At 64.9% G+C, this 57,671-nt stretch carries 45 protein-coding genes (2 of these 45 cut by a window edge); 27 read left to right on the top strand and 18 right to left on the bottom strand.

Translation table 11 applies throughout. The annotated features are described in order from the left end of the window. The 7 genes in view from IG178_RS18840 to IG178_RS18870 are tightly spaced (at most 12 nt apart) and all read left to right on the top strand, a layout consistent with a single transcriptional unit that may run on beyond the window. Positions 1-1,388: the 3' portion of a hypothetical protein gene (locus IG178_RS18840; RefSeq protein ID WP_193214131.1), read on the top strand. It extends 385 nt beyond the left edge of the window; only the last 1,388 of its 1,773 coding nucleotides appear in the window; the start codon falls outside the window, past its left edge; it ends in the stop codon at positions 1,386-1,388. Next, on the top strand, positions 1,385-2,404 hold the full coding sequence (locus tag IG178_RS18845; protein WP_193214132.1) for an ABC transporter ATP-binding protein: 1,020 nt from the start codon (positions 1,385-1,387) through the stop codon (positions 2,402-2,404). The genes IG178_RS18840 and IG178_RS18845 overlap by 4 nt, the downstream gene beginning before the upstream one ends. A gap of 3 nt (positions 2,405-2,407) precedes the next feature. Continuing rightward, positions 2,408-3,949: an ABC transporter permease gene (locus tag IG178_RS18850; RefSeq protein ID WP_193214133.1), complete on the top strand. Its 1,542-nt coding sequence runs from the start codon at positions 2,408-2,410 to the stop codon at positions 3,947-3,949. After that, entirely contained in the window at positions 3,946-4,827 is an 882-nt protein-coding gene (locus IG178_RS18855) for a DUF58 domain-containing protein (protein ID WP_193214134.1), read from the top strand. The genes IG178_RS18850 and IG178_RS18855 overlap by 4 nt, the downstream gene beginning before the upstream one ends. A 12-nt stretch (positions 4,828-4,839) precedes the next feature. After that, the gene (locus IG178_RS18860; RefSeq protein WP_193214135.1) at positions 4,840-6,675 is read left to right on the top strand and encodes a vWA domain-containing protein; all 1,836 of its coding nucleotides are present in this window, start codon (positions 4,840-4,842) and stop codon (positions 6,673-6,675) included. A 2-nt stretch (positions 6,676-6,677) separates the two neighbouring features. Further along, positions 6,678-7,073 (top strand): hypothetical protein, encoded by a 396-nt coding sequence (locus IG178_RS18865; protein ID WP_193214136.1) that lies wholly within the window; start codon positions 6,678-6,680, stop codon positions 7,071-7,073. Continuing rightward, complete coding sequence (locus IG178_RS18870) at positions 7,070-9,769, top strand: VWA domain-containing protein (protein ID WP_193214137.1); 2,700 nt, start codon at positions 7,070-7,072, stop codon at positions 9,767-9,769. The genes IG178_RS18865 and IG178_RS18870 overlap by 4 nt, the downstream gene beginning before the upstream one ends. Before the next feature lie 30 nt (positions 9,770-9,799). Here IG178_RS18870 and IG178_RS18875 read toward each other — a convergent pair whose 3' ends face one another. The 3 genes from IG178_RS18875 to IG178_RS18885 all read right to left on the bottom strand — a co-directional run bounded on the left by IG178_RS18875 (position 9,800) and on the right by IG178_RS18885 (position 13,845). After that, positions 9,800-11,491 carry a putative manganese-dependent inorganic diphosphatase gene (locus IG178_RS18875; RefSeq protein WP_193214138.1) on the bottom strand — a complete coding sequence of 564 codons (1,692 nt, stop codon included), beginning with the start codon at positions 11,489-11,491 and terminating at the stop codon, positions 9,800-9,802. A gap of 41 nt (positions 11,492-11,532) precedes the next feature. Then, the gene (gene argS, locus IG178_RS18880; RefSeq protein ID WP_193214139.1) at positions 11,533-13,284 is read right to left on the bottom strand and encodes an arginine--tRNA ligase; all 1,752 of its coding nucleotides are present in this window, start codon (positions 13,282-13,284) and stop codon (positions 11,533-11,535) included. A 75-nt stretch (positions 13,285-13,359) separates the two neighbouring features. Then, complete coding sequence (locus IG178_RS18885) at positions 13,360-13,845, bottom strand: PTS sugar transporter subunit IIA (RefSeq protein WP_193214140.1); 486 nt, start codon at positions 13,843-13,845, stop codon at positions 13,360-13,362. Between the two features lie 154 nt (positions 13,846-13,999). Between IG178_RS18885 and IG178_RS18890 the strand changes: the two genes are divergently transcribed. The 3 genes from IG178_RS18890 to ligA all read left to right on the top strand — a co-directional run bounded on the left by IG178_RS18890 (position 14,000) and on the right by ligA (position 17,791). Beyond that, positions 14,000-14,491: a hypothetical protein gene (locus IG178_RS18890; protein WP_226895589.1), complete on the top strand. Its 492-nt coding sequence runs from the start codon at positions 14,000-14,002 to the stop codon at positions 14,489-14,491. Positions 14,492-14,506: 15 nt separating this feature from the next. Continuing rightward, the gene (locus tag IG178_RS18895) at positions 14,507-15,478 is read left to right on the top strand and encodes a hypothetical protein (protein WP_193214141.1); all 972 of its coding nucleotides are present in this window, start codon (positions 14,507-14,509) and stop codon (positions 15,476-15,478) included. A gap of 63 nt (positions 15,479-15,541) precedes the next feature. After that, on the top strand, positions 15,542-17,791 hold the full coding sequence (gene ligA / locus IG178_RS18900) for an NAD-dependent DNA ligase LigA (protein WP_193214142.1): 2,250 nt from the start codon (positions 15,542-15,544) through the stop codon (positions 17,789-17,791). A 530-nt stretch (positions 17,792-18,321) separates the two neighbouring features. Here ligA and IG178_RS18905 read toward each other — a convergent pair. The 5 genes from IG178_RS18905 to IG178_RS18925 form a co-directional block, all read right to left on the bottom strand. Beyond that, positions 18,322-18,642: a hypothetical protein gene (locus IG178_RS18905; protein ID WP_193214143.1), complete on the bottom strand. Its 321-nt coding sequence runs from the start codon at positions 18,640-18,642 to the stop codon at positions 18,322-18,324. A 182-nt stretch (positions 18,643-18,824) separates the two neighbouring features. Then, a complete protein-coding gene (locus IG178_RS18910) occupies positions 18,825-20,378 on the bottom strand; it encodes a c-type cytochrome domain-containing protein (protein WP_193214144.1) in 1,554 nt (517 codons plus the stop codon). A gap of 57 nt (positions 20,379-20,435) precedes the next feature. After that, the gene (locus IG178_RS18915) at positions 20,436-20,657 is read right to left on the bottom strand and encodes a hypothetical protein (protein ID WP_193214145.1); all 222 of its coding nucleotides are present in this window, start codon (positions 20,655-20,657) and stop codon (positions 20,436-20,438) included. A 59-nt stretch (positions 20,658-20,716) separates the two neighbouring features. Beyond that, positions 20,717-21,700 (bottom strand): alpha/beta hydrolase family protein, encoded by a 984-nt coding sequence (locus IG178_RS18920; protein ID WP_193214146.1) that lies wholly within the window; start codon positions 21,698-21,700, stop codon positions 20,717-20,719. An 82-nt stretch (positions 21,701-21,782) separates the two neighbouring features. Then, positions 21,783-25,274, bottom strand: a complete 3,492-nt coding sequence (locus tag IG178_RS18925; RefSeq protein WP_193214147.1) for a DEAD/DEAH box helicase — start codon at positions 25,272-25,274, stop codon at positions 21,783-21,785. Positions 25,275-25,511: 237 nt separating this feature from the next. Here IG178_RS18925 and IG178_RS18930 point away from each other — a divergent pair, with 237 nt between their 5' ends. From IG178_RS18930 to IG178_RS18960, 7 genes are all read left to right on the top strand, one after another. Next, a complete protein-coding gene (locus IG178_RS18930) occupies positions 25,512-26,123 on the top strand; it encodes an MBL fold metallo-hydrolase (RefSeq protein ID WP_193214148.1) in 612 nt (203 codons plus the stop codon). Positions 26,124-26,244: 121 nt separating this feature from the next. Continuing rightward, entirely contained in the window at positions 26,245-28,854 is a 2,610-nt protein-coding gene (locus tag IG178_RS18935; RefSeq protein WP_193214149.1) for a hypothetical protein, read from the top strand. Next, positions 28,851-29,477, top strand: a complete 627-nt coding sequence (locus IG178_RS18940) for a hypothetical protein (RefSeq protein ID WP_193214150.1) — start codon at positions 28,851-28,853, stop codon at positions 29,475-29,477. Before IG178_RS18935 ends, IG178_RS18940 begins: the two co-directional genes overlap by 4 nt. After that, the gene (locus tag IG178_RS18945) at positions 29,474-30,460 is read left to right on the top strand and encodes a prenyltransferase/squalene oxidase repeat-containing protein (protein WP_193214151.1); all 987 of its coding nucleotides are present in this window, start codon (positions 29,474-29,476) and stop codon (positions 30,458-30,460) included. Before IG178_RS18940 ends, IG178_RS18945 begins: the two co-directional genes overlap by 4 nt. Then, complete coding sequence (locus IG178_RS18950; RefSeq protein WP_193214152.1) at positions 30,457-32,004, top strand: hypothetical protein; 1,548 nt, start codon at positions 30,457-30,459, stop codon at positions 32,002-32,004. Before IG178_RS18945 ends, IG178_RS18950 begins: the two co-directional genes overlap by 4 nt. A gap of 12 nt (positions 32,005-32,016) precedes the next feature. After that, a complete protein-coding gene (locus IG178_RS18955) occupies positions 32,017-33,333 on the top strand; it encodes a hypothetical protein (RefSeq protein ID WP_193214153.1) in 1,317 nt (438 codons plus the stop codon). Next, positions 33,330-34,736, top strand: a complete 1,407-nt coding sequence (locus IG178_RS18960; protein ID WP_193214154.1) for a hypothetical protein — start codon at positions 33,330-33,332, stop codon at positions 34,734-34,736. Before IG178_RS18955 ends, IG178_RS18960 begins: the two co-directional genes overlap by 4 nt. A 4-nt stretch (positions 34,737-34,740) precedes the next feature. Here the strand turns inward: IG178_RS18960 and aat are convergent, their stop codons facing one another. After that, a complete protein-coding gene (aat, locus tag IG178_RS18965; RefSeq protein WP_343226019.1) occupies positions 34,741-35,361 on the bottom strand; it encodes a leucyl/phenylalanyl-tRNA--protein transferase in 621 nt (206 codons plus the stop codon). 103 nt (positions 35,362-35,464) lie between these two features. On the opposite strand from aat, the gene IG178_RS18970 reads away from it, so the two are divergent. The 3 genes from IG178_RS18970 (at position 35,465) to plsX (ending at position 37,276) form a co-directional block, all read left to right on the top strand. After that, positions 35,465-35,968 (top strand): YceD family protein, encoded by a 504-nt coding sequence (locus IG178_RS18970; RefSeq protein WP_193214156.1) that lies wholly within the window; start codon positions 35,465-35,467, stop codon positions 35,966-35,968. Positions 35,969-35,980: 12 nt separating this feature from the next. Beyond that, positions 35,981-36,163, top strand: a complete 183-nt coding sequence (gene rpmF / locus IG178_RS18975) for a 50S ribosomal protein L32 (RefSeq protein ID WP_193214157.1) — start codon at positions 35,981-35,983, stop codon at positions 36,161-36,163. An 87-nt stretch (positions 36,164-36,250) separates the two neighbouring features. Next, positions 36,251-37,276: a phosphate acyltransferase PlsX gene (gene plsX, locus IG178_RS18980; RefSeq protein WP_193214158.1), complete on the top strand. Its 1,026-nt coding sequence runs from the start codon at positions 36,251-36,253 to the stop codon at positions 37,274-37,276. Positions 37,277-37,339: 63 nt separating this feature from the next. On the opposite strand, the gene IG178_RS18985 is transcribed toward plsX, so the two are convergent. The 5 genes from IG178_RS18985 to trpS all read right to left on the bottom strand — a co-directional run bounded on the left by IG178_RS18985 (position 37,340) and on the right by trpS (position 45,972). After that, the gene (locus tag IG178_RS18985; RefSeq protein ID WP_226895590.1) at positions 37,340-41,257 is read right to left on the bottom strand and encodes a DUF7133 domain-containing protein; all 3,918 of its coding nucleotides are present in this window, start codon (positions 41,255-41,257) and stop codon (positions 37,340-37,342) included. A 529-nt stretch (positions 41,258-41,786) separates the two neighbouring features. Continuing rightward, on the bottom strand, positions 41,787-42,095 hold the full coding sequence (locus IG178_RS18990; RefSeq protein ID WP_193214160.1) for a hypothetical protein: 309 nt from the start codon (positions 42,093-42,095) through the stop codon (positions 41,787-41,789). 68 nt (positions 42,096-42,163) lie between these two features. Further along, on the bottom strand, positions 42,164-43,936 hold the full coding sequence (gene rho, locus IG178_RS18995; protein ID WP_193214161.1) for a transcription termination factor Rho: 1,773 nt from the start codon (positions 43,934-43,936) through the stop codon (positions 42,164-42,166). Positions 43,937-43,971: 35 nt separating this feature from the next. After that, on the bottom strand, positions 43,972-44,724 hold the full coding sequence (locus IG178_RS19000; RefSeq protein WP_193214162.1) for a YebC/PmpR family DNA-binding transcriptional regulator: 753 nt from the start codon (positions 44,722-44,724) through the stop codon (positions 43,972-43,974). Positions 44,725-45,003: 279 nt separating this feature from the next. Beyond that, the gene (gene trpS / locus IG178_RS19005) at positions 45,004-45,972 is read right to left on the bottom strand and encodes a tryptophan--tRNA ligase (protein ID WP_193214163.1); all 969 of its coding nucleotides are present in this window, start codon (positions 45,970-45,972) and stop codon (positions 45,004-45,006) included. 89 nt (positions 45,973-46,061) lie between these two features. Here trpS and IG178_RS19010 point away from each other — a divergent pair, with 89 nt between their 5' ends. The 3 genes from IG178_RS19010 (at position 46,062) to IG178_RS19020 (ending at position 48,724) form a co-directional block, all read left to right on the top strand. Further along, positions 46,062-47,042: a thioredoxin domain-containing protein gene (locus IG178_RS19010; RefSeq protein WP_193214164.1), complete on the top strand. Its 981-nt coding sequence runs from the start codon at positions 46,062-46,064 to the stop codon at positions 47,040-47,042. Next, a complete protein-coding gene (locus IG178_RS19015) occupies positions 47,039-47,743 on the top strand; it encodes an SDR family oxidoreductase (RefSeq protein ID WP_193214165.1) in 705 nt (234 codons plus the stop codon). Before IG178_RS19010 ends, IG178_RS19015 begins: the two co-directional genes overlap by 4 nt. A 219-nt stretch (positions 47,744-47,962) precedes the next feature. Then, positions 47,963-48,724, top strand: coding sequence for a hypothetical protein (locus IG178_RS19020; protein WP_193214166.1), 762 nt, complete (start codon positions 47,963-47,965; stop codon positions 48,722-48,724). Between the two features lie 81 nt (positions 48,725-48,805). Here the strand turns inward: IG178_RS19020 and IG178_RS19025 are convergent, their stop codons facing one another. Both IG178_RS19025 and IG178_RS19030 read right to left on the bottom strand, forming a co-directional pair. Then, positions 48,806-49,234, bottom strand: coding sequence for a DoxX family protein (locus tag IG178_RS19025; RefSeq protein ID WP_193214167.1), 429 nt, complete (start codon positions 49,232-49,234; stop codon positions 48,806-48,808). After that, positions 49,231-49,854, bottom strand: coding sequence for a flavodoxin family protein (locus tag IG178_RS19030; protein ID WP_193214168.1), 624 nt, complete (start codon positions 49,852-49,854; stop codon positions 49,231-49,233). The genes IG178_RS19025 and IG178_RS19030 overlap by 4 nt, the downstream gene beginning before the upstream one ends. 125 nt (positions 49,855-49,979) lie before the next feature. Here IG178_RS19030 and pdxR point away from each other — a divergent pair, with 125 nt between their 5' ends. Both pdxR and IG178_RS19040 read left to right on the top strand, forming a co-directional pair. Next, entirely contained in the window at positions 49,980-51,458 is a 1,479-nt protein-coding gene (gene pdxR, locus IG178_RS19035; RefSeq protein ID WP_193214169.1) for a MocR-like pyridoxine biosynthesis transcription factor PdxR, read from the top strand. A 121-nt stretch (positions 51,459-51,579) separates the two neighbouring features. After that, entirely contained in the window at positions 51,580-52,692 is a 1,113-nt protein-coding gene (locus IG178_RS19040) for a glycoside hydrolase family 76 protein (protein WP_193214170.1), read from the top strand. On the opposite strand, the gene IG178_RS19045 is transcribed toward IG178_RS19040, so the two are convergent. Both IG178_RS19045 and IG178_RS19050 read right to left on the bottom strand, forming a co-directional pair. Continuing rightward, positions 52,656-53,543 (bottom strand): YhjD/YihY/BrkB family envelope integrity protein, encoded by an 888-nt coding sequence (locus IG178_RS19045; RefSeq protein ID WP_193214171.1) that lies wholly within the window; start codon positions 53,541-53,543, stop codon positions 52,656-52,658. The genes IG178_RS19040 and IG178_RS19045 overlap by 37 nt on opposite strands. Positions 53,544-53,595: 52 nt before the next feature. Next, positions 53,596-54,495 carry a TIGR01777 family oxidoreductase gene (locus IG178_RS19050; protein WP_193214172.1) on the bottom strand — a complete coding sequence of 300 codons (900 nt, stop codon included), beginning with the start codon at positions 54,493-54,495 and terminating at the stop codon, positions 53,596-53,598. 93 nt (positions 54,496-54,588) lie between these two features. Here IG178_RS19050 and lptD point away from each other — a divergent pair, with 93 nt between their 5' ends. Continuing rightward, a complete protein-coding gene (gene lptD, locus IG178_RS19055; RefSeq protein WP_193214173.1) occupies positions 54,589-57,156 on the top strand; it encodes an LPS assembly protein LptD in 2,568 nt (855 codons plus the stop codon). A gap of 38 nt (positions 57,157-57,194) precedes the next feature. Beyond that, on the top strand, positions 57,195-57,671 hold the 5' portion of the coding sequence (locus IG178_RS19060; protein ID WP_193214174.1) for an NAD(P)H-dependent oxidoreductase. It continues 162 nt past the right edge of the window; only the first 477 of its 639 coding nucleotides appear in the window; it begins with the start codon at positions 57,195-57,197; its stop codon lies off the right edge, out of view.

The raw sequence follows: 57,671 nt of genomic DNA on the forward strand, positions 1-57,671 counted from the left end.
GGTCGAACTCGACCAGCCTCACCACCAGCAACAGCGAGGAACAGCCCGCGGTTCTCCTCAGCGAGGCGCTCTACACCCCGAACGCATCGTCCCTCGACTCCGCCGCGAACAGCAAGCTGCACTCCCGCTACGGAGGTATCACCTTCGCGGGGAAGTTCGATCCCCGCCAGATGCCGGAAGACTGGCGAGCCTACGCCGGCTATGACGGCCTGGGCATGACCGACGCCGACTGGACCAGTGCCAGCCCGGGTGCCCGCAATGCCATGCTCCGCTGGAACCGCCTCGGCGGCCAGCTTGTCATCTACGCGATGTCCGGCTCGTCCGACCTCGCCAGCCTCGGCATCTCGGACGAAGGCAAGGGAGTCCGCTCCGCGACGCGCAGCTTCGGCGAAGTCACCATCATCCCCGTCGCCGCGGACCTGAAGCTGGACCATGCCGCCACCGTCAACCGCTTCTCCAAGCGCGGCCTCCCGCCCTTGAGCAAATCGATCCAGGACGATTTCGGTGCCGGATGGCCGTTGAAAACAGCCTTCGGGGAGCAAGGCTACAACTACGGATTGTTCATCATCATCCTCATCGCCTTCGGCATCCTGGTCGGACCGGTCAACCTGTTCGTCTTCGCGAAATCCGGCCGTCGCCACCGCTTGTTCATCACCACGCCGCTGATCGCACTCGGCACCAGCGTGATCCTGATCGCCCTGATCATCGGCATCGACGGCTTCGGCGGCCGCGGTACCCGGGTCGCCCTCATGGAGGTCCGGCCTGACGGCGGCGAGAATTCCGCTTATGTCCGCCAGGAACAGATCAGCCGCACCGGCGTGTTGCTCGGCGGCGACTTCAAGATCACCGAGCCCGCCCTGATCACCCCCGTGCCACTCGAAAGCACGCCCTGGTCGCGCCTGACCCAGAACAACCAGGGCGGCGGAATGCGCTACGAATTCCTGCTTCGCGACGGGACCGCCGAGATCGACGGCGACTGGTTCCAGAGCCGCTCCGAGCAGGGGCAGCTCGTCCGCGCCGTGATTCCCACCCGGGGCCGCATCGAGGCGCGGAACCAGTCCGGCCCGCCCGCCTTCCTCTCGTCCTTTGATTTCGGGATCACCACCCTGTTCTACCAGGACAAGGACGGCGGGGTCTGGCGCGCGGACAACATCTCCCCGGGCAAGGCATTCATCTGCACCGCGTCGACCGTGGGCGATTTCAAGGATTTCGCCAAGGAAGCGCAGGACCAGTTCGGCACGCTCAACCGCATGGCGCTGAAGAACCTCCAGAATCGCACCGGCCACTTCCTCGCCGTCACCGACGCCGCCCCGGGAATCGAAACCCTGCCCGGCATCAAATGGCAGCAAACCCTCACCTACCTCACCGGACCGATCGCCCAGCCATGAGCACTGCGCCCGCCATCCGAGTCAACAATCTCTACCGCTACTTCGGGCAACTGAAGGCGGTCAACGGCATCAGCTTCGAGATCCCCCACGGATCGGTTTGCGGCTTTGTCGGGGCCAACGGCGCCGGCAAGACGACCACCATGCGGATCCTCGCCTCCCTCGACTACCCGACCATGGGCGTCGCGGAGATTTGCGGCATCAACGTGGTCCATCACCCGGAGGAGGTGCGCCGCTTGATCGGCTGGATGCCCGACCACTTCGGCAACTACGAGCACATGACGGTGGTCGAGTATCTCGACTTCTACGCCCGCGCCTTCGGCTACTCCGGCAAGGAGCGCAAGACGCGCGTCCAGGAGGTGATGGAGTTCACCGACCTGGTCCCGCTCGCCGACCGCTTCTCGAACAAGCTTTCCAAGGGCATGACCCAGCGACTCTGCCTCGGCCGCTCGCTGCTGCACGATCCCCAGGTGCTGATCATGGACGAACCCGCCGCGGGCCTCGATCCCAAGGCCCGGGTCGAACTCAAGCACCTGATCCGCGTCCTCGCCCAGGAGGGCAAGACCATCTTCATTTCGTCCCACATCCTCTCCGAACTCGGGGAGATGTGCGACTCGCTGCTCTTCGTCAACGGCGGCAGGATCGTTCACCACGGCGACTCGGAGTCGCTCAAGCTCGGCACCGACTCCAATGGCGGGATGCTTTACGACGTGCAGATCATCGGTGACCCGCAGGCGGTCTCCGACTGGTGCGTCGTCAATCCCCACGTCGAGTTCGTCGAGTCGCGCAAGCAGGGCGGCCGCATCCGGATCGAAACCAGCGAGCCCGAACGCGCCGCCGAAATCCTCGCCCGCATGGTCAAGGACGGCCTGAAGGTGGTCGAGTTCCACAAGGAGCAGCGCAACCTCGAGGACGCCTTCATCGACATGCTCGGCCGCATCGACCGCGGCGAGGGTGCCATCCCGACCGACACCAAGCCGGAGCAGCCCGCCTTCACCCCGCCGGACCTTCCCAACTGACCGATGAGCACCGCCAGCATCCCCGCGACGCCGCCGCCGGCCGGATCATCGCTCGACGAGTTCAGCGACAAGCTGTCGCCGATGCTCGTGAAGGAACTGCGCCAGGGACTTCGCGCCAAGACCTTCGTCATCCTCTTCCTCGCCCTGCAGGCTCTGCTCGGCGTGGTGCTGCTCTCCGCGGTGGGCATCACCTCGGGCTCGGGCGATTCCGGCCCCTCGGTGAGCCGGGTGATCTTCTTCTTCTTCGCCTTCGCCGCCCTGGTCGCCCAGCCGCTGCGCGGGATCGGCGCGCTTCACAACGAGATCAAGGGCCAGACCATCGACCTGATGGTGCTCACCCGCCTCGGCGCCTGGCGCATCGTGCTCGGCAAATGGGTTGCCATCGTCAGCCAGACCTCGCTGTTGCTGGTCACCATCGCCCCCTACCTGATCCTGCGCTACTTCTTCGGCCGGATGAACCTGTTCGCCGAGCTCAACCTGCTCGCGCTGATCTTCCTCGGCTCCGCCGTCTTCACCGCGATCACCGTCGGCATCTCCGCGATCCCCTCCATCCTGATCCGCGGCCTGCTGCCGTTGGGCGGGGCCATCTTGATCGGCTCCGGGATCATCGAGATGACCTCTGGAAGGGATTTCGAGTATCTGATCAAAGCCTGCGCGCTGAAAGAAACCGGCTCGGGCTGGGGCCTGCTCGCCTTCGTTGGTGCCGGCGTCTACTTCGGCTGGTTCGCCCTCGCCCTGGGAGCATCGATGATCGCCCCGATGGCGGAGAACCACAGCACGGTGCGACGGCTGTTCGCGTTGCTGGCGATGGGTTTCGTCGGGCTCGTCGCCCATTTCGCCGGGTTTCAAATCGAGGAAACCTGCTTGTTGCTCATCCTTTTCGGCACGCCGGCGGTCATCATCGCCCTCACCGAACCCTTCCAATTGCTGCCGCCGATCTGCCGGCCCTTCCTCAAATTCGGCACCGTGGGAAAGGTCGCCGGACGTTTCCTCTATCCCGGCTGGCCGTCGGGGGTGCTCTTCACCGGCCTGTTGATCGCGGTCGCGGGCCTTGTCCTGTACTTGCTCCCCGATCGCCGGCCAGCCTACGGGTTTCACTCCAACCACCATGAGATGCAGGTCCTGGTCTTCTCCGGCCTCGGAATGCTGATCTTGTCCGCCCTCATCGTTAGGCTCTTTGTGAAGAAGGAGCGGAACACCTTCGGCGTGTATCTGTTGTCCGTCGTCTCGTTGGTCGCCGTGGCGGTGGCCGTCACCTTGATCGCGAACGAGACCACCGACGACAGTTTCCTGTGGTGGCTGGCATGGATCCCCACGGTCCAGGCGCCGCTGATGGACTGGCTGCCGAAGGCCCACTGGAACGAGCTCAAGGCCACCGGCCTCGACCCCTCTTCGCAGCCGGTCAACTACACCCCGCTGATCACCACCGGGATCGTCACGGTGTCGATCTACTACGCCGCCCTTCTTGTATTCGCATTGCGGAAATTCCCCGCGATCCGCGCGGTCGAGAACGAGGTCCCCACTCCACCTGCTGATCAACCGTGACACACGACGAACTCTCCCGCTGTCATGCCCGCGCCCTCACCGCGGCCGGCCGCCTCCGACTGCCGCTGCGCTCCCGCATCTGGCGGGGCCAGGCCGGGGAGTTCCAGGGTGCCGGCGTCGGGTCCTCGCTCGATTTCCAGGACCACCGCACCTACGTCCCCGGCGACGATCCCCGACACATCAACTGGCAGGCGTTCGCGCGGACCGGGCAGTACACGATGAAGCTTTACCGCGAGGAAGTCCGGCCGGTCGTCGACGTGGTGCTCGACGCCTCGGAATCGATGTTCTTCGACCCGGACAAGGCGACCCGCAGCGCCGAGCTGTTCTGTTTCGCCGTCGAATCCGCCCGCCGCTCCGGCGCCGCCACCATCGTCCACCTGGTCCGCGGCGACGCGACCCGGATCATGCCGCCGGACCTGATTGCCACCCACCGCTGGCTGGATGAATCGCGTGCCCTGCCCGCCACCGACCCGGCCGCCGAGCCGGATTTTTCCCGCATCCCCTTCCGCGCCAATGCGATCCGCGTGCTCATCTCCGACCTCCTGTTCGCCGGAGACCCGGAACCGGTCATGCGCTACCTGTCCGCCCGCCAAGGCAGCCCGATCCTGCTGGTGCCCTTCCTGAAAGCCGAAGCCGCGCCGGAATGGACCGGCAACTACGAGTTCGTCGATGCCGAGCGCAAGTCGCGCCACCCCCACCGCATCGAACCCTCGGTGCTGCGCCGCTACAAGGAAAGCTACGTCAACCACTTCGCCCTCTGGAAAAACACCTGCCAGCGCCACCAATGCCGGATGGCGCGCGTCGCCTGCGAACCCGACCTGCAAACCGCCCTCTTCGCCGAGGCCCTGCCGAGCGGCGCGCTGGAGACGGCGATTTGATCTACCCCTGCCTTGATCACCCTCACCAACCCTGCCGGCCTCTGGGCGCTCCTCGGGATTCCCGCGGTGCTGGCGATCCATTTCCTCCAGCGCCAGGCGGTGATCGTGCCGATCTCGACGCTGTTCCTGTTGGAAAAGACCCAGCGCGAGTCGGCCAGCGGCCGGCGCATCGACCGCTTGATGAACTCGGTCCCGCTGTGGATGCAGCTCCTCGGCGTCCTGCTGCTCACCTGGCTGCTCGCCGAGCCCCGCTACCAGAAAGCCCGTAGCACCCAGCGCGTCGCCATCGTCCTTGACTCGTCCGCCTCAATGGCTGTCGTCAAGGAAGGCCTCGCCGACAAGCTCGTGTCGACCCTCCCCGACCTGCAGGGTGCCGCCTCGGCAATGGAACTGACCTTGCTGGAGAGCGTCCCCGGCAAGCCAAGGCTTTACGCCGGTGCATCGCCTGAAGAATTCGCGGCGGCGGTCGAGGCCTGGCAGCCGCGGTCCGGACTGAGCGACCCGTCGCAAGCGCTGCGTCTCGCGCGCTCGCTGGTCGCCCGCGAGGGCGTCGTGGTCTACGTCACCGACACGCCGCTCGAACAGCCGCCCTTCGACGCCCGCATCCTCTCGCTCGGCGAACCCGTGGACAACGTCGGTTTCACCGGCGTGACGATCTCCGAAAAGGAGGGCCAACCGGTCTTCCAGGCGCTGGTCCGCAACTACTCCGCCAAGCGGAGTTCGCGCACCTGGCAGCTGGAAATGCCCGGCGGGGCGAAAACCGAACCCCGGTCCTTCGAGATCGACGGCGGCGCCTTCGTCACCTTGCAAGCGGCATTCCCCGACAAGGCCGAACGTGTCCGCCTGATGCTCTCCCCCGACAAGTTCACTCTCGACGACAGCCTGCCGATGATCGTGCCGCGGCCGAAAACGCTGTCGCTGTTCGCCGCCACCGGAGGGGCCTACGACGCGCTGGCCAAGAAGCTCCTGCGTTCCCTGGATGCGACGGTCGAAACCAACGACGCCGCCACCGCCGATCTCACGCTGCTTTCCTACGACCCCCTCGACCCGGTGCAGGCGGCGGGCAACGCGCTGGTCTTCGTCCGCGACGACACCCGCGGCGGAGCGTATCTCAAGGGCGGCATCGTCGCCACCGCCCATCCCTTGATCGACGGCCTCAACTGGCAATCGCTGTTGGTCCGGGAAACCATCCAGTTGCAGCGCCGGAGTTCCGACGAAGTGCTGTTGTGGCAAGGAACCCGGCCCCTGATCTTCCTCCGCGAAACCGAAGCCGGCCCGGAGACCCCGGCAGCCCGCCAGCTTTGCTTCAACTTCGACCTGCGCCTGTCCAACGCGGCGACCCAGCCGGCCTTCATCGTGATGCTCCACCGTTTCGCCGAACAGCTGCGCACCGCCAAGGTCGCCCCGGCGGCACGGATGCTTGAGACCAACCAGCCGGTCTCCTTCGCGGCCGACGCCTCCGCCGGCACCACGGCTATCCGGGTCGAGTCGCTGGACCTCGACGGCAAAATTGTCGAATCCCGTTCCCTGCCCGCCACGGCAAGGATCAACCTGGAGGCTCCGGCCGACGCGGGATTCCTCAAGGTCAGCCAGGACGGGACCCCGCTGCTCGATGCCAGCGTCCATTTCGCCGACACCCGCGAGGCCGATTTCGCCGCCTGCGCTCCGGCCGACACCACCGGCGAAGGCAGCGCCGCGGCGGTGGAGCGGCACACCGATGAAGACCATTGGTGGCGGGCGTGGTTCCTCTTGTTGCTGGTCGCCCTGCTGGTTTCATGGCATTTCACCCGTGAACGCGAGGCACAGCCGGCGCCCGCCCCACGCCCCTTGGACGCCAACGCCCGATGACCATGAATGCCACCGTCAGGAAGCTCCTGCTTGCCGTGTCAGCACTGCTCGTCACGTCCTGCACCACGACCACCGGCTACCGCCACAAGGACGGGTCGATCACCGTCTCCCAGCGCGGCTTCCGGGCGGAACCAACCAACTACTGGATCGTCGGAGCGAAGCCGGATCGCGTGAATCCGGCCGAGGAACTGTCGATCTTCCGCCGCGGCAACGGCAAGGGCAAGCAGGCGATCCCGCTGAAGTGCGAGGGCTTCGTCGACACCACCCTGGGCAAGAAAATCGGCATCCGCCTGATCGAGCGAGAAGGCGGAACCTGGCACCAGTCGTGGGTCAACGGCCGCCACAAGTTCATCGATGAAACCGCGCCCCGCCCCTTCTACCATTGGCTGATTCCATGAGCTTCGGATCGCCAGAATGGTTCATCCTCCTGCCGGCCCTGCTGTTTGCCGGCTGGTTCTGGAAAAGCCTCCGCCTGTGGTCGCCGCTGCGCCTGCTGCTGCTGCTGGTCGCCGTGTTCGCCCTCGCGGACCCGAAGGTGAACGTGCAGGAAGACGCGCTGGACCTGTGGGTGCTGCTGGACCGATCCGATTCCACCGAGGATCTGGTGGACCAGGGACTGCCGGAGTGGCAGCGGCTGTTGGAGAAGGCCAAGCCCGGGCGCCGGGACAAGATCCATTACTTCGACTACGGCGCCGAGATCATCGAGAAGGGCGGTGACGGCAACAGCTTCACCGGCTCGCGGAAGTTGACCCGCACCGGGCTCGCCTTGTCCCATGTGACCGCGTTGGCGCAGGAAGACCGGCCCTCGCGGGTGTTGCTGTTCACCGACGGGTTTGCCACAGAACCCTTGCACGAGGCCGCCGAGCAACTCCAGGCCCGGGGCATCCCCTTCGACTTCCGGCTGGTCCGGGAGGAGACGCTCGACGACTTCCGGCTCTCGCGCCTCGAGCTGCCGGAACGGGTGCAGGCCGGCGAACCGTTCCTGCTGGCCGCCACCGTGCGCGGGTCGGCCGATACCGACGTGAACCTGATCCTCCGCCGCGGCGGGCAGCAGCTCACCGAAACGACGGTCAAGCTGGTGAACGGTGTGGCCCGCGCCGAATTCACCGACCGCATCCCTCACGCCGGATCGTTCGAGTATGAAGCCGAGGTGGTGATCGGTGCCGATTCCCCCCTCAAGGACGCCCACCCGGGCAACAACAAGATCTCGCGATGGATCGAGATCGCCGGCGGTCCGCGGGTGCTGCTGGCCACCAAATACACCGACGACCCGGTGGCGAAGGTGCTGTCGTCGCTCGATTTCACCGTCGATGTCGTCAGCAACCCCGGCGAGCTCAAGCCCGGCATGCTGACCGGCGCCCGTGCGGTCATCTTCAACAACATCCCCGCATTCGAGGTGCCGCAGGATTTCCTCAACGCGCTCGACTTCTTCGTCCGCGAGCAGGCGGGCGGCTTCATGATGGCCGGCGGCAAGCAGTCGTTCGGCTCCGGCGGCTACTTCCAGTCGTCGATCGATCCCCTGCTGCCGATCTCGATGGAGCTGAAGAGCGAGCACCGCAAGCTGGCGGTGGCGCTGGCCATCGTCCTCGACCGCTCAGGCTCGATGGGTGTCTCCGTCGCCGGGGGGCTGACAAAGATGGACCTGGCGAACAACGGTGCCGCCGAGGCGATCGGCCTGCTGGGCCCGATGGACCGGGTCTCCGTCCTCGCCGTCGACAGCGTCCCGGACGCGGTGATCCCGATGACCGAGGTGAAGGGCAACCAGGCCGCGCTCCAGGCGCGCGCCCGCAAGGTCCAGTCGGGGGGCGGCGGCATCTATGTCTACGAAGGCCTCAAGGCGGCATGGGACGAAGTCAAGAAGGCCAACGTCGGAACCCGTCACGTGATCCTCTTTTCCGACGCCTGCGATTCGGAGGAACCCGGCGATTACAAGCGCCTGCTGGAGACCATGAAGAAGGGAGGCTGCACCGTGTCGGTGATCGGCATGGGCACCAAGGCCGATCCCGATGCCAAGCTGCTGGAGGACATCGCCAAGCGCGGTGACGGCCGGATCTTTTTCACCGACCGGCCGGTCGACATCCCGAAGATCTTCGCCCAGGAAACCGTGACCATCGCCCGCTCCGCCTTCATCGAGGAACCGGTGGGTGCCCTGCCTAGCGGCCGCTGGGCGGAGATCTCCCCCAAGCCGATCGAATGGCTGCCGGAGGTCGACGGCTACAACCTGTCCTACGCCCGCGAGGACGCGACCACCTCGCTGCTCAGCAAGGACGAGTACGTCGCCCCGCTGGTCGCGCACGCCCGCCGCGGACTGGGCCGCAGCGTCGCGGTGTCGTTTCCGCTCGGCGGCGAGTTCTCGGACCAGATCCGCGCTTGGCCGGGCTACGGCGACTTCGTCCAGACGATCACCCGCTGGCTGATGGGCATGGACCTGCCGCCGGGCATCGGCCTCAAGCACCGCCTCGACGGCACCCGCCTGACGCTCGACCTGCTCTACGATCCCGAACAGTGGTCGAAGAAGCTCTCCGCGGTGCCCCCGCGACTTCGCCTGCTGGAAGGTGGGGCCGGACAGTCCCCTTACGACGTGCCTTGGAAGCGGATCGCCCCGGGTCACTTCTCGGTGTCGCGGGACCTCGATGAGGGCGCGGTCGTCCGCGGCGCGATCCAGGTCGGCGAGCACGCCTTGCCCTTCGGGCCGATCACCGTCGGCACTTCCATCGAATGGGCCTTTGAACCGGATCGCTTGGCCGAGCTGCGCACGGTGTCGGCGCAAACCGGTGGCCGCGAGTTGCTCGATCTTTCGAAGGCCTGGCTGCGCCCGCCGAACCGTCAGGACGTTTCGATCCGCCTCTGGCTGGCGCTTTCCATGCTGGTGCTGCTGGTCGCGGAGGCCCTTCTCACGCGCACCGGCTGGAAACTGCCGATCCCCGCGCTGCCGAACTTCACGCCGCGGGAAAAGGTGGTGAAGCCGAAGAAGGTCAAGTCGGCGAAGCCGGTGGTCGTGGAGGCAGAGACCAAGCCCGAGCTTCCGGCCGCCCCCCCGGCCGAGGCATCCGAACGCCGCAGCCGCTACCAACGGGCCAAGGACCGGAAGTAACGGAAACCGCCGCGTGAAGCAGCGCCGGGTCTAGCGGGTTTTCTTCAGCGCCTGGCAGACCGCCGGGAAGATCTGCTTCTTGCGGCTGACCACGCCGGGTGCGTCGTAGAGGCTGCCATCGATCCGCGCATACGGGATGTTCGAGACAAATGCCGGATCGCCGGCGGCAAGGACGACGCTATGATGCTCGGCAATGTCGGTCACCACCAGCACCGCGAGCTCATAGCCGTTTTCCGCCGCCAGCTTGATCAGGGCTTCCTCCAGCTCCTCGCGGCGCGGGCTGAACGCGTGCAGGCCGAGTTCCTCGACCTGGGCGATTGTCACTTTCACCCCGTCGTCGTCGAACTCCTTGCGGTCGGCATTCAGGATCTCGTCCGGCGTGCCGGTGGCAAGCAGCGAACCGACCGCGAAGAACTCTTCCTTGAACTTCGCCGGATCGATACCCGCGAGTTCGCTGAGCCAGCCGAGCATCTCGTGGTCGAGTTCCGCGGTGGTCGGCGAGGTCAGGCAGAGGGTATCGGCGATGATGCCGGCGCACAGGCACATCGCGGTGCCACGGTCGGGCTCGAGGTAGCGGTGGCGGAACTTGCGGGCCACCAGGGTCGACGTCGATCCGACCGGCTCGTTGAGGAAGCGGATCGGCTCGCGGGAAACCAGGTCGCCGGCGAGCCGGTGGTGGTCGATCACCTCGACGATCTCGCATTCCTCGACGCCGGTGACCGCCTGGGCAAACTCGTTGTGGTCGACCAGCGCGAGACGCGTGCGCGGCGGGTCGATGAGGTCGGATTTGGACAGGACCCCGATCATTTCCTTGCTGACCGGGTCGTGGACCGGGAACAGGTCCTGGTCGAGCGACGCGAGCGCCTTGCGCAGGCGCGACACCGGTTCCTGGGCGGAGATCGTGGTGAAGCCGGTCTCCATGACGTGGTTCACCGTCCGGGAAAAGCGGATCAGGGTCGCGCAGCTGGCCGTGTCCTGGGTGCAGAGCAGGATGATCACCCCGCGCTTGCGGGCGAGCTCGCGCAGGGTCGGCTCGACGCCATTGCCACCGGTGACGATCAAGGTGCGCGCGCCGTTCTCGATGGCGTAGTGCTGGACCACCGGACGATCGCCGCAGATGACCAGAAAGCGGCCGACGTTGCCGTCCTTGGCCGCGCCCTTGAGGCGGCGTTCAACGGTCGACTGGGATGAGGCGCCGACGAGCAAGATCAACTCCTCGTCCTCGTCGCCCTCCGGCATGTCGGCGCCGACGCTTTCCGCCTGGAGCGTGCTCGCGATCTTCGACAAGGCGGCGTTGACGGTCCGGACTTGCAGGCCGCTGGCGTCTCCCGGGACGAGCAGTTCCAACAGGTCGAGGTAGCGGAGGATGCCCTGGACATTGCCATTCTCATCGACCGCGGGCACGCAGCGGACGCCGCTGGCGATCATTCGACGGTACGCCGCGAGGAAGGTGTCGGAAGGACTGACCTGCACCACGTCGCGCCGGCAGATCATGCCGGCGGTGGCCCGGGCATCGGTGATCAGCGGCGGGGACTCGATGCCGGCCTTCTGCAGCACCCACGCCGTCCGGGCAGGGACTTCCCCGCATCGCGCCGCCGAGGCCTCGGGAGAACCGGTGACCCGGAGCAGCGCGGCATTGCCGATGGCGGAACAAATTGCATCGGTGTCCGGGTTTTTGTGACCGATGACGTAGTAGGGAAGGCGGCGACGGGGCGATTCCATGTGGGAGGGACGCGGGATGATGATTCGGAAAGCGGGCGCGGCTACATGCGCTCCGGGCAGCGGATGCCGAGAAGCGAGAGCCCGTGGACCAGGACCTTCGCGGTGAGATCGCAGAGCACAAGGCGGCTGTTGCGGACCGCGGTGTCGGCCTTCAGGACCGGACAGGCCTCGTAGAAGGAGTGATAGGCGCGGGCGAGTTCGAGAAGGTAGTTCGCCAGCAGGTTCGGGCGGTGGTCCTCGAGGATCGACGGCACGATCTCCCCGTAGCGGGCCAGATAGCGGGCCAGATGGATCTCGGCTTCCTGCTCCAGCACCGGCGTCACGGCCGCAAGATCGATCTCCTCGTCCAGCTTGCGGAAGATCGAGCGGCAACGCACGACGCTGTTCTGGAGATAGGGCGCGGTGTCGCCTTGCAAGGCGAGCATCTTATCGAGGTCGAAGACGTAGTCGGACAGCCGGTGGTGGGCGAGCTCGGTGAACTTCACCGCGCTGATGCCGATCAGTTCGGCCAGCTCGGCACGCTCTTCATCGGTGTCGAGGCGGCTGCGCTCCGCCACCGCGGTGGCTGCGGCGGCGACAGCCTCGTCCAGCACGTCGGCAAGCTGCGGGAGATCGCCGGAACGCGTCTTCAGCGGCTTGCCGTCGGTCCCGAGAATGGTGCCGAAGGCGATGTGGCGCAGGTCCATATCCCCCAGGCCGATCCGCTCCGCGACCGCGAACAGCTGCTGGAAGTGCAGCGACTGGCGGTGGTCGACGACATACCAGGCGGCATCCGCTTTCCACTCGTTCCGGCGGAACTCGAGGGTCGCGATGTCGGTGGTGGCATAGTTGAAGCCCCCGTCGCTCTTGCGGACCATCATCGGGAAGTCGGTCCATTCGCCGTCCTTGCGGATCAGGAAAGGATCCTTCGCCGGATCTTCCGGCACCCCGTTGGAGAAAATGCAAATCGCACCTTCGCTCTCGCGGGCGAGGCCGTCGGCCAACAGGCGCTCCACCAGCGGTGCCAGGGCTTCATTGTAGGCGCTCTCGCCGAGCCAGTGGTCGAAGGCCACGTCGAGGCGGTCGTAGATGCGGTCGAGACCGATCCGCGACAACTCGATGCAGCGGTGCCAGATCCCGAGGTTCTCGTCGTCGCCGGCCTGGAGCTTCACCAGCTCGAGGCGGCATGCCTCACGGATCGTCTCGTCGGCCTTCGCCGAGTCGCTGGCGTGACGGTAGAGGCGCAGCAGCTCCTGCAGGGGATCGGCCTCGAGCGCCTGCGCATCCAGGCAGTTTTTCCACGCCCAGGTGATCATCCCGAACTGGGTGCCCCAGTCGCCGATGTGGTTGTCGGTGATCACCCCGTAGCCGAGGCAGCGCGCGATGCGGGCCAACGAATCGCCGAGGATGGTCGAGCGGATGTGGCCGACGTGCATCGGCTTGGCGACGTTCGGCGCCGAGAAGTCGACGACCACCGTGCGTCCCTCGCCGGTCACCGGCACACCGAGGCGCGGATCGGCGAGCTGGGCCTTCGCACGGGCGGCGAAGGTCTGCGGGGCGATCTTGAAATTGATGAAACCCGGGCCGGCGATGTCTGCGGTCCCGAGGTCGCCGAGATCGAGGGCGGCGATCACTTGCTCTGCCAGGGCCCGCGGGTTGGTCTTGCGCTGCTTGGCAAGCGCCATGGCGGAATTGCTCTGGTAATCGCCGAACCGCAGGTCGGCGGCGGCAACCACGGTGACGGCGACGCTCTCGCCGAGCACGGTTTCAAACGCGGAGGAGAGGCGGGATGCGAGGTCCTGGATAAGGGTCATGGGAAAGGAAAGGATGAGCCGGAAGAAGATCCGGCAATCCGGCCCGCGGCAGGCTGAGGGACCACGGCGGGCGAATCAAGTCGCGCCGTTCGCGGGCTGCCGGGTCGCCTTGCCGGTGAAGATGTCGAGGATCTCCTGATGGGAATCGACGTCGCGCAGGCGCTGGCGGATCCCTGCATTGGTGAACATCTTCGCGATCGCGGCAAGCGTCTGGAGGTGAAGGTGGTAGTCCTTCTTCGGAACCAGGAACAGGATCACCGAATGAACCGGCTTGCCGTCGAGGGATTCGAAGTCAATCCCCGCCCTCGAGCGGCCGAACACCGCCACGACATGATCGAGCTTTTCCGAGAACGCGTGCGGGATGGCGATGCCGTGGCCGACGCCGGTGCTCACCTGGTCCTCGCGGGTCTTCAGCGCGTCGAGAATCTCTTCCCTCAACTCCTCCGCCAGGAACGAGCCGGCGACGAGGTGATCGATCAGTTCGACAATGGCGGGCCAGCGCTCGCCGGCGGCCATCTCCAGAACGATTCGGTCGGGGGTGAGTAGGTTCGCCAGCTTCATGTTCCGATTGAACAATCCATTCCACGCGCGCGGCGGGGGCCGGAGGTAGCCAGCAGGCCTTGAATTTGCAAGAGGTTTTCCGCTCCGGAAAGCAACGCTTCTTCCCGGATTGACGCTTGCGGACCTCGCGGGGGTCTCCTTAGCCTCAGCTCCTATGCGGCACCTCACGCGCGGTTTGATCGCCACCGGAACCTTGCTCCTCTGCCATTGCGGCACGATGGGGAGCGGCAACATGGGAGGCCCGACCCTGGAAGAACGGAAGGCCGCTATCGCCTCGGAGCCTACCGGCGACTTCTTCTACGGCCGCCGCTACTACATCGAAAAAACCCGTTTCTGGGGCTACGTCCGCCGCCCGCGCCAGCCGTGGAGCAAGGCGAAGCTGGTGATTTTCCGCGAGGACAAGAAACGCTCGCCCGACCGCCTGTCGGAAGTCGGCCCGCCCGGGCAACGCTACGGCTTTGACCAGAACTACGACTACAAGCTCAACGGCTACTTCACCGGCCGCGATGCCTACGATCCGAACAGCAACCAGTTCCTCCCCGAGTTCATGATCACCGGCTACCAGGTGATCGACCGCGATCCCGGCTGGTTGTTCCGGCCCGACGACCGCTACGATCCGTACCGGATCACGGTCTACCCCCGCTAGCCCCCTCCCCTCGCGATGAAACGCCCCGGCAACGGCCTCGGATTCTATCGATGGATCAAGTCCGCTCGCAAAAGGGGTGACGCGCCGACGATGGGGCGGATCCCGCGGCTGGTGAAGAACGCGACGCCGGGCGCACGGATCAACTACGCCGGCCAGATTCCGAAGATCCTGTTTGGCGCCTCGCTGGTCTTCCTCGCCGGCGGCATCACCGCCGTGGTGCTCTGGGAGTACCGCGACCGGGGATCGGGTCGCGTGTTCTCGATGCCGATCCGCAATGCCAATAACATCGTCATCAAGGTTGCGACTCCGAAGCCTGAACAACTGATCGACAAGGTGGAGCAATTCCTCGCCGCCCGCACGCCCGCTGAACTCGCCCCGCTGGTCCGCGGCGGCAGCCAGCGGCCGGAGCAGATGGTCGCCAAGCTGGCGGACCTGGAAAAGAATGATGGCAAGGTGGAAACCATTCGATATGTCAAACCGGTCGACAGCCGCGTGTTGCAGATCGAGACCGTCCTCGTGACCTTCGAGACCGACAACAACCGGGTTGCCCTGCTGTCGCCGGACGGCGAAGAGAACTGGCGGATCGATTTCGACGCATTCGACCGGCAAGTCGTGCCCGGATGGGACAAGCTGCTTTCCGGCGAACCGGTGGAGGGAACCATCCGCGTCTTCACATCGGCCGACATCTACTACAACGGCCGTTACACCGAGGACCGCTGGGTGTGCTATTCGATGGCGTCGCCGGATCACAAGACCCTGATGTTCGGCTACACCTTGCGGGGAAGCCGGCAACACGCGGCCGTGGCCAGCACCTTGCGCCGCAACGGCCAGGGCACGAGCCTGCCGATGCAGCGGATGACCTTCGACGTCCGCCACACCGGGACCGGTGAGCAGCGGCAGTTCGAAATCACCCAGGTGCTCGCCGACGACTGGGCGCTGGGCAGCCAACCGCTGGAAGCGTTGATGCCCGGCACCTACACCAACTGAGCGGGCTTCTCCGGACTTTCCAAGCGGTCGCACCGGCCGTTTCTTGGGCCACTTCTCCCGACCATGGACGATCTCTTCAACACCTGCCTCGCCGGCGCCGAATCGCGCATCGCCGAACTTCGCGCCACCCTGGAGCATCACAACCGGCTCTACTACAACGAAGCGGCCCCCGAGATCTCCGACGCCGATTACGACAAGTTGTTCCGCGAGCTGGAGGAACTGGAGGCCAAGCACCCGGAATTCGCCGACGACAACTCCCCCACCCGCCGCGTCGGCGGCACGCCGCTCGAAAGCTTCCAACAGGTCCGCCACCTGGTTCCAATGCTGAGCATCGACGATGTCTTTGAACTCAAGGACGCCGGGGTCCCCGAGGCGGAACTGATCGACTTTTACCGGCGGCTGCAGAAGAACCTGGGCCGGGAGAACATCGACGTCACGGTCGAGCCGAAGATCGACGGCGTCGCCGTGTCGCTGGTCTACCGCGAGGGCAAGCTCGGCTATGCCGCCACCCGCGGCGACGGCACGACCGGCGACGATGTCACCAACAACGTCCGGACCATCCGCACCATCCCGCTCGACCTCGGCGCGGACGCCCCGGCCCTGCTCGAGGTCCGCGGCGAGATCTTCATGCCGAACGAGTCCTTCGCCGCGATGAATGCCGAGCGCGACGAAGCCGGGCTGCCCACCTTCGCCAACCCGCGCAACGCCACCGCCGGCGCGCTCAAGCAGCTCGACCCGCGCAATGTCGCCAAGCGTCCGCTCGCCTTCCTCGCCCACGGCCTCGGTGCTTACGAAGGACCCGAACTGCCCACCGAACGGGACTTCCACGAATTGCTCGACCGTCTGCGGATCCCCCGCAACCAGCCGGTGATGACCACCGCGACGCTCGACGGCTTGCTGGACTGCGTCCGCCGGATCGATACGGACCGCCACGACCTCGGCTACGGCACCGACGGCGCCGTCGTGAAGGTGCTCGACCGCGCCGAACGCGAGCAGCTCGGCTACACCTCCCGCGCCCCGCGCTGGGCCGCCGCTTACAAGTTCCTGCCCGAGCAAAAGGAAACGGTGTTGCGGGACATCACCATCCAGGTCGGACGAACCGGCGTGCTCACCCCGGTGGCCGAGCTTGAACCGGTGCTCGTTTCCGGCACCACCGTCGCCCGTGCGACGCTACACAACGAGGAGGAGATCCAGCGCAAGGACGTGCGGATCGGCGACACCGTGCTCATCGAGAAGGCGGGGGAAATCATCCCCGCCGTGGTCAAGGTCGTGGTCGAAAAGCGATCCGCCGATGCCCGGCCGTTTTCCCTGCTCGAACACATCGGCGGCAAGTGCCCGTCGTGCGGCGGCCCGGTCGCCAAAGAGGAGGGTTTCGTCGCCTGGCGCTGCACGAACTTCGAGTGCCCGGCGCAGGCGGTTTCGAAGATCAAGCAGTTCGCCTCGCGCAAGGCCCTCGACATCGAAGGCGTCGGTGAGACCGTGGCCGAGGCCCTGGTCCGCCACAATCACTGCCGGACCCCCCTCGACCTTTTTACCCTCACTGCCGAAACCCTCGGCAGCCTGAACCTCGGCAGCGAGGAAGAGCCGCGCCGCTTCGGCGACAAGAACGCCGCCAAGGTCGTTGAATCGCTCGGTCGTGCCCGCGAGAAGCCGCTCGACCGCTGGCTCTTCGCCATGGGCATCCGTCAGGTCGGCGAGTCCGCGGCAAAGGAGCTGGCACGGCTTCACCCCGACCTGGGCAGCGTCGCGCAGAGCACCATCCTGCAGGACGTCGTCGCCGCGGCGAAACTGGAGGCCGAGCGCAAGTTGGTCTCGCCACGCAACAAGGACAACCCGCCGGCCGATGCCGACGAGAAGGAACGCCGGCAGCAACTTCACGACGATCTCAAGGCACGGATCGACGACCTGGCCGCCGGCTTGCAACCCTACCGGCTCTCCCCCGACGCCGGCCCGGTTGTCGCGGAGAGCGTGGTCGAATTCTTCAATTCCGAAGCCGGCCGTCATGTGATCGAGCGGATGGCCCAACTGGGACTCGATCCCCGGTCCGCCAACTATATCCCCAAACCCGCCGAAGCCGACAGCTCCGGGTTGCCTTTGGCCGGCAAGACTTTCGTGATCACCGGCACCCTCTCGATGGGCCGTGATGAAATGAAGGCCTTCCTTGAATCGAAAGGCGCCAAGGTCTCCGGCTCGGTCTCCAGCAAGACCGACTACCTCCTGTCCGGCGAAGGCGGCGGATCCAAACGCGACAAGGCGGAGAAAGCGGGGGTGAAGGTGATCGATGAAGCCGGCCTTGCCGAGCTTCTCGGCTGACCTGCCAGAACACCCAGAAACCTCACTGCTTTTCAGAGCGGTGAGGATCGATATCGGACGCCGGCGCTGCCCATTCCTCCCTTGGCGTCGTAACCCGCCCAAACTTCACCCCAAGGATATGTTCCGAGGGGACATCCCTGTTCGGTCAGCCAAGCAATCGTGCGAGACACCCGGCTGTGCTCTTTTACTTCGGACCATGCGCTCCAGCCTCTCTCGAAATCCGGTCCGTCCAGGAAGACAGAAATCGACTCAAGCAACCCAAACCGGAAAACCAGGCTCATGCGTACACGGTCCACGCCTGCAACCACCGTATTCGGGAGGATGAACCGAGCAAATCCCGGCCCCATTTGATGCCTTTCCGCTCCCTTCACCGATATGACATCCGCTTCACCAAGGCCCCGGAAAACACGGAGCCCACAGGGATGTTTAAAATCGAACTCGGGCACCTGCATGCTATCAACCATCAGTGTTTTGCGAGTTCCAAACAGCTCGTGCACTCCCTGCGTCCCGCTCTCTCCGATGGCGCGATTCTAGCAGTCGGTGCGATCAAGTTCGATGAGCCGGATCAACGCGTCGATCCGCGAGTTGATTCCGGCAACATGGAACTGGAATAGGCCGAGCGCCATGAGTCCGGCAACCGGCAGGAAGATGGAGAGGTCGGGTTTCCAGAACCATAGGCAGGTGGCAGCAATCCAGAGGATTGCAGGAAGAGCCCATCGTCCCCGGTATCCGCAAGCCTTGTCCCGGAGTTCCCTCCGGAAGCGAGCTTCATCCAAAGCCACCCGGGCGAAAACCTCCTGTTCCTCTGGTGCGAGGCTCGCGACTTGCTCTTTGGTCAGATAACTCGCCATGGGTCGGAATCGTGGGGTGGATCTTGTGGATCAATCGTCCAATCCATGCGGCTTATTCCATGCCGACAGATCGTCATAATGACGCGGCGATACTGCCCTCTCCCTGGATCGATTTCGATCAAAGAATCAGGCCGAGCTGGTCGCAGGCCTGATTCGCGGCTGAAGGAGACCTGCGGAATGCCTCACAAGCCCATCACGATCTCGCAGCCGGGGAGCTTGGCCTTGAGAGCCTGCACGCCGGCATCGTCGACCTTCGTCTGCCAGAGGTACAGCTTCTTCAGGTTCGACAGGGACGCCAGCTTGAGAATGCCCTCGTTGGTCACCTGGGTGCCATAGAGGTTCAGCGATTCCAGCTTCGGCAAGCCGGACAAGGTCTCCAGGCTGGCATCGGTGACGGCGGTCTCCGAAAGCCTCAGCGACCTCAGCTCCGCCGCATGCTCCAGCACCTTGGCACCTTGGTCGGTCACGGTCGACGCGGACAAGTCGAGCGACACCATCGCCGGCATCACCGGGCCCAATTTCGCCAGCTCCGTATCGCCGAAGGTCTTGCGCATGCTGACGGCGGTGAAGGTGAGCCCGCTGGAGCTCTGCGACTCGAAATTCAGGGCGGCCGGGAATTGCTCGCGCAGCTTGTCCACTTCGGCCTTCACGGCTTCACGCTTGTCGGCATCCACCTTGGCGGCCTGCTCGGCGGCGGCCTTCTGTTGCGCCAGCACTTCCGGCGGGACCAGCTTGCTCATCGCCTGCTTCACCGGCTCCGGCATTTCCATGTCCGCCAGCTTGGCATCCTTCGAAGCTCCGCCATCGATCCACCATTTGATCAGCACCACTTCGTGCTCCTCGAGGTCCTTCTTGCCTTCGGGCGGCATGTGTTCGTCGTCATCCTCGGGCAGGTCGATCCGGAAGATCATGTTGCTGTCCGCCGAATGCCCGATCTCGATGGCCTCGCCCTCCTTGCCGCCTTTCACCAAGAGGTCGTAATCGTCCATGCGGTACTTGCCCTTCATCTTGTCGACGTTGTGGCAGGAGTAGCACTTCTCCTCGAGGATCGGGACGATCACATCCTGATAGACGACCTGCTCCGACGGCGGCTTCGCGACCACCGGAACGGACTCCGCCGCGCCGCCGGAAGGCGTCTCTTCCTTCAACGGCTGGCCGATCAACTTGCGCACCTCGTTCGGTGCATATTTGGTCAGGTAGTCCTCCCCATGGGTGAGCGAAGCGCCATCGTGGCTGGCGATGCCCATCATCACCGTGCTGCCGACCAGCATGATCCAGTAGAACCAAGCCCCGCGGCCGGCGGCGTAATCGACCCAAACCTTGACGACGAAAGCCGCCACCATGCCACAGGCGAAGATGATCCCGCCATTGAGATGCCGCTCGGCCAGCTCCTTGCCGTAGTCGGGCATGCTGTAATAGAGGACGAACCCGAGCAACATCGCGACCACCGCCGATGCCGCCGCGAAGAACATGGCAACCTGGGTGGAGGAAGAGGGCTTCTTGCGGGAAAACAGCTTCCCGGTCTCAAGCACCAGGACCAGCAACAGCATGCCGATCGGCAGATGCAGGATCACCGGATGGAAACGACCGATGAATTTCGCGATGTCGGGAAGGCCGTCTTCCGGCGGAGGACCGACCCAGAACAAGGCCGCCATCGCCGCGATCAGCAGCAGTCCAAAAATCGTCAGGAAGAGCGGCCCAACCAAAGATCGGCGCGGGGTGTCAGTTTCGGTCATGAGAAGTGGTCAATACGCGGGTCAGCGCCGGGTTTTTCGCCGGAATTCCTGCGGAAATCAAACATCCACTACCGGTCCGTCCGACTTCGGCGCCTTGCCTTGCCGCTTTCCAAGGAAGGGAACGAAGCGTGACAGATCAACGCCAAGAACTGCCATGGATTTGACAAAGATCACCAGCGCGGTGGCCTCGTCGAGGAAGGGGATGAAGTCGGGGATGGGCCCGAGCACCACATAGGTTCCCGAAACCAGGGCGAAAATCACGGCGATCAGCTTTTTCACGCCCTGACACTACGCGGAATCCGCCGGGTTTCTACAATCGTTAGAGCGCCCGCCCCGGCCTACTTCCCGGCCGCGGGGTTCGATTGCCAAAGGTCTTCGGAAGCCAGAACGGACCTGGCGCTGCCGTCGCGGAGCCACTTCCCGGCCGCGGCATCCCCTTTCAGATGCGCGTCCCAGAAGGCGGTCGTCAACGCCAGGATCGCCCGGTGGTAGCGGGCGTTCCTGGCGGTTTTCCCGAGCGGGTCGCGATCGCTGAAAATCATGTGGTTCCCCTGGTCGAACACCACCTGCCACGCGGAGGCCTTCTTCAAATGCGGAAAGACTTTCAAGCGATCGCCCGGGGAAGTGCCGCCGATCGGGCTGTCATCCTTGGTCCCGGTCATCAGCAGGCACGGGATGTCGATCGGTGCGAACGCCAGCGCGGGGCTGCCGGCGCGCGGCGGGCTGGGACTCATCATCACTGCGGCATCGATCCGTGGTTCACGGAGCGAGAACCTTCCCCCGGCCTTCGCCTCGCCGGCCATCGCCTGCGTGGTCAATGCGCCGAACGAATGGCCCGACATCCCCAGATGAGCGAGATCGAGGCGATGGTCGAGGGCATGGCCCTTCTCGCCATTCCAGCGCTCGAGGGCATCGATGACGGTGGGAATGTCCTTGCTGCGATTGCGGAAGCTCTCCACCGAAGCGGCCTTCTTCATTTCTCCCATCCGCCGCGCCATCGGTGCGTCCTTCCAAACACCCTCGTCGCTGCCGGGATGCTGGACGAAGACCACCGCGTAGCCGCGCTTCGCCCAGTGGTTGCCGAGATAGGGATTGTTGTCCCGCGAGCCTCCCAGTCCGTGCGAAAAGAGAATGACCGGAGCCGGCGCGGACGACTGCGGAAGATAGACCCGGATCGGGACCTTTCTACCCGGTCCGGCGACCTCGAAGGTCGACGAGACGACTTTCCCGTCCGCCACTTTCAGCGGGTCGTAGGACTTGGCCGCGAGCGAGCCGCCGCAAACTGCCGCCCCGAGGAGCACGGTCAGGGAGAGATTCCTCATGACCGGTCAACCCGGCAACGCGATCGCAGTTGCGCATCGCGGACGCAAAGCCGGGGCCCCGGAAGGCCCCGCCTTTCGATTCTTACTCCTTCTCGTCGTCCTCGCCGCCGTGGTTGAGGATGAACTGCAGGTCGTCGAGCCCCAGGTTCGAGGCGAAACCCTCGTCACCAAGCACGTTGGTCACGAGCTGGGTTTTCTGGTGCTGGAGGATGCGGATCTTCTCCTCCACGGTGTCGCGGGTGAGCAGGCGGTAGGCGATGACCTTGTTCTTCTGGCCGATGCGGTGCGTCCGGTCGATGGCCTGGTTTTCCACCGCGGGGTTCCACCACGGATCGTACAGGATGACGTACGACGCGGAGGTCAGGTTGAGGCCGGCACCACCCGCCTTGAGCGAGAGCATGAACACCGAGGGGTCCTTGGTCGTCTGGAAGCGCTCGATCTCGCCTTTCCGGTCCTTGGTCTGGCCGGTGAGGTAGTGGAAGGGCCGGGCCTCGAGCTCGAGGCGCGCCTTGATCAGGTCGAGCATCGAGACGAACTGCGAGAAGACTAGTACCTTGTGGCCTTCCTCGTGGAGCTGGTCGAGCAGGTAGAAGAGCGACTCCATCTTGGCCGACTCCTCCTTGAGGTACTTCGGATCGATCAGGCCCGGGTGACAGCAGATCTGGCGCAGGCGCATCAGGCCCTGGAGAATGGCGAAGGAGTTCTTCTTCACCGCCTCGTCGGAATCGAGTCCGAGCAGCGCCTTCTGGATCCGCTTGAGCTCGGCCTTGTAGAGCTCCTGCTGGATGTTCTCCATCTTCGAGTAGACCTCCTCTTCCGTCCGCGGCGGCAGGTCCTGGGCCACCTGCAGCTTGGTGCGGCGGAGCAGGAACGGGCGAAGGCGGGCGGCCAGGCGGTTCTGCGAAAGCGGGTCCTTGCGCTTGTCGAAGCGCTTCTTGAAGTAGGCGCGGCTGCCGAGCACGCCGGGCATGGCGAAGGCCATCAGCGACCACATGTCGAGCAGGCGGTTCTCGATCGGGGTACCGGTGAGGACAAGGCGGTTGGCGGAGTCCAGCTCGCGGGCGCACTTGGCGGCCTTCGAGTCCGGGTTCTTGATCTGCTGGCCTTCGTCGAGGATCGTGGTCAGCCACTTGATCTCGTTGAGCAGGTCACCGCAGACGCGCAGCTGGGCGTAGTTGAGCACCAGCATGTCGATGTTCTCCTGGGTGTCCTTGACGTCGAGATCGTCGCGGTTGCGCAGCACCTTGACGCGGATGCCCGGGGCGAACTTGACCGCCTCGCTGGCCCACACGTCGAGCACCGACTTCGGGCAGACGACCAGCACCGGGCGGTGCGCTTCCTTGTTCTTCTCTGCCTCTTCGATCAGCCACAGCACGTAGGTCAGCGACTGGATCGTCTTCCCGAGACCCATGTCGTCGGCGAGGATCCCGCCGAAGCCGTTGGTCGCGAGGTAGGCGAGGAAGCGGAAGCCGTCGACCTGGTAGGGACGGAGCGTCGCGTTGAGTTTCTTCGGCACATCGGGCAACACCTCGATCTGGATGTCGCCGGCGCGGTCCTTGATGCGCTTCCAGGCCTTCGGGTCGAAAACGTCGGCAGCCTTCGGGTCGGCCAGCTGCAGCGCGTGCATGCGGTGCGTTTCGCCCGAGAGGTCGAAGGGATCCAGGCCGAGCCGGGTAACCGCCTCGCGCTGGTCGGCATCGAGCTTGATCTCGAGGCGCATCCACGAGCCGTCCTCCATCCGGACGTAGCCACCGCGGGCAGCGACCAGCTGGCGAATCTGGGCCTTGGACAGGTTGACGCCCTCGACGTCGATGACGATGCGCAGGTCGAACCAGTCGATCTCCTGGTTGATGACCTCGAAGCGGACCGCGGCAGTGACGGGATCCGAGAGGATCGACTTGAGGCGCAGGTCGATGTCCAGCGTCAGCGACTCCGGCATCGCGTTGATCCACTCCGAGAATTTCTCGGGGAACTGCTTGGTGATGCGGGATTTGAAAGCGAGCAGCTTCTCGTCGTAGGTCAGGCCCATCTCCTCGAGCAGGCGCGGCACCGGGTAGAGTTCCTCGCGGGCGAAGCGCAGCAGCTGCTTGCCCTTGAGCGGCGCCTGTTCCACCAGCTCCCAGCCTTCCTTCGTCAGGCGCTCGGTGCGGCGTTCCTTCGACTCGATGGCGGTCACGTCGACCACCAGATGCTCGGTTTCCGCGGCGGTGAGGCCGGCGACGAGCTTGAGTTCGAACTTCGGCTTCAGCTCGAGATCGACAACGCGCTTCTTCAGCGACTCCGGCAGCGTCGCGCCGATCTTGCGGAGGAATTCAACACCCTCGAGCGAATCGATCACCTTCTTGGGGATCAGGTAGCGGGGCATCACCTCGGTCTCCTCGAGCCAGCGCGGCGGGCCGGGGAAGACGGTTTCGTCGGACTGATAGAGTTCCTTGCGGCCGGGAAGCATCCGCACCGAGTGGGACACGTTTTCGCCGTCCTTGGTGACCAGCTGGAGGGCGAAGGCGCTGGGATCATACGGATCGTCCTCGCAGACCCAGCGGAGGGCGTTCTCCACCACCTTGAACTCGCGCTCGTCGAGGTTGACGATGTAGCCCTTCAGCGCCGGCTGGCGGAAGATGCGGTTCATGAAGCGGCAGGCTTCTTCCTGATCGAAATCGAAGGTGGTGTCGCTCTGGTCGCGGTAATACGCGAGGAAATGCTCCCACAGCACCTGGCTCGGGGCATCCATGCGGAGCGCCGCCTGATGGTGCATCGCCACGAAGCGCTCGATCTCCGCCTTCTCGCGGATCTGGGTCCACAAGCCATTGCCCTCCTTGGATTCCAGGCGTGCCTCGTTGATCGTCGCCACCAAACGGAACGCCACTTCCACCGGAGGATCCTGCGGCGGGCGTTCGTTGACCTGCTCGATCCGCTCGTACCAGGCGGCGACCTCGCGCTCCTGCTCCCAGTCGGCCATCTTCTTCTGAACGTAGGCCAAGTCGGTGACCACGTTCATGAACTCCGGATACGGGAGCTTCTTCTTGTAGAACGCGTAGGCGAGGTAGTTCCAGAACTCGAGGATGTCCCCCGGCGGCATCGGCCACAGCTCGAGGGGCTCGTAGGTGGTGATCTCCCAGCGCGGGGTGATGCGGACCATGTCGTGGTCGTGGAGCTCGCCCTCGATGACGTAGCGGCGGTAGCGCTTTTCGATCTTGGAAACGAAGTCCGCCTCCTTGTCGTCGAGCTCGCGGCCGACCTTCTCCTCGATGATGTCGAGGATGGGCGTGTCGTCGAATTCGTTGGGCGATTCCGGCAGATCCTCCCCGCGGTGCATCCGCTCCATCATCGTCGCGTACTGGCACGCGTTCGAAACCATCTCGTCCTCGGCGGTGCAGGAGCCGAACCAGCGGTTCCCTTGCAGACGGAGGCTGGTGCGGAACGTTCCCGTCTCATCCTCGACGCGGCCCTGGATGAACAGGTGGTTACCGAAAATCTGGGTGACAGCCCCGTCCTTCTGGAGTCGTTCACCGCGTTTGCGCGCGTCTTCTGGGAAGCTGTTGAGAAAGTTCAGCGTCGCTCTGTCCGGATTCATTGCTGGATATGCGAAAAAAGCCGCCGTGCGAGCTTCTGGCACCTTGCAGGAAGGACACGACGGCGGGCCGCGAGCATAGACGCGGGTTTTCAAAACCCGCAATAAAAACCTCTGGGACGATTTTTGCGCGTTTGCACGTAGTTTCATTCCGGGGTCATTCACGGCCTGTTCGGAGCTCCCGTGACGCTTCCGCGCAGGCCCTTGCGCGCCGCCCGGTCCGCCGCTAGACCATCGCGCATGCCCGAATGCTTCACCGGTGGATTCGTCCAGACCAATGGTTACCTTTTCCAGACTCCCGACGCCTCGTGGATTGCCGTCGATGCCCCGAGGGGCATGGCCGCCTGGCTCACCTCGCGTAACATCCGGCCGGCCGCCCTGCTGTTGACGCACCAACACTACGATCATGTCGAGGATGCGGCGGCCGTCGCCGCGCTCGGCGCGACGGTTCACGCATGGGCCCCCTACTCCACGGAACTCACGCTGGAGGCAATGATGCGATCCTATGGCATGCCGGTCGAAGTGCCGCCCTACCCGGTCGATGTCCTGCTCGAAGGCACGAGCAGCCTGGAGATCGGCGGACAGGCGATGGCCTTGGCCCACGTGCCGGGCCACTCCCCCGACAGCGTCACCTTCTTCCTCGCGGACAAGGGAGAAGTCTATTCGGGCGACACGCTTTTCGAGGGATCGATCGGCCGCGCCGACCTCCCGCGCGGCAACCCCGCCCAGCTGATCGACGGCATCCGCGGAAAACTGTTCGCCCTGCCGGAGCCCACCGCCGTGTTCCCCGGTCACGGCCCGGCGACCACGATCGGCGCGGAACGTGCTGGAAACCCCTACTGCGGGGATTGAGCGGAGGCGAAACGGCCGGTCGGCGGCGCTTCCTTGCCGCGAGAAATCCGCTGGAAATCCCGCCGTCCCCCTGCGACCTTCGCAAAGCTTATGAGTCAACCGACGTTTATTGCCTGAACCCATGGCCGAAGACCCGAAAACGCCGGTGGAAGTCCCGATGCCCGATTCGCTGCGCAAGCAGCTGGATCAGTTCCGGCGGGAACTGTGGCGGATCAAGATCACCGAAGCGGTCCTCGCCGGCCTGTTCGGCCTGCTGTTTTCGTTCATCGTCGTCTTCGCCCTCGACCGGATCTGGCAAACACCCGGGCCGCTGCGATTGGCGATCCTGCTCGGCGGCACCTCGCTCGCCGCCGTCTTCGCCCCCCTCTGGATGCACCGCTGGGTCTGGCGCCACCGGCGGGAAAGCCAGTTGGCCCGGCTGATTTCAAAACGCTTCCCCGGCCTCGGCGACCGCCTCCTCGGCGTGGTCGAGCTCCAGCAGCAGGTCGAGACCGCCGACACCTTGTCGCCCCGCCTCCGCGCGGCGGCCATGATCCGGGTCGCGGAAGAGGCCGAGAAGAGGCAACTGGAAGGCGCCCTTCCGGATTCCCGGCGCGGCCGCTGGGCGATGGCGGTCGTCGCCGTGGTGGCTCTCACCGCTGGAGCCTTCATTTTCGCGCCCAAGGCCGGCATGAGTTCTTTGAAGCGCTGGCTGATGCCCCTCTCCTCATCCCCTCGCTACACCTTCACTGCCCTTCAGGATGTTCCGGACAAATTGACTGTTCCCCAAGGCGAGGCCTTCCGGCTGAGCCTGCGCTTGGCGGACGATTCGGAATGGCGACCGATTTCCGGCAAGGCCCGCTACGGCAGCCAGGACGAGGTGACCACCAGCCTGGTGGAAAACCGCTACGACTTCGACTTCCCGGCCCAGCAGGATCCAGGGATCCTGCGAATCGAAATTGGCGACGCAAAGCATGCGATCGAAGTCACGCCCACCTTGCGCCCGGCCATCCGCAAGGCTTTCGCCGACGTCGTCTTTCCGGAGTATCTGCAACTCCCCGACCGCGAGGTCGATCTCGGGTCCGGGGTGCTCTCCGTGGTTCAGGGCAGCAAGGTGAAAATCATCGCCGACGCGACCCGCGAGCTGGCGTCCGCGACCTTCGGCCCGCTCCGTCACGAAGGCGTCCCGGAGGGTGATGGCGGCCCCATGGATATCTCCTCCACCACGGCCACCACCCCTGCCCTGCAGGTGGAGGAACACGGCTTCACCGTCCCGGTTTCCTGGACCGATGTGCTGGGCTTGCAAGGACAGGCGGGCTTCGAGGTCCGGGTCGATGCCTTGGCCGACGAAGCTCCCGGCATCTACATCCAGGGCCTGCCCCGCCAGCACGTGATGCTGCCGGAAGAGACCGTCGACTTCGAGGTCCTGTCGGAAGACGACTACGGGATCCGCCGGATCGGCCTGGAATGGTCCGGGGAGTTCACCCGCGCCACCGACGAGACCCCGGCGTCGGGCGAGCTCAAATTGGTCGACGGTGGTCCGGCCATCAACCGGCTGTCGGGCGACGCGGCCTTTTCCCCCGCCACCTTCAACATCCAGCCGCAAAAGCTGACACTGCGGGCATGGGCCGAGGACTACCTGCCGGACCGGCCGCGGACCTATTCGCAACCGGTCACCCTCTACATCCTGACCCACGACGAACACGCGCAGATGCTGAAAACCCAGTTCGACCGCGCGATCAGCGAGCTGGAAGACATGGCCCGCCGCGAACGGAACCTCTACGAGGAGAACCAGCGTCTTGAGAAACTCGACCCCGAAGCCCTGCAAGGCGAGGAAGCCCGCAAGCGGCTCGAGGCACAGGAGGAGGCCGAACGCCAGCAGACCGAGCGGATGAAGGAGCTGGCCGAAAAAATGGAGGATCTTTTCAAGGACAGCACCCGCAACGGCACCATCGACAAGGAGACGCTGAAGAAAATGGCCGACGCCATGCAGTCGATGAAGGAATTGTCCGAGTCCGACATGCCCGAAGTGGAGCAGAAGCTCGGCGACGCCCAGGACCAGAAGAGCACCGAGGAAAAAGCCAAGGAGGACCTCGAAAAGGCGGTCGAGAAGCAGAAGGACGTGCTGGAGAAGATGCAGGAAGCCGTCGATAAGGCCAACGACGCGAACGAACGCTTTGAAGCCAGCACCTTCGTCAACCGCCTCAAGAAGGCCGCCTCGGAGGAATCCGGCATCGCCATGGCGACCTGGGACCTGTTTTCGCGGACCGGCGGCCTGCTGCTCGGCGAACTCGATCCGTCGGATCTCGGCAAGGTGCAAGACACGGTCCGGCAGCAGTCGAACACCACCTCTGACGTGCGCTGGATCCAGGAAGATTTGAGCCACTTCTTCGCCCGCACCAACAAGGAAGCCTACCGCAAAATCCTCGATGCCATGATGGAATCGAGGATCGACCTGGGACTCGAGGACCTGCGGCGGATCCTCGACCTGAACCAAGGCTATCTCGCCAAGGAGGACGCGGAGAAATGGGCGGCCAAGCTCAACGAGTGGGCGAAGATGCTGGAAGGCGAACAACAGCAGGACAACGGCGGCGGCCAAGGCGAAGGCGCTCCTCCTTCCGCCGATGAAGACTTTGAATTCATGCTGCGGGTGATGAAGCTGATCCAGCAGGAACAGGACATCCGCGCCCGCACCCGATCCCTCGAAACCTTGCGCCGCTCCTACGAAGGCGAACCCGCCACCAAGCCATGAAAGCCATCGCCCTGCTCCTCGCCCTTCCGGTCCTTACCGCCGCCGCAGCCGACGAGGCGGACTTGGCGGAAAAGATCGCCGAACATCAGGCCGGTTCCCAGAAGCTGGCCGATCGCCAGGACGAGCTGTCCGCGGACGTCCAGCAGCTGGTGATCGAGCAGACCCACCCGAAAGTCATCGAACTCCTCGAGGAAGTGGAGGACGCGATGGACGAGGCGTCCGGGCTGCTCCTCGACCAGGACACCGGAGGGGTCACCATCGCCGCCGAGACCGATGTCATCGAAAAGATTTTCGCCGCCGCCAAGGAACGCCAGAAGCAGCAGGGCCAGGACCAGAGCGAGAGTGGCAGCGCCATGCTCGACATGATGCAGGAGATGATGGGCCAGGGCAAACCGGCCGACCAGCCGGGCGAACAACCCGGCAAGGGAGCAGGCGAGAAGGGCGGCGAAGGCCAGACCGGCGACTCCGACACCGCCAATGGTGCCAATGGCGGCGCCACCGGGGGCAAGGACGAGGAGCGCCGGGTCCCCAAGGCCTCCGGCAGGGCCGGCCAGAGCCTGCCGCGTGAATTCCAGCAAGCCTTGGACGACTACAACCGCGCCGCCGAGAAACTCGCCAAATGAGCCGACTCCTTCCATGCCTGATCCTTGGCGCCGCGCTAGCACCGCTGGCCGCCCAGAACCTGCCCCGCCGGCCCGACGATCCGGTCCCGGCGCAGGTCGACACGATGTATGAGCGCGGCCTCGCCTACCTCGCGAAATCCCAGAACGACCGTGGATCCTGGGACGACAGCATGGGCGGCGAACCCGGCGTCGTCGGACTCTGCGTGGTGGCCTTCCTCGCCCATGGCGAGGACCCGAATCACGGCGTTTATGCGAAGCAGATCAGCAAGGGAATCGACTACATCCTCTCCCAGCAGAACTCCACCAACGGCTACATTGGCAACAGCATGTACAACCACGGCTTCGCCACACTGGCGCTGGCCGAAGCCTACGGGATGGTCGATAACCTGAAGATCGCCCCGGCCCTCGAGAAGGCGGTGGAGTTGATCCTCAGCGCCCAGAAGCGCAATCGCTCCGAGGCGTGGCGCTACACGCCGGACAGCACGGATGCCGACACCACCGTGTCGGGTTGCCAGATCGTCGCGCTTTTCGCCGCCCGCAACGCCGGACTCGCGGTCCCCAACGACGCCTTGAAGAAGGGACTCGCCTACCTTGCCCGCTGCCGCGGGGGCGACGGCGGCTACGGCTACACCTCGGCCGGCGGACCGAAACCCACCCTGACCGCCATCGGCGTGCTTTGCCTGTCCCTGGCGAAGGAAAAGGATGGCAAGGGTTTCCAGACCTCGGTCGACTACCTCCGCAAGCAGCTGTCCTACCGCGACCGCCACTACCCCTACTACTTCGAGTACTACATGTCGCAAGCCCTCTTCCACGCTCATCCCGAGACATGGGAAGAGTGGAATTCGCGCAACATCCGCTACCTTTCCACCATCCAGTCCCGCGACGGTTCATGGCCGGGAAACAAGGGCCAGTCGTTCAACACCGCCGGCGCGCTGCTTTCTCTCGCCCTCAACTACCGCTTCCTGCCGATCTACGAAAAATGATCCGCCCCCTTCTCATCTCGACGCTGCTTGCCACCCGCTTGATGGCCGCGGACACCGCCGTGGAAGAAGCGGCCGACCTGCTCCGCTTCACCAACGGCAACCAGATCGACGGTGAGTTCGCCGGCATGGACCAAAGCGGCGTGGTCACCTGGCACCGCAGCGACGTGGCGACCCCGATGCCCTTCAAGCGCGAGAAGATCCGCCAGATCGTCCTGCGGAATGCCCGCCCGCTGTCGGCCATGGACTCGCCGTGCCACGTCACCCTGGTCAACGGCGACCGCATCCCGGGGAACGTGGTCGCGGCGGACGACAAGTCCATCACCCTGGAAACCACGCTCGCCGGTCCGCTGATCCTGCCGCGGGAGGTGGTCGCCGCCGTTTCCCCGAACCCCTTCGGCGGCCGCTTGATTTACGCGGGTCCGTTCGACCAGACGGGATGGCAACAGGTCCAGTCCGACGGAAAAATGGGAATCCTCGACGAGATGGGCTTGTCGCTTCCGGGTACGGCCCCGGAGGAAGATAGCGAGACGCCGAAGCCTTCATGGCACCACTCCGGCGCCTCGTGGTTCTCCAGCGGCGGCAATGATGCGATCATCCTCGACGCCAAGATGCCGGACCGCGCCCTGCTGAGGTTCAAGCTCGGCTGGCGCAGCCGCCCCAACATCGCCGTCGCCTTTCACTGCGACTTCACCCGCCCCGAACCCAAGGAGCAGGACGAAAAGGAGGACGACGCTCCCGCCCGGCCGAACTTCGGCGGCCTCCAGAACCTGGCCAACCTTTTCGGGACCGCCTATGTGATCAACTTCCAGGCCGGCTACATCCACCTGCAGCGGACCGGCTTCGACGACGATGGCAACCCGGAGGTCGAGCGGATCCGCGTCGGGAACTCCTCGATACGCCTTCCCGACACCGGCGAGGCGGTCTTTGAAATCCGCTGCAACCGCCAGGAAGGGAACATCTCGGTCTACATCGACGACGAGTTCGCGGTCCAATGGAACACCTCGGACGAACTCGAGCGCGAGGTCTGGAAAAACCAGCCGCGCAACGTCAACTACCAGGCACCCGGCGGCGGACTCGGCTTCCAGGTCCAGGGCAACTCCGCGTCGGTCAGGATCTCCGACCTCGTGGTGGCGGAATGGAACGGCATGACAGACTCCGCCCGCAGCATGGAAAGCGATCACCGCGACATCGTCCTCCTCGCCAACGGCACGGACCGCTTTTCCGGCGAGGTGCTGGCCATCCGTGACGGGCAGGTCGAGATCGATGCCAGCTACGGCCCGCTCAAGATCCCGCTCGAAGACATTGCCGAAATCCACTTTGCCCGGGACAAGCGCCGCAAGGCCGACGAGCCCCTCGCCTCCGAGATCACCGTCATCCTCCAGCCCGTGGGCCGGATCAGCGGGGTTCCCCTGGCGTCGGACGCCCACCGGATGCAGATCGACTCGCCGCTGGCCGGCAAGATCGACCTCGATCTCGCGCCGGCGGTGGTGCTGGAATTCCAGTCCGGCGGTGGATTTCTCGACGATTGGGACGATGCTCCCTGACTTTCCCTACCCGTGTTCCGACTCCTCACACTCTTCGCCTTGATGCTGCCCGTCGCCGCGGACGAGGTGATCCTCGCCGACGGCTCCAAGCTTTCCGGCACGATCTCCTCCCTCGCGAACGACGGCGAGCTGCGGCTCGACACCCCCTTGGCCTTCGAGCCCTTCCGCCTGCTGGCCAAGGACATCACCCGGGTGAACCTATCCCAACCCGAAGCGGTCCGCGGCGATCACGACGCGTTGATCGTCCTCGCCAACGACGACCGTTTCGCCTGCGAACTCAAGGGCATCGACGCCACGACCGTCACCGTCGACACGGGCTTTGCCGGAGAAATCGTCATCCCCCGCGAATCGGTGAGCACCATCCAGCTGGGCGTCCGTCCCCGGAAACTCATCTACCGCGGTCCGGAGAGCGATGCCGGATGGACGATCAAGAACGGCTGGAACTTCGACTCCAACCGCTTCGCCGCGTCGCGACCCGGAACGATTTCCCGCGAGTTCGATATCCCCGGTTCCTTTTCCCTGCGCTTCCGGATTGCCTGGCGGAACTCCCCGAACATCCAGATTTACTTCGCCTCCGACTCCTTTGAGACCACCGGCAAAAGCGATCGCTACTACCTCCAGTTCGGTGCCTCCGCGTTCGAACTGAAGCGCCAGCAAAGCAACGACGGCCATCCCTACCTGTCGATGAAGTCGATCTTGCGCGACCCCTCGGAGTTCACCAATTCCGCGGTCGACGTCGAGCTGCGGGTCGATCGCAAGCTGGGAATCGTCCATGTCTACCTCGACGGCGAATACGAGGGCAAATTCAAGGATCCCCTGGATGCCGCCCCCACCGGCCAGGGCATCATGTTCCGCAGCAACATCGGCGGCGAGGACGTGCAATACATCGACCGGATCGAGGTCCGGGAATGGAACGCCTCTTCCGACCGTCACCGCAACGAGGAACGCGGTGACGAGTCCCAGGACGTGATGATCACCCGCAGTTCCGACCGGGGCACTGGAAGCATTATCGGCCTGACCCCGGACAAGGACGGAGGCGGCATCTCCTTCAAGAGCCCCCATTACCCGGACCCGGTAAGTCATCCGGTTTCCGAGGTTTCGACACTCTTTTTCGCCAGACCCGAGAGCCGTCCTCCCGCCGCGTCACCGGTCATGCAGTTGGCCCTGCGGGAACGCGGGTCGCTGGGCATCACCAGCTGCGTCCTCGAGGGCAATCAGCTGAAGGCCGAGCATCCCCTGCTGGGGCCCCTGACCCTCAGCCGGGACGCCGTGGCAGGATTGGAACGCGTCGGGGACGAACCCGAAGAAACCGAATCGGACGAGCCATGAAGCCATTGTTCCCACGCCCCGTCCTGATGGCCGCCTGCCTCGCCACGGCAGCCGCCCAGGAAACGGAAATCCACTGCACCGACGGCAGCCGGATCCGAGGCTCGGTGCAGGCGATCGGTACCGACCGCGTGCTGTTCAATGCCGATTTCCTCGCCGCACCCGTCCCGCTGCGGCTGGACAAGGTCCTCGAGCTGAGCCTCCCGGTGCACCAGGACGAGGGCAAGGGCGACCACCTCGCCACCGTCACCCTCAGCAACGGTGACACCTTGCGCGGGGAGCTGACCGGCATCGACGACAAGACGATCACGCTCGACACTTGGTTCGGCGGAAAAATGGAGTTCCGCAGGTCGATGGTGGACACCCTGGAGATCCAGGACCGCCCCGAGATCTTCTACAGCGGGCCGACCGGAATGGACGGCTGGATCCAGAGCGACGCCGAGGCATGGATCTTCGAGCACGGCTCCCTGCGCACCGTCAGCTCGGGCAGCATCGGCCGCGAACTTGAACTGCCGGCCAGGACCCGCTTCGCCTTCGACCTCGCCTGGCGATCGAACCCGCGCTTCCACTTCCTTTTCTACAGCGACGACGCGACGACCGAGCACCCTGAGAATTGCTATGAGCTGATCTGCCAGGGGCGCTACATCCAGCTGCACAAGCGCTGGTCGAATGGCAACCAGTCGGGAAACACCTCGCTGGGCGGGTTTGCAAATGCATCCGAGCTCCTCAGCAAGGAGAAGTGCCGATTCGAGCTGCTGGTGGATCGAAAGACCGGGCTGATCCGCCTGCTCATCAACGGCAGCGTCAAATACGACTGGAACGACCCGGAGCCGGCGGCAGGAGACCACGGCGGGGCGATTCACTTCGATTCCCAGGACACGACTCCCCTGCGGGTCTCGCGCATCGAGGTCACCAGCTGGGACGGCATGATCGAAGGTTCGGCCCCGGACCGGGAGGAGGGCATGATCGAGGACGACGACGCGCCGCAGCCCGACAACACCCCGCCCGCGGATCCGACCCGGATCCGGCTTCGCAACAACGACATGGTCGCCGGCGAAATCGTCGGCATCGACGACAACCTGGTGAAGCTCAAGACACCCTTCGGCGAAGTGAGCCTGCCGGTGTCGCGGCTCAGGACCTTCACCCTCCACACCAAGGAAGAGCGGGAAAACTGGGAGCTCGGGCTTTATGAGATTCCCAAGCTCTACAATGGCGATGTCAGGGCATGGTTTCCCGACGGCACCAGCGTGACCTTCCGCCTGGAAAGCGTTGAAGACGGCAAGCTCAAGGGGACCGCACAACCATTCGGCAACGCGGAATTCGACATCCGCGCCTTCTGCCGGATCGAATTCAATCTCTACGATCCCGACTTCGACGAACTCCGGAGCGGGTTCGACCGCTGGTAGGTCCTCACACCCCGGGCGCGAGTGCGGGCGGATGGAACGTTCCGTCCTGCTTGCCCAGCGCCACCTTGAGACGCCGCTGGTAATCTTCGCGGGGGATCTCCTCGCCGCCGAAGCGCTGCAGGTGCTCGGTGAGCCACTGGGTGTCGAGGAGCAGGAAACCCTTCTCCCGCAGCCGCTCCACCAGTGCCACGAGCGCGACCTTCGAAGCGTCCGTCTTGCGGGAAAACATGCTCTCGCCGAAGAACGCCTTGCCCAAGGCGACCCCGTAGAGTCCGCCCTGCAATCCATCGGCATCGTGGCACTCCACCGAATGCGCGTAACCCAGGCGATGGAGCAGGCAGTAGCTTTCGAGGATGGTGGCATCGATCCAGGTCCGCTCGCGGTCCGCGCAACCCTGCATGGTCGCCCGGAAGTTGCTGTTCCACTTCACCTCGAAGGGCCGCCGCTTGAGTGATCGCTTCAGTCCGTGGGGAACGTGAAACTTTTCGTCCAGCGGGATGACGCCCCTCATCAGGGGCGAGAACCAGGTGAGCTCGCCTTGGTCCGCCATCGGGAAGACCCCCTGGGCGTAGGCACCGAGCAATACCTGCGGCGGAATGATCTGGGCTGGCGGAAATCCGGACACTTCTCGGAAGGCAATTTGCCCTGTGCGCAGGAAACTCTCAATCCGTTTTCGAGTTGCCGTCGGCCGTTTGCCGGTTGAAATCCCCTTCACCCGACACTTTCCCATGAATGCCCGACTCGTCATTGATCTGCCCACCCTTCCGGAAGAGGGCAAAACCTTCAGCGGAGAACTGCCGGCCGAGGTCTTCGACCTGTCCGATCCGGACGCCAAGCCGGCCGGCCCGCTGACCTACGAGCTTCTCGTCCAACGCTTTGAGTCCGAACTCCTGCTCTCCGGAACCCTCGCGGCGCCGTTCGAGCTGACCTGCGTCCGCACCCTCCATCCCTTCGTGAAAACCATCCGGGTTGATCCGGTGAACATCGCCATCGAGATCGATCAGGACGGCCCGCTGGACGTCACCGACGCCTTGCGGGAGGAGCTTCTGATCGAAATCCCCGCCTACCCGCACTGCGACGAGGCCGACGAACCGATGCACTGCGAAATCGATCCCCGCTATTTGGCAGTGGACAAACCCGCGGGCGATGAGCTAGACACCCGCCCCCGCGCGGAGGGAGACGACCGATGGTCGGCTCTCGATGCCTTGGATAACCTCGATCCCGAACGCTAAACTCTCAACGTCATGGCCGTACCTAAGCGCCGTCAGTCAAAAAGCCGGCAAAAGATGCGCCGCGGAGCCAACCGCTGGCGCGCCCCGATTTTCAAGTCCTGCTCCGAGTGCGGCAGCCGTGTGCCTTCGCACATCGCCTGCCCTTCCTGCGGCTACTACGCCGGTCGCAAGGTGCTCGAAGTGGATGCGCTCTAAGCGCACCACCCCGGTTTTCCAGATGTCGCCGTGCCGGAGCTTCCGGCGCGGTGATTTCTTGCGTCCACGCACCACGACCGTCCAGCAATGAAAGTAGCACTTGATGCCATGGGCGGCGACCATGCCCCCGCGGTGAACATTGGCGGCGCCAAGGAAGCCCTGGCGCTCTACCCTTCGATTGAGACCATTTTCCTGGTCGGCGACGAGGAAGCGATCCGCGCCGAGTGCCATTCCCAGGGTTTGTCCACCGAGGACCCGCGGGTGAGCATCGTTCACGCCCCCGAAGTCATCGGCATGGCCGAACCGGGAGCAAAGGCGATCCGCCGCAAGAAGAACTCGTCGAACAACGTCGCGATGGACCTGGTGAAGTCCGGCGACGCGGACGCCTTCGTGTCCGCCGGCAACACCGGAGCCGCCGTCGCGGCCGCCACGATCAAATTGCGCCTCATTCCCGGGGTCGAACGCGCCGGCATCGCGTCCGGCCTGCCGAACGAGTTCGGGATCTGCCACCTGCTCGACGCCGGCGCCAACCCCGAGGCCAAGCCGGAACACCTGCTCACCTACGCCATCATGGGCAGCGCCTTCGCGCGCCACGTGCTTGGCATCAAGCACCCCAAGGTCGGCATCATGTCGAACGGCGAGGAAGACGAGAAGGGCACCGCTTTCACCAAGGGCACCTTCGCCTTGATCAAGGAGTTCGCGGACACCGGCAACGCGCCCTTTGATTTCGTCGGCAATGTCGAGGGGCACGATCTCTTCGAAACCCAGCTCGACGTCGTGCTTTGCGACGGGTTTACCGGCAACGTCGTCCTCAAGTCCTGCGAAGCGACCGCCAAGGCCATGTTCAAGTGGCTGAAGTCCGAGTTGATGGCCAGCAAGGTCAGGATGCTCGGGGCCAAGATTTCAAAGGGGGCCTTTGTCGCCCTCAAGGAACGCGCCAGCGCCGAGTCCTATGGCGGCAGTCCCCTGCTCGGCGTCAACGGCGTGGTGATCATCGCCCACGGCGGATCCACCGCAGTGGCGGTCAGGAACGCCATCCGAGTGGCCATGGAAACGGTCACCCACCGGGTCAATCCTCACATCGAGGAGACGCTTAAGCAGGTGGGCCGCTGAGTTCGGCCCGCATGCCGACGGACCTCACAAGCCGCGGGACCTCCGCGGCTTGACCTCCTTGCCTCACGGGGTCACCAGCTCGGGCTCCGGGCGCTTCTTCGGCTCCGGATCCTTGCCCTTGCGGGTGGTCAGCCAGGCGACCAGATCGCGGATCTCGGCCGGGGAAAGGATCGCCCCCATCGGCGGCATGGCCGAAACCGGTGGTGTCATCGATCCGATGTCCGCCTTTCGGACGCGCAGGACCTTGCCGCTGGAATCGAGGTCGACGTGGTCGGCGGTGTCGGCGATGACGATCCCGGCGACGGTCTTGCCCCCCTTGAGGGTAACGCTTGAGATGCCGAAGCCCATGGCCACCTTGGCACCCGGATTGGTCAGCGACTCGAGCATGAACTTGCCGTCGCCGCGCTTTCCAACGCCTTCGAGGTTCGGGCCGGCATCGCCGCCACCGTGACCGCCGCCCGCCGCATGGCAGCGCATGCACTGGCCGGCCGGATGGGACTCGAACAGTTGCCCGCCCTTCACCGGATCGCCGCCTTCAAGCGAACCCAGGTAAGGAGCCAGCGGATCCTGCGAGGCGGCGATCGCCTTGCGGTAGTCTTCAAGCGCGGCTTTCACCGCGGGTTCCGGACGCTTGCCCGCGGCATCGAGCAGTTCGAGCGCCGACGGCGACACCCCGGCCTTCGACTTCAGTTTGGCCAAACCATCAGTGTAGAGCGACTCGACACCGGGCGCCTTGAGTTCCGCCGCGATCTTCCATGCCTCCTGCTGCCTATGGGCGCTGCCATGGGACGTCGCAGCCTTGAGGGCTTCCAGCGCCTTGCCGGGCTGGTCCACCGCCAAACGCTTGATCGCCCCGATCGCCAGGTCGTCATCCTTGCCCTTCGCGAGTTCGCCCAACAGTTGGTCGAGCCCCTGCGGTTTGCGATCGGCATAAAGGTCCAAGGCTTCCGAACGGGCGGCTCCCGGCAGCGCCGGACGCATGACGAGGGATTTGAGGGCATCGTCACCCACCGCGGAAAGGTCGATCTTGTAAGTGGGGATCAACGCGAGCGTGGGTTCCGCCAACTTTCCTTCGAGCTTCAGCAAGTCTCCCAAGGACTCCGCCAGGACACCCCTCACCATGGCGGGATCGCGCTCCGGCAAGGGCGCCCAGTGACCCAACGACTGGTCGACGGGGTCCGGCTTGCTCCAGATTCCCACCAAACGCAGCGCCTCGGCGCGGGCCGCCTCCGGTGCCTTGGGATCCAGGACCACCTTGAGCACCCGCTTCAGGTTCTTCTCGTCGCCAAGACGGAACGCGCTGTGCAGGAGCCGGCGCCAATCCATGGTCGTCAGCCCCGCGGGCAGTTCGTCGAGCAAGCCCGCCACGACCGGACGAGCCTCCTCGATGCCGGCATCATGGATTCCCCGCATCGCCTCGCGGGCGACCTTCGGATCCTCATCTTGAATGAAGCTGGCAATCAGCGGGCTCTTCAGGCGACGCAAGGCGATCACGCCGGTCAAGCGAACCGAGGGATCGGCGTGCTGGCTCAACGCGGCAATCTGCCGGGGATCGGACAGCAACGCCATCGCATAGGCGCCGGCATGCCGGATCACGGGATCCTCGTTCTTCTCGAGCATCTTCCAGACTTCCGAAACCGCACCGATTGCCTTGGTCTTGCCGGCGGTGATCGCGGCGAACGAGCGCACCCGCAGCGACTCATCGGCCAGAAGCTTGTTGAGCGGCAGGCTGTCGCCGCGGATGCCCGATTCCCCGAGCACCTTCACCGCCTGGGCACGGACTTCCGCGTCCTTGTCTGAAAGCAGAGGCAGCAGGAGATCGCGGGCCTTCCCGCGGATCTGCTCCCCGGGCATGCTGACGAATTCGTCCTCCATCCCCGGCAACACCGCGGATCCACGGCGGGCCATCACGCCCAGCCCCCAGATCCCGTGCAGGCGGGTGATCGTGTCCTTGCCCTCCTTCGCCGCCTTGCCAAGCGCTTCAAGCCCCCCCTCTTTCCGGGTCAGGGCCAGTTCGGCACGCACGCGGACCCGCATGTCGGGATGAGAGATCAGGCGCTCCAAGGCCGCCACCGGACGCTTCTCGAAACCCTCGGCGATCAGTTCCGCCGCTTCCTTCGCCTCGGAGGCGCGCCACATCTGGTCGGCCGTGATCGAATAAACCCGGCCATCCTCATGGGAGTTCCAGCCGCCGATGAAGTCGGTCACGAACAACTTGCCGTCCCAGGAGTACTCGACGTCGGTGACCGCCGCGCCCCAGTTCATCTGGCGCGAGTCGACCATCTTCATTCCGGCGCCTTCCGGCTCGACCTTGAACGACCAGATTCCCGAATTCGCCGCTCCCCCGCGATAGTCGCAGATCAGGAAGCGGCCTGCTTCGCTTTCCAGGAAGCCCGTGCCGGGATGGTAGGTCAGACCCGACGGACCGGAGGTCAGATTGGCCACCGGCGGAAGGATGTAGGACGGTTGGGCGTCGTTCAACGTCGCCCACATCCGCTCCTCCATCCAACGGTTCGGCGGATGCTCTTCCAGACCGATCTGGCGATGGTGGCTGTGCAGTGCCTGGTGTCCCATGTTCCAGCCCGAGTCCGCCCCCTCCATGACGTAGACGACCCGCGCCTGGTCGCCTTGGTCCGAGTTATTGTCGACCGAGATGGCATTGCCGTATTCATCGAAGGCGATCTCCTTCGGGTTGCGCAGGCCGGTGTGGATGACTTCGAAATTCGAGCCGTCGGGGTCGAAACGGAAAACGCAGCCCTGGTCCGGATACTCGTAGTGGACCCCTTCCTTGGTAGTGAGATTCATCCCCCGGTCGCCCAGGGTGCCGTAAATCCGCCCGTCGGGCCCGAGGGCGAAGCCGTTCAGGTCGTGCCCCGAAAACGAGACCCGAACGCCGAAGCCGTCGAACAAGGCCTTGCGCTCGTCGGGCTTGTCGATCTTGCCATCCCCGTCCTTGTCGCGCAGCGCCCAGATCTTGGGGATACAGGCCACGAACACGGTGCCCTCGTAGGCGAAGACACCCGCCGCGGGGCCATCCAGCGCGTCATTGAAACCTCTTGCGAAAATGTCGCTGTTCGCCGAGACGCCCTTGGCATCCGGGGCCGAAAGCACGCGGACCATGTCGTCCTTCTCGGTCAGGAACTTGAGCGACGACTTCTGCTCCTTGTCCTGCCATTTCTCATACATCTTCTGACGGTCGGCGGTCGAACGGGCGGCGATGTCATCGAGATACCAATAGAGGTGGTCCCGGTTGTCCGGCACCCCATGGCGGAAGCGATGGGTCTCGGCCACGTAGATTTCGCCCTTTTCTCCGAGCGCCAAGGCCGTCGGCGAGGTCACCCCCTGGCTCTTGTAGTCGCCCGTGATGCTGACCGTGGTTCCTTCGGGCACTGTCAGCCCGCCGATCACGTCGCTGGCCACCAGCCCAGCCAAGTGGGGTTTTCCGCCCTTGGTCGGAGGCGGGAACTTCTCGTTGGCGTAGCCTGACATCACGAAGTGATCGGCCGCGATCATGCCCCAGCCGCCACTTTCGTCATCAATCACGCGCAGTTGCGCCTTCTTGCCCTTGAACTCGGTGACATCCCAGGTCTCGCGGCGGCACTGCAGCGAGTTCTTGCCAGTGGCCTCCCGCACCACCTTGCCGTCGACCAGCAGCTGGACCGCGGTCTTCCCTGGGTGGTTGCCGCCGGCGAGGACGAAAAGAATGTAGTTCTCGGTTACCGGGAAGGGCGGCGAGGTGAGCGATCCTTTCGATGCGTCGCCACCGTGGGCGGAGCAAGCGAGCGATTCCTGGGAATACCCCGTGAGCTCCCCGTTCAGTCCGTCCATCTTGGCTCCGCTCGGTGCCAATCCGAAAGCCGTCCCTTCCACCTTCCAGTCACCGTACCCGTCCCCTTCGAACGCCTGCAAGGTCTTGCTCGCACCAGTGGCGGTGCCGGAAATCACCATCAGGCCGGAAGCACAAATCAAACGCATTCTCATTGCTGCGGAGGCTAGAGGAACGGGCCTGCTTGGCAATGATCCAGGGATGTCGGACAGGTTCGGGTGTGACATGCCCGCCGGGACGTCCGGCATAAGAACATTCTTTCATGGATGCCAGAACCGGACGGAAACCGACGAATCTTCCCCATTGTGAATAACATGGGAAAAGATCGCCCAAAACCCCGCCGTCGCGGCGGAATCCCGCAAATGGTGCCGCATGTTGCGACGACCCCGGGGCGAAAAGTGTCGATCCGTGACACGAGCCCGACCCCAACACTTGTTCACGCCCCGGAACAATCTTCAGCCGAGAATAGCACTCACAACTCACTCTCCATCAGCACCTTGAAATGTTACAAATCCGTTACGAACCGCTTTCTCACAGGTTATTCACAAGCATTTTCCTCGACAACCGGACGCTCGCCTTCGTGGTGCGCGAATCCTCCGAAAGAGACGCCGGAACCTCCCCGCCCTCACGGTCACGGAATCGGAGAGATTGTGAACAAGTGGGGACAAATACTCCCCTGCCCCGTCAAACCGAGCGGGTCGAGATGCTGGTCCCCGCTCCCCCGCCTCCAGTGAAAAGCCGCAGGATTCCACCGACAACCTTCGCCACCACGACAAGGATCGCCACGAGCACGCCGACCGTCATCAGCAAGGCGAAAGCCACGATCCCCAGAAGCACCCACAGCGGCCACCAGCGGCGGTCCAGCCTGAGCACCCGCCCCTGCATCGACTGCCAAGCGCTGTTGCCGGCCCGGGACTCCGGCTGCTCACGCCGCGGATCCGGCGGCGGGCTGCCGTCGATTTCCAGGACTTCTGCTTCGATGGTGTCAGGCACGGCGGCAAGTGTCGCCCAACTTCCCGGCCGGGCAATTCGAAGATCCGGCCGATCTTGGAATCATCGGCTCAGCCTTTGATCTCAAGCAGCATCTGCGGGTTATTAGGGAACTTCTTGAGGAAGAAGTTCAGCCGCTCCATCGCCTCCACCGGGCGATGCCCGGAAAGCCCGCGGCGGATCAAGTGGATCTTGTGCAGCATGTGCTCGGGCAGCAGCAGCTCCTCGCGGCGGGTCCCGGACTTGAAGATATCGACGGCCGGATAGATGTAGTTTTCCGCGATCTTGCGATCGAGCACGAGCTCCATGTTACCGGTGCCCTTGAACTCCTGGAAGATCGCGTCGTCGGCACGGCTGTTGGTCTGGATCAGCGCCGTTGCCAGGATCGTCAAGGAGCCCGCCTCGCGGGTGTTGCGGGCCGCCGCGAAGAGCCGTCTCGGCACTTCCAGCGCTCCGACCGTGATCCCGCCGCTACCGATCCCGCGACCGCGGTGGCCGCCGCCTCCACCGCCGCCGTTGTAGGCACGGGCGAGCCGGGTGATCGAATCCATCAGCAGGAAGACATGCTTGCCGCCTTCCACCAGGCGCTTGGCGCGCTCGATGCACAGCTCGGCGATCCGGCAGTGGCTGCGGTTCCCTTCGTCGTTGGAACTCGCGTAAATCTCGGCATCCGGCAGGCAACGCTTGAACTCGGTGACCTCCTCGGGCCGCTCATCGACCAACAGCACCATCAGATGCATGGTTTCCTCGTGCAGTTCCTGCACCGCCTCGGCGATGTGGAGCAACAAGGTCGTCTTGCCCGAACGCGGCGGCGAAACGATCAGTCCGCGCTGGCCGCGGCCCACCGGTGCCATCAAATCGAGCACCCGGGTGGTGAAGCGGTCCGCCGTTGTCTCCAGGCTGATCCGCTTGTTGGGATTGACCGCCTTGAGTTCCTCAAAGGTGGGAAGCTTCTTGGCATCGTCGGGCGACAAGTCGTTGATCGTCGTCAGCTCGACCAGTTGCTGGCCGCGCGAACCTTCCTGGGCCAAACCGTGGATCCACACGCCGGGCCGCAGGCCGAAACGCCGGACCATCTCGGGCGAGACGAACACGTCGTCGCGGGCTTGTTCGAAATTCTTCGCCGGAACGCGCAGGAAGCCGAAACCCTTCGGCGCGAGTTCGAGCATGCCGTTGACCTCGATCTTCGGACCGGTGAACGTCTGAGGCCTCTCGGCGGGCTCGTTGCCCCGATCGGCATTCTGGCGGTCGCCGCGGCGCTGGTCGTTCTGTTCGCCGCCGCCATTCCGCGCTTCGCGATCCCGCTCGCGGCGACGTTTGCGGCGACGCTTGCGACGTTCACGATTGGCGTCGGTCCGGTCACCACCACCGCCCTGCCGCGCTTGTTGCGGCTGGCGCTGGGAATCCCCGGACTCGCGCTCCTCGCGGGGCGCCACCGGCCCGCCACCCGGGACGCGACCGAATGCAACCGGCTTCTCCTCCGGCTCATTCGCCGCCGCGACAGGTGCAGATGCAGGAGCCGGCGCAGGTTCGGCAGCCGGTGGCCTGGCGGCTTCCACCACGGGTTCCGTGGTTTTTGCAGTGACGGCTTTCTTGCGTGCGGCCTTCTTGGCCTTCGGCGCGGGCTCGGCCGGCATGTCCAGGGGCAACACCGTTTGGGCGGCAGCAGGTTCTTTCTTCGCCGGGGCCACCTTGCGGGCAGCCTTCTTCGCGGTCGCTTTCTTGGCGGCTTTCTTAGCCGCCTTCTTCGCGGCCTTGCGGGCTACCGGCTTCGGAGCTTCGGCGGGCGGAGAAGTGTCAGCCGCGTCGTAACCGGCGGCGTCCTGGGGAGTGTTGTGGCTCATTCAGAAATTCGGGCAGACCGGTCGGTGCCGGCGGATCAGGCGTCGAGGACCGCGAACACTTCGTCGGCGACCTCGAGGTTGGTGAAAACATTCAGGGTATCGTCGTAGCCATCCAGCAAGTCGTAGAGTTTCATCGCCTGCCGGGCGATCTCCGGGTCGTCGACCACGGAAGGATTCTGGGGAATGGAAACGAGCTTTTCGGAAGCGATCGCGAATCCCGCGGCCCGGAGCTCGCCCGCCACCGCGGCCAGTTCGGTGGGGGAAGTCAGGACCACGTGCTCCTGCTCCTCGCGCTGGACATCATCGGCCCCCGCGAGGATGGCGGCGTCCATCATCACGTCATCGGCCACGCCGTCCGCGGCGATGCGAATCTCGCCCTTGCGGTCGAACTGGTAGGAAACACTGCCGGGGGTCGCGACGCTGCCGTGGTTCTTCGAGAAGATCTCACGGATGTCCGCGGCGGTCCGGTTCAGGTTGTCGGTCGCCGCCTCGATCAGGAAGGCAATCCCCGCCGGACCGTAGCCTTCGTAGGAAACCTCCTGGATGGCTTCCCCGCCCAGCTCGCCCAGACCCTTCTTGATGGCCCGGTCGATGTTGTCCTTCGGCATCGACACCGCCTTGGCGTTGTCGACCGCGACCCTCAGTCGGGCGTTGGTGGCGATGTCCCCGCCGCCGCCGCGGGCCGCGAGGGCGATTTCATGCGCACATTTGCTGAAGACGCGGCCCTTGATAACATCGACTCGCGCCTTGATGTGTTTGACCTTCGACCACTTGTTGTGACCAGCCATGAATCGCTTGGAAAAATCGGAACGGGTTGCGCAGGTGCGCGGAGGCACGACAACCCTCTGTTAGGAAGTCATCGGGGAATGGGTGGACGTCTTGCCCGGGGATGGGGAACCTTGGCCAACTGCGAATCCGGTCGCGGCGAAGTTTTCAAACCCGGAGGCGGCTGCAAAAGCTGCTGCCGCCAACGTCCAGAGGACGGAGGGAACATTGCCCCGCCCCGTGCATTTGGCAAAACAAAAATTTCACGGGACTTTGAGACTCCGCCGCGGGGCAAGAAGCCCCTAGGCGATGCCCACCGCCCGGCGCACCCGGTCAAGCACCGGCGCTGCAGCGGCACGCGCCCGTTCCGCCCCGCGGGCGAGGACTTCGTCGACATACGCAGGATCCGCGGTGATCTCCTGGCGTCTCGCCCGCAGCGGCTCGAAGCGTTCGAGGTACGCCTCTAGCAACCGCTTCTTGAACTCGCCGTAGCCGATGCCGCCGCGGTCGTAGTCCGCTTCCATCGCCGCGACCTCGGCATCGCTTGCCATCAAACGGTAAAGCGCGAGCAAGGTTGAATTCTCCTTCGGCTTGGGATCCTCGAGCGGCGTGGCGTCGGTCACCAGCTTCTTCATGATGATCTTCTTCACCTCCGAAGGCTCCGCGAACAAAGGCAGGGTGTTGCCGTAGCTCTTGCTCATCTTCTGGCCATCGACACCGGGCACCACCGCCGTCGACTCGCGGATGATCGGCTCAGGGACCACCAGCGTTCCCTCGCCGTAGGCCTCGTTGATCTTGCCGGCGAGGTCACGGGTGATCTCGAGGTGCTGCTTCTGGTCCTTGCCGACAGGCACGTGCGTCGCGTCGTAGAGCAGGATGTCCGCTGCCATCAGCACGGGATAGGCGAACAAGCCGTGATAAGGCGAGAAGCCGCGCGCGACCTTGTCCTTGTACGAGTGGGCCTTCTCCAGCTGGCTCACCGGACAGACGTTGGAAAGGATCCAGGCGAGCTCGTTGACCTCCGGGACCGCGCTCTGCAGGAAGAACACCGCCCGCTCCGGATCGATGCCGCAGGCCAGGAAATCGATTGCCAGCTCGCGGGTGTAGTTCCGCAGTTCGTCGGCATTCCGCACCGTGGTCATCGCGTGATAGTTGGCGATGAAATAGAAGGCCGGTCCTTCTTCCTGGAGACGGACGGCCGGCTCCATCGCGCCGAAGTAGTTGCCGACGTGGAGTTTACCGCTGGGTTGCAGACCGGTCAGGATGCGCATGGCCGGGAACATGGACAGGACGGCCCCGGCCGGTCAAGGGTACCTGTTCCAGCGGCTTGCGATCCGGCCGGATGCCGTTAGGGTCCGCCATGCCATTCGAATGCGAGGGAGGGCGCTGCAGGGTGCCGTCATGGATGCCGCGCCTGTTGTTCTTCGCCGGCCTCTATCATCTGCTGTTCGCGGCCGCGGCCCTCGCCTGGCCGCACTTCTGCTTCGACTGCGCGGGACTACCGCGCCCGGTCCACCCGATCCTGTGGCGGGTTGCCGGCCTCCTCTCCGCGGTGTTCGGCATCGGCTTCCTGATCGCGTCGCGCGACCCCATCCGCCACTGGCCGCTGGTCCTGTTGGGATTCGCCAAGGCCAGCCTGGTCATCATCCTGCTCCTGGTTTCGATTTTCGCCGAAGAACTGCCGGCCAAGTCGCTTTGGCTCGCCTTGTTCGACGACATCATCTGGTGGTTCCCCCTGGCCGCGATCCTCTGGGCCAGCCTGCAGGCCCATGTCGGGCGGCCGCCGACGCGCGATGCGCCCCTCACCGTTCCCGAAGCCTGCGAGGCGTACCGCCTGTCGTCCGGCGAGTCACTGGCAGAGGCTTCGGCCGGGCAGACTGTGGCGCTGGTATTCCTCCGCCACTTCGGCTGCACCTTCACCCGCCAGATCCTCCGCCACCTCGAGGAACTGAAGAGGGAATCCGACCGCCACAACGCCCGTCTGGTGCTGGTCCACATGATGCAGAAAGGCGACGCCGTCCGCTATCTGGGGGAACGCAGCGGGGTGGCCCGCATCGCCGATCCGATGTGCGAGCTTTACCGCGCCTTCGGCCTCGGCAAGGGCGGCTTTCTCGAGCTCTTCGGACCGAGGGTCTGGCTGCGCGGCGCCATCTCGGTTTTCAAGGGCTGCGGGGTCGGCCACCTTGCCGGGGACGGCCTCCAGATGCCGGGCGCGTTCCTGGTCCGCGACTCGGCGGTGGTCGCCCGCCAGCCCGCCCGGTCCGCGGCGGATCTCCCGGACCTGCCACGTCTGTTCGGAGGATTGCACGAGGCGACGTCGTCTGAAACGGTCCCGGCATGAGCCCGCTCGCAGGGAATGTCTTACTCGTCACCGGAGCGTCCAGCGGCATCGGGCGCGCCTTGGTGGAAATGCTCCGCGACCGCGGCGTCGGCGTCTACGGCGTCACCCGTAATCCATCGGCACTCCCCCATGGCATCACTCCCGTGGCCGCGGATCTCACCCGACGGGAAGACATCCAGCAACTTTTCCAACAGATCGGACCGATCGACGGCCTGGTGAACTGCGCGGGGATCGCCTACCTCTCCCGGATCATCGACGGCAACCCCGCCGACTGGGAGGAAATGTGGCGGGTCAACGTCATGGCCCTCACCCTCTGCTGCCAGCTCGCGATCCGGCACTTCCCCGAAAACGGCGGGCGCATCGTCAACGTGTCCTCGATGAGCGGCCACCGCGTGCCCCCGACCGGCGGTTTCTACGCCCCGACCAAGTTCGCGGTGCGCGCGATCACCGATGCCCTGCGCTGCGAAATCAAGGCCGCCGGCCTGCCCATCCAGGTTGCCTGCGTGTCGCCCGGCTTCGTCGACACGCCGCTGCTCGACCACTATTTCCGCGGCCGCGAGGAAGTGCTGCAGAAAACCCGGGAAAGCATGACCATGCTCACCCCCCGGGACGTCGCCACGGCGATCCTCGGCATCCTCGAAGCCCCGCCGCACGTGGAAATCGGCGACGTCCTGTTGCGCAGCGCCGACCAGCGGATGTGACCCCGGAACCTTCCAACACAGCCCACCGCGGCTCCTGCATGAGCCGGGTCGCTTGCGCCCGCGTTCTCGACACACGCCTGCCCCCTTCCACGGCAGCCGGATTTCCATCGGCTGAAAAAACTCCAGTCAGTGGCACTGCCGCCCGGTGAAGGCCGTCGAATGACGGCGGACAATTCGCCTTTCCCCCGCCCCGCTCCGCGGCCATCCTCGCGGCCACCGATGCCCGGAGAACCCGTCAACATCATCTGCATGAAGTGGGGCAAGCGCTACCCCGCCCACTACGTGAACATCCTGTTCCGCTCGATCGGCCGGAACCTGTCGCGGCCGTTCCGCTTCGTTTGCCTGACCGACGACGCCAGCGAGCTGCTGGATGGCATTGAGGTCCACCCCTTTCCGGAAAACCCCGGCATCACCCAGGCGAAGTGGCCCAACGTCTTCCTCAAGCTGGTGATGACCCGCGACGGCTTCCTGGGGCTCGAGGGCCCCACCCTGTTCCTCGACCTCGATCTGGTCATCCTCGACAACATCGACTGCTTCTTCGACTACCAGCCGGGCAAGAATTGCATCATCCACAACTGGTGGGAGCGCCGGAAACAAATCTTCCGCAAGCGCCCCGAGATCGGCAACTCCTCGATCTTCCGCTTCGAGGCCGGCAAGTCGCAGTACATCTACGACACCTTCATCCGCGAGATGGACCGCGCCCAGGACCGAGCCGTGTTCGCCACCGAACAGGCCTTCCTCACCTACGCGATGAAAGAGCGCTACTGGTGGCCGGAGGAATGGGTCCGCAGCTTCAAGTTCAACGTCCGCGCGCCCTTCCCGCTCAACCTTTTCGTCGCCCCCAAAAAGCCGGAAGGCGCGAAGTTCCTCGTGTTTCACGGCAAGCCCGATCCGCCGGAAGCCATCACCGGTTTCCCCGGCAAGCGCATCCACCACCGCGCCCTGCCGGCACCTTGGGTCGCGGACTACTGGAAGGAGTAGAAGCACCCGCCACGGCATGCGCAGCCTCCGGTCCGCCGATCAGTTCCAGCGGGCCGGCCATCGCGGATTGGAGTCATCGACTCAATCAGGGACGCTCTTCTCCACGACAACAAAAGCCAGCATGAAGGCGGCGGCCGATGAGGTCCAAACGGAGTAAGACAGGGCAAGCTCGGCCCCCTGCGCAATGGTCATGGCCAGGGCGAAGGATGCCAGCATCAAGCCGCTGCCGATGGCAAACCAGCGCAGACGCCAACCGAGCAGCAAGCCGGCGGCCAGCACCATCTCGCCAACAGTCGCCAGCCATCCCAGAACCGGTATCACCGCCGGCGGCAGGTAATAAAACAGCTGCCCGGTGTAATCGAGAAACGCGTCGAAGGATCCCCACGCGACGTTGCCGGACCCAGCGGGCCCCCAGAGGCCGAAACGATCGCCCACGGCCGAAAGAAACGACGCCGCCAGGGAGACGCGAAGTGCAACCACTACCAGGCGGAGCAGACGCCTGTCGTTCATGCCTCGACTGGAACTGGAGCTCCGGCATGAAGACGCCGTGCAAGCATGGCGACACGCCGGCCGAGCATTCTCCCGGTCGCCTTGTCCTCGGCCGGCGGCGCTTCATCCGGCGGCTCTAACAAAGCGTATCCGCCCGCTCCGAAGAAGTAGCCGAGGCGGTTGTGCCCCTCGCCCGTGACCGGGGACTCCGCCACCCCGACCCAGACCATCCCGTGCTGCATCGCGAAGGTCGCGCAAGTCAACAGCATGTTGAACTTGTCGCCGCCAGCCAGCCCGGAAAGCGTGAATGCCGCGCCAATCTTGTCCACCCAGCGGCGCTGCAGGTAGCGCTGGCTGGTCGAATCCATGAAGGATTTCATCTGGCTTGAAACACAGCCCATGTAGGTGGGAGAGCCGAGAATGATCGCGTCCGATGCATCGAGCCGGGCGAGCACGGCTTCGTTGAGCCATCGCCCTCCGATGAAGTCGCTCTCAAGAATGCGATGCTCTTCGACGGACACCCCGTCAACCGAAGCGGCCCCGGCAGCCACGGCGTGCGACATTTCGGCGGTATGACCGCTGCCAGAGTGATAGATGATGGAAACCAGCGGCCTGGCAGGTTCTGTTCGGAGTTCAGTCATGGTTCGATTCGTTTGGATGGCCCGCCGTGAAAGCGGTGTGGCAAGGGTCAATCCGGGAAACGATTGCATCCGGATTGGCCCACACGGAAGATCCATTATTCACATTCCGATTGGTCCAATTCCCCATGCCCAAGAATCCCACCTGGCCTGCACTGCCACTGCCCGAGCGTCCCGATGGCAGCCGGATTTCCACCTGGTTGCACCGCGAGATTCGCGCGGCCATCCTTGAAGGAAGGCTTGCCGCGGGCACCCGTCTGCCCCCGACCCGGAGTCTTGCAAGCCAGCTGGGCATCGCGCGGGGCACCGTTTCATCGGTCTATGAAGAACTGGCTGCCGAAGGCTACGTGGCAGCGCGAACCGGCGATGGCACCCGGGTCCTCGCGGCGGGAAGAACACAGCTCGTCGAACCCGTCACCTCACAGCACCTGGAGCAGGACACCCCGGTCCGCCTCGCCGACCGTGCCTCGGAATGGCAGCGGACACCCTTTCCCATCGATCAATCTCCCCCCCGGGCCTTCCGCGCGAACATCCCGTCTGCGATGGAGTTCCCGCTCGAGGTCTGGAGCCGGCTGAGCTCGCGCCGCATCCGGTTCGCGACCCGTGGATTGCTTCTGGAAAGTGACCCTCTCGGCTACCTGCCCCTGAGAGACGCGATCGCCGCCCATTTGTGTGAGACCCGGGGGCTGCGCTGCGGAGGCGATCAGGTCATGATCGTCTCCGGCACGCAAATGGCCCTCGACCTGACGGCCCGGCTTCTGATCGATCCGGGTGACAGCGCATGGGTGGAAGATCCGGGATATCCCGGCGCGTCCCGCTTGCTCACGGCGTATGGTGCACGGGTGATCCCCGTTCCGGTGGACGGCGACGGAATGAACGTCGGCGAGGCCGCGCGGCGGGCACCGGACGTCAGGCTCGCGGTCCTCACGCCCTCCCACCAATTCCCGCTCGGCGTCACGCTGTCCGTCGAGCGCCGCACCGATCTCTTGCGCAGGGCACGGATGAACGGGTTCTGGATTTTCGAGGATGACTACGACAGCGAGTTCCGCTTCACCGGACGCCCACTTGTTGGGATGCAGGGCATGCCCGGGGGCGAACGGGTGCTTTTCTCCGGGAGCTTCAGCAAGATGCTGTATCCCGGTATCCGGCTCGGCTTCCTCGTTCTCCCCCGACCATTGGTCGAGCCGTTCCGCGCCGCCCGCTCGTTGATCGACCGCTTTCCCGCCACCCTCGAGCAAGCGGTGCTCTGCGACTTCATCACCGAGGGCCATTTCGAGCGTCACCTGCGGAGGATGAGAATGACCTACATGGAACGCTACGCCACGCTGGTCGAAGTTTCACGAAAGGTTTGGGGAGAGCGTCTGGCAGTTGATTCCAATGACACCGGACTCCAGGCCGTGGCGTGGCTCGGCGAAGGTCGCTCCGCGGAAGCCCTGACCGGGACCGCCGGATATCTCGGCTACGAATTCGTTCCCCTCACCCGCTATACCCATCGGATTCGCCGCTGCCTCGGCCATTCGATCCGCGCCGGCGTGCAGGTAGGATTCGCCGCGCAGACGCCCGCGGAACTCACCGCCGCCATCCACGCCGTGGACAAGATCCTGTAGATCATTCGGCCCGTTCATACCGGAGGTCCGGCGAGCTGCCATCCGGGTAGAAATGGTGCGAATTTCATTTCATGACCCGATCTGGCGCAAGATCCGCATCGCGCTGCACGAAATGCATCCCATGCTCCGCGCCATTCTCGCCGTCACCCTGCTCGTACCACCCGGTTTCGCCGAGGAGGTGAAGCCCGTGCCCCCTTTCCGCACCTGGGGCAATGAAGCGATCCGTGTGCTCCACAAGGACCTGTGGATGCCAAAGGAAAAGCTCTACGCCGAGAAGGCGGTAGTCGCGACTGGCAAGCAGGACCATCCGTCGTTCATGTGGGGCGTCGGCGTCCAGCTCAGCGCCCTGGCCGCCGCCGCGGAGCTCGAACCGGACCGCTTCCTCAAGCCGATGAAGTCTTACGCCGACGAGATCCAGGCCTACTGGAACGATCACAACGGCATCGAGGGCTTCGACGTCCAGCCGGGTCCACGGGCATCCGACCGCTACTACGACGACAACGCCTGGCTCGTGCTCGCGCTGGCGGAGGTCCACGAACTGACCCGCGACAAGAAATACCTCGAGCGCGCCGAGGCGACCTTCCGCTTCGTCATGAGCGGCGAAGACGAGAAGCTGGACGGCGGACTCTACTGGCAGGAAAACGACCGCCGCTCCAAGAACACCTGTACCAACGCGCCGGCCATCGTCTCGGCCTTGCGGCTCCACCAGCTGACCGGGAAGAAAAGTCACCTCGAAACCGCCCGCAGGCTCCACGCCTGGGTGTGCAAAAACCTGCAGAACGACGAGGGCCTGTTCTGGGACAACATTAAGCTCGATGGCAGCATCGACCGCCGCACCTTTAGCTACAACTCGGCGCTGATGATCCGCGCGAACTGCCTCTTCCACGAGATCACCGGCGACGACTCCCACCTCAAGGAGGCCCGGCGAATCGCCCTCGCCTCGGAGAAGCGCTGGATCCGCGGCAACGGTGCGATCGCCGACAGCGGCCGCTTCGGGCACCTACTGTTAGAGTCCTTCGTCGAGCTTTACCGACGCGACAAGGATCCACATTGGAAGGATCTGGTCTCCCGCTGCTTGGTACATCTCCACGACCACATCCGCGACGAGAACGGGCGTTATCCCAATCATTGGGAACGCCGGCGGCCGGGGGCCCTGAAGGACGTCACTTTGCTCGACCAGGCCAGTCCGGCGCGCATCTACTGGCTCGCGGCCCGCGAGTTCGGTGCCGATTGATTCTTCCGTCCGCGGCCCAGCGCCGCCGCGATCTCGGCGCCGGCGAGGAAGGCCTGGATCGACACGAAGAGCCAGAACAGGAACAGCAGGAAGTTCAGCCCGCCGCCGACGAACGAGCGCCACAGGCTGTGTCGGACGTAGATGTCGAGTCCCCCTTTCAGCGATACCGCGACCAAGGCCGCAAAGGCCGCGCCGATCATCGCGTGGCGCCACCACGGGCGGCGGCGCGGCAGCACCTTCATGATCAGGCCGAAGGCAAAGGTCAGCAGCAGGTAGGTCGACAGCCAGCCCATCCGCTGCAGCAGGTTGAGGTCCTGCAGCCACGGCGCCTCCATCCGCGCCGCGACGTAGGCGGAGAAGCCGTCCAACAGGGTGCCCGCCGCCAGCAGGATCCCGAACACGAGGATCAACCCGGAGCACAATCCGCGCGCCGCGAGCCGACCCAACCAGCGCCGCGCGGGATCCGCCGGCGCCGCCTCGTTGACGACATTGAGCGTCTTGCGCAGCTTGGTCAGGACGTGGGAACCGGCGAAAAACAGCGTCACCATCGCAACCACGAAGGCCCAAGGGTTCGAACTCGGCGCGATCCGTGCCGCCTGGATGATCGACTCGATCGAGCCCGCAAGTTCCGCCCCCAGCAACGAGGTAAAGCGCGACTCGAGCTCGCCGTGCGCCGCCCGTTCGCCCAGCACCATCCCGGCCACCGTCACGCCGATCAGCAGCAGCGGCGGCAACGAGATCAAGGCGTAGAAAGCCAGCGCGGCGGCATTGTCCGTATGCCGGTGCTGCACCCACCGGCGGGTGAACTTCCGCACCACCAGGATCGCCCGCAGCCGTCGTCGCCGGTACACCCCGCGATCTAACACCCAAATCGGCCCGGGCAAAAGCCCCGAAAGCCTGCACCTACACCAATTCGTCCAGCGCCAGCTCGAGCGTGGGATAGCGGAAGCGGAAACCGCTTTCGAGAAGCGCCCGCGGGATGGCCCGCTGGCTGGCGAGAAGCGCGCTGGCGAAGTCGCCCAGCGCGAGCTTCAGCACGGCCGCCGGAGCAGCCATCACCGCCGGCCGGCGGAGGGCCTTGCCCAGCTTGCGGGTGAAATCCGCGTTGCGCTCCGGTTCCGGCGCCGAGCCGTTGACCGGACCGGCGAGGTCGGGGTGCCGGATCGCGTGCAACATCCCGGCGGCGAGGTCTTCGACATGGATCCAGGGCATCCATTGCTCACCGGATCCGAAGCGACCGCCGAGTCCGAGCCGGAACGGCAGCAACATCCGCCGGAAGGCTCCACCCTCCGCCCCCAGCACGATGCCCGTGCGCCACTTCAGCACCCGCGGCCCCAGGACCGCGATCTCGTCGGCGGCTACCTCCCATTGGCGGCACAGGTCCGCCAGATAACCGAGCCCGGGCGGAGCGTCGTCCTCCAGAATGGTGTCGCCGCGGTCCCCGTAGATGCCGACGGCCGAGGCGTTGACCAGCACCGCCGGCCGCTGCCCCGCGGGCAGGTCCGCCACCGCCCGCGCCAGGGTCCCGGTGACCCCGACCCGGCTGGCATGAAACTTCCTTTTGTTCGCCGCCGTCCAGCGCTGGTCGACCGGCTCGCCCGCCAGGTTCACCACCGCCGAGATCCCCCGCAGGTCGGGAGATTCGTTCCACAGCCGCCAACCCGGCACCGCCGGGTCCGGCGACCGTGCTCGGCGGCTGAAGCCGCAGACCCGCCAACCCGCCGCGGCCGCCTGCCGGGCAAGTTCGCGGCCGACGAAGCCCGATGCGCCGACGATTCCAAGGGTTCCGTTCGACTCGTCCATCTCCCCTCATCATCCTCCCCGTGAAAGTTCCCGCAACCGCTTTCCGGCTTTGACCTTTACTTGAATCCGGGCAGCCAGTCTCATCCCGCCACGATGAGGGTCGCCGTTCTCCCCGCCATACTTTTCGCCTCGCTCCCGCTCGCCGCCCAAGAACCCGAGTTCATCGACGAGTCGCTGATCCCGGCGGATGCCACTGGCGAGGAACCGGCCCCGATCGGACCCGTTCCCCTGCCGCAAGGGATGGAGATCTTCCCGAACGACGTCGGCAATTTCGGCATCCCCAAGGAGATCACCGTGCGCGACTTCGGCGACTCCACGTCCTACGACGCCATCACCGGGATCGCCACCTTCGGCGGGCCATTCGAGGCGGAAACCGACAGCGGCATGAAGCTGAATTCCCGGCAAGCCCGCTGGGAAGGCAAGCAGGCCAAGTTTTTCGTCGATGGCACCGTCAAGATGACGACCAAGGACGGGATGGAGGTCTATGCCGACCATGCCGTCGCCGACACCAAGGCCCAGACCGTCACCCTCACCGGCAACGTCAGTGTCTATCAGGGCAACCTGCTCCAGCGCGGCCAGGAGGTGGTCTACTTCTGGGGCGACGAGCGCATGGATGCTTCCGGTCTCCGCGCCGGCGTCGACCCGTTCATTCTCGAGGCCGGCCAGTTCACCATCGAGGACCGCGACGGCCGCCAGGTCTATGTCGGCCACGATGCCGGTGTGACCACCCACGACGTCGAAGACCCCGGCTTCTGGCTGCGGGCGAAGGAAACCACCGTCTTCCCCGACGACAAGGTGGTCTTCAAGAACCTCCGCCTTTACGCCGGTGACACGCCGATCTTCTGGCTCCCCTACCTCTCGCAGCCGCTCGACAGCGACCTCGGCTACCACTTCGTCCCCGGCGCCCGCTCGAACTGGGGAGCTTTCCTCCTCAACAGCTACGGCATCATGCTCGGTGGCCGGCCCAACCCGGAGACCGGCGAAAACGAGGATGCCTGGCTGCTTTCCCGCTGGCACCTCGACATGCGCACCCGCCGCGGCATCGGCACCGGGGTGGACCTGCTGGATACCCGGCTGGAAGACAATCCGAACCTGACCGGCCTTACCGCCTACTACGCCTACGACCTGAATCCCGACATCAGCCGCACCGGGATCACCCGCGGCTACGTCAACGAGGACCGCTACCGGATCGCCCTGCAGCACCGGCTGCCGCTCGACTTCGAGGAATACGCCGACTGGCGCATCGATGCCAATCTCAACATCCTCAGCGACAACTACTACCTCGAGGACTTCAACCCGGAGCTGTTCCGGGTCGATCCCAACCCGGACAACACCCTCGGCATCTTCCGGCGCGACGACGCGTCATTGTTCAGCCTCTACGGCCGCTTCCGCCCGAACGAGTTCTATCGCTCGGACACCCGCTCGCCCGAGATCGCCTTCGACATGGCGCGCCGGCCGCTTTTCGGCAGCCCGATCCTCCACGAAGGCACCACGTCGCTGTCGTTCATCGACGAGGAAGTCGGCAGCGCCTCGCTCAATGCCCTCCGCCCGCTCATGACCCTGCCGGCCGGCGACCCGCGGGTCCCGGGCCTGCTCGCCGTGCTCCCGGCCTATGAGCGCCAGCTGGTCCAGGCGATCCGTTCCCTGCCCCCCGGCAGCCCGGCCATTCCCGGCCTGGTTACCCAGCTCTACAGCCCCGGCTACAGCCGCTTCCACACCTATCAGGAGATCTCGATGCCCACCAACGTCGGCGGTTGGCTGAATCTCACCCCGGAGCTCGGCATCGGCTACAGCCGCTACGACAATGTCAACGGGCCCTCGAAATCGATCGACCGCACCCATCTCCATGCCGGCATCGAGGCCTCGATGAAGTTCTCCAAGGACCTCGGCGACGTCTTCGACCGCAAGGTCGGACTCGACGGGCTCCTCCACGTGGTCCAGCCCTACGCCCGCTTTTCCTACATCTCCACCGACGACCTCGATCCGCTGTTCCCGGCCGTCGACCGCGAGACCTTCTCGACCCGCCCGCAAACCCTGGCGGTGCCCCGCTTCACCGCCGTCGACAGCCTTCGCGACTGGAGCATCCTCCGCCTCGGCATGCGCAACCAGCTCATCACCAAGCGCGATGGCCAAAGCTACGACTGGCTGTCGATGGACACCTACTTCGACGCCTTCATCACCGATCCCGACTACAACCGCAACTTCTCCAACCTCTACAACGACCTGCGCTGGAATCCCCTGCCCTGGCTGGGCATGAACCTGGAGACCCAGTTCCCGGTCATCGACGACGGTTCCGGTTTCTCGGAAGTTGCGGCCCGCATCCGCTTCATGCCGAACGAGAACCTGGAGTTCTCAATCGGCGACCGGCTGCTCTCGAATCACCCGGTGCTCACCGATTCCCACCGCATCGACCTCCGCGGCTACGCGCGGCTCAACGACAAGTGGGGCGCAGGGTTCTTCCAGCTGTGGGAACTTGACGACGGGGTGCTCGAGGTCCAGCAGTACACCCTCCACCACGACTTCAACCATTGGGTTGCCTCGATGGGGATCACCCACCGCGACAACCGCTTCCAGGACGAGTTCGGGGTGATCTTCAGCTTCACCCTCAAGGAATTCCCCTCGGCTTCGTTGCCATTCAAGCTCGACGCCCAGCAAGAGTGAAGCACCTCGATTTCCGCGTCCCGAACCCCGACCTTCCCATGACCCCGTCCGCCCTCCTCGATTCGCTGAACTTCCGCTACGCCACCAAGGTCTTCGACCCGACGCGGCAGATCCCGGAGGAAGAGTGGGATGTCTTGGAACAAGCGCTGGTTCTGGCTCCGTCCTCGTTCGGACTGCAGCCGTGGAAATTCCTGGTCATCAATGATCCCGACCTGCGCTCTCAACTGCGCAAGCATTCGTGGAACCAGTCCCAGATCACCGACTCCTCGCGGCTGGTCGTGTTCCTCACCCGAACCGACCTGACGGAGCCCGACGTCGACCGCTTCATGACCCGCCTGGCCGCCGTCCAGGGACGCGATCCCGAGACTCTCGACGGCTACCGCAACATCGTGGTCAGCTTCGCCGCCGCAATGAACCGCGAGTCGCGCCATGCTTGGAACGCCCGCCAGACCTACATCGCCCTCGGCCAGTTCATGACCGCGGCGGCGATCATCGGCATCGACACCTGCCCCATC

It is taken from the genome of Neoluteolibacter marinus, assembly GCF_014904755.1.
In the GTDB taxonomy this organism is placed as follows: domain Bacteria; phylum Verrucomicrobiota; class Verrucomicrobiia; order Verrucomicrobiales; family Akkermansiaceae; genus Haloferula; species Haloferula marina.

Excerpts from the sequence above, each read along its gene's own strand:
- IG178_RS18865 (WP_193214136.1), top strand. The coding sequence starts at position 6,678 with ATGAATGCCACCGTCAGGAAGCTCCTGCTTGCCGTGTCAGCACTGCTC.
- IG178_RS19050 (WP_193214172.1), bottom strand. The coding sequence starts at position 54,495 with ATGGACGAGTCGAACGGAACCCTTGGAATCGTCGGCGCATCGGGCTTC.
- IG178_RS18895 (WP_193214141.1), top strand. The coding sequence starts at position 14,507 with ATGAAACGCCCCGGCAACGGCCTCGGATTCTATCGATGGATCAAGTCC.
- IG178_RS19025 (WP_193214167.1), bottom strand. The coding sequence starts at position 49,234 with ATGAACGACAGGCGTCTGCTCCGCCTGGTAGTGGTTGCACTTCGCGTC.
- IG178_RS18940 (WP_193214150.1), top strand. The coding sequence starts at position 28,851 with ATGAAAGCCATCGCCCTGCTCCTCGCCCTTCCGGTCCTTACCGCCGCC.
- ligA (WP_193214142.1), top strand. The coding sequence starts at position 15,542 with ATGGACGATCTCTTCAACACCTGCCTCGCCGGCGCCGAATCGCGCATC.
- pdxR (WP_193214169.1), top strand. The coding sequence starts at position 49,980 with ATGCCCAAGAATCCCACCTGGCCTGCACTGCCACTGCCCGAGCGTCCC.
- IG178_RS18925 (WP_193214147.1), bottom strand. The coding sequence starts at position 25,274 with ATGAATCCGGACAGAGCGACGCTGAACTTTCTCAACAGCTTCCCAGAA.
- IG178_RS18870 (WP_193214137.1), top strand. The coding sequence starts at position 7,070 with ATGAGCTTCGGATCGCCAGAATGGTTCATCCTCCTGCCGGCCCTGCTG.
- IG178_RS18920 (WP_193214146.1), bottom strand. The coding sequence starts at position 21,700 with ATGAGGAATCTCTCCCTGACCGTGCTCCTCGGGGCGGCAGTTTGCGGC.
- IG178_RS19030 (WP_193214168.1), bottom strand. The coding sequence starts at position 49,854 with ATGACTGAACTCCGAACAGAACCTGCCAGGCCGCTGGTTTCCATCATC.
- IG178_RS18885 (WP_193214140.1), bottom strand. The coding sequence starts at position 13,845 with ATGAAGCTGGCGAACCTACTCACCCCCGACCGAATCGTTCTGGAGATG.
- IG178_RS19000 (WP_193214162.1), bottom strand. The coding sequence starts at position 44,724 with ATGGCTGGTCACAACAAGTGGTCGAAGGTCAAACACATCAAGGCGCGA.
- IG178_RS18905 (WP_193214143.1), bottom strand. The coding sequence starts at position 18,642 with ATGGCGAGTTATCTGACCAAAGAGCAAGTCGCGAGCCTCGCACCAGAG.
- IG178_RS18910 (WP_193214144.1), bottom strand. The coding sequence starts at position 20,378 with ATGACCGAAACTGACACCCCGCGCCGATCTTTGGTTGGGCCGCTCTTC.
- plsX (WP_193214158.1), top strand. The coding sequence starts at position 36,251 with ATGAAAGTAGCACTTGATGCCATGGGCGGCGACCATGCCCCCGCGGTG.
- IG178_RS18890 (WP_226895589.1), top strand. The coding sequence starts at position 14,000 with ATGCGGCACCTCACGCGCGGTTTGATCGCCACCGGAACCTTGCTCCTC.
- IG178_RS18945 (WP_193214151.1), top strand. The coding sequence starts at position 29,474 with ATGAGCCGACTCCTTCCATGCCTGATCCTTGGCGCCGCGCTAGCACCG.
- rho (WP_193214161.1), bottom strand. The coding sequence starts at position 43,936 with ATGAGCCACAACACTCCCCAGGACGCCGCCGGTTACGACGCGGCTGAC.
- IG178_RS18875 (WP_193214138.1), bottom strand. The coding sequence starts at position 11,491 with ATGGAATCGCCCCGTCGCCGCCTTCCCTACTACGTCATCGGTCACAAA.
- IG178_RS18930 (WP_193214148.1), top strand. The coding sequence starts at position 25,512 with ATGCCCGAATGCTTCACCGGTGGATTCGTCCAGACCAATGGTTACCTT.
- IG178_RS19040 (WP_193214170.1), top strand. The coding sequence starts at position 51,580 with ATGCTCCGCGCCATTCTCGCCGTCACCCTGCTCGTACCACCCGGTTTC.
- rpmF (WP_193214157.1), top strand. The coding sequence starts at position 35,981 with ATGGCCGTACCTAAGCGCCGTCAGTCAAAAAGCCGGCAAAAGATGCGC.
- IG178_RS18950 (WP_193214152.1), top strand. The coding sequence starts at position 30,457 with ATGATCCGCCCCCTTCTCATCTCGACGCTGCTTGCCACCCGCTTGATG.
- trpS (WP_193214163.1), bottom strand. The coding sequence starts at position 45,972 with ATGCGCATCCTGACCGGTCTGCAACCCAGCGGTAAACTCCACGTCGGC.
- IG178_RS18985 (WP_226895590.1), bottom strand. The coding sequence starts at position 41,257 with ATGAGAATGCGTTTGATTTGTGCTTCCGGCCTGATGGTGATTTCCGGC.
- lptD (WP_193214173.1), top strand. The coding sequence starts at position 54,589 with ATGAGGGTCGCCGTTCTCCCCGCCATACTTTTCGCCTCGCTCCCGCTC.
- IG178_RS18845 (WP_193214132.1), top strand. The coding sequence starts at position 1,385 with ATGAGCACTGCGCCCGCCATCCGAGTCAACAATCTCTACCGCTACTTC.
- IG178_RS18960 (WP_193214154.1), top strand. The coding sequence starts at position 33,330 with ATGAAGCCATTGTTCCCACGCCCCGTCCTGATGGCCGCCTGCCTCGCC.
- IG178_RS18970 (WP_193214156.1), top strand. The coding sequence starts at position 35,465 with ATGAATGCCCGACTCGTCATTGATCTGCCCACCCTTCCGGAAGAGGGC.
- IG178_RS19020 (WP_193214166.1), top strand. The coding sequence starts at position 47,963 with ATGCCCGGAGAACCCGTCAACATCATCTGCATGAAGTGGGGCAAGCGC.
- IG178_RS19015 (WP_193214165.1), top strand. The coding sequence starts at position 47,039 with ATGAGCCCGCTCGCAGGGAATGTCTTACTCGTCACCGGAGCGTCCAGC.
- IG178_RS18935 (WP_193214149.1), top strand. The coding sequence starts at position 26,245 with ATGGCCGAAGACCCGAAAACGCCGGTGGAAGTCCCGATGCCCGATTCG.
- IG178_RS18850 (WP_193214133.1), top strand. The coding sequence starts at position 2,408 with ATGAGCACCGCCAGCATCCCCGCGACGCCGCCGCCGGCCGGATCATCG.
- argS (WP_193214139.1), bottom strand. The coding sequence starts at position 13,284 with ATGACCCTTATCCAGGACCTCGCATCCCGCCTCTCCTCCGCGTTTGAA.
- IG178_RS19010 (WP_193214164.1), top strand. The coding sequence starts at position 46,062 with ATGCCATTCGAATGCGAGGGAGGGCGCTGCAGGGTGCCGTCATGGATG.